Here is a 55,349-nt window from a genome sequence, read left to right as displayed (position 1 = left end):
GGCCTTCTCTCGCTGTTCGGCAATGTCTGGGAATGGACCGGTTCGGCCTATCGGCCCTATCCCGGCTTTCGCACCGCCGAGGGCGCGGTCGGCGAATATAATGGCAAGTTCATGAGCAGCCAGTTCGTGCTGAAGGGCGGGAGTTGCGCCACGCCGCGCGGCCATATGCGCGCCTCGTACCGGAATTTCTTTCACCCCCATCATCGCTGGCAGTTCACCGGACTGCGGCTCGCAAAGGACTGCTGACCATGGCGACGATGCCCAAACTCGATCTGCTGGACCGCTGCGCACCGGATGAAGGCACCAGTGCATTTTGCGAGGACGTCCTGTCGGGGCTTTCGCAACGGCAAAAGGCCATCCCGGCGCGCTGGTTTTACGATCTTGTCGGCTCGGAACTGTTCGAGGATATCACGCGGCTGCCCGAATATTACCCGACCCGCACGGAAGTCGGCTTGCTCAAGGCCCATTGCGGCGATGTCGCAGACGTGATCGGTGAGGGGCGGGTCGTTGTGGAGTTCGGCTCCGGGAGTTCGCTCAAGACCCCCCATCTGCTGCGGCAGGTCAGCCCTTCCGCTTATGTGCCGATCGATATTTCGGGGGAATTTCTCCTCCAGTCCAACGCCGATCTCGCGCAATTGCTGCCGGACCTGCCAATCTATCCGGTCGAAGCCGACTTCACCAAGACCGTGGCGCTGCCCTCCGCGCTGCGGGGCAGAGCGATGCTCGGCTTCTTTCCGGGCTCCACCATCGGCAATCTCGCGCCCTTCGCCGCGACAGACCTCTTGCGCTCGATGCGCGACACGCTCGGCCATGGCTCGTGGCTGCTCATCGGCATCGACCGGGTGAAGCCAATAGATCGCCTGATCGCGGCTTATGACGACGCGCAAGGCGTGACCGCTCAATTCAACCTCAACCTTCTGCACCGGATCAACCGGGAGTTGGGCGCCGACATTCCGGTCGACGATTTCCACCATGTCGCCCGTTGGAACCCCTCCGCGAGCCGGATCGAAATGCATCTGGAGGCGCAGCGGGACGTCGCGTTTCAGATTGAGGACCGCCTGTTCTTCATGCGCGATGGTGAAACCATCCATACAGAGAACAGCCACAAATATACCGAACAATCTGCCCGCGCCCTGCTTTCAGCCGGTGGCTGGACCCCCCAACAGGTTTGGACCGACGTCCGGGAGGACTTTCTCCTGATCCTCGCCGAGGCTGAGACTATTCCCCTCGCTCCCTGACCTCTCTGGGGGTTTTGGTGCTCAGAAACCCCCATCCGAGTGGACTTTTTCAACGCAAAGCGCCGGTTTTGTGACGGATATGTCACACCTCGCCAATGAGGCAGTTAACTCGCGCTAAAGGTGTTGAGGGATCAATTCTCCCTTGATAGTCCGTCATCGTTGTTTTTCCAGCATGTCGAACGGGGGCGGGCATTGTCTTTGCGCGCGCGTCGTTCGGCAATGCTTGTGCCTAGTGCCTGATCAGGAGAGGAGATTGTCCATGTCCCTATTCATTACCCGTTCGCGCGTTTTGAGGGCCGGTGCCGGTGCCAGCCTGAGCGCTCTCGCGCTCGGCATGGCTTTTGTCGCCACGCCCGCTTTCGCTCAGGACGCCGCGCAGCCGCAGGATGATGAGGCTGGTGAGGCGATCATCGTCACCGGCTCCCGCATCGCGCGCACCGGCTTCGATCAGCCCACGCCCGTCTCCGTCGTCGGCGGTGAGCAGATCGCGCGCCAAGCCGCCGTCAACGTCGCGCAGGTGCTGAACGAGCTGCCGTCCTTCCGTCCGCAGGCGACGCCGAGTACCAACGCGATCTTCGCCAACAACATCGGCGCCTCCACCGCCGACTTGCGCGGCCTCGGCGCCAACCGCACGCTCGTGCTCATCAATGGCCGCCGCGTGGTGGCTTCGACCGTGCAGGGCAGTTCCTTCGCCAATGCCGGCGCGGTTGACCTCAACATCATCCCGACCTCGCTGGTTGAGCGCGTCGACGTGGTGACCGGCGGTGCCTCGGCCGCTTACGGCTCGGATGCCGTCGCGGGCGTCGTCAACGTCATTCTCGACACCAACCTGACCGGCCTCAAGGGCTCGGCGCAGTACGGCATCAACGATGCAGGCGATGGCAAGGAATATCAGTTCGCGCTCGCCGGCGGCATGGGCTTTGCCGGTGGCCGTGGTCACATCGTCGCGGGCGTCGAATATTCCGATAATAAGGGCACGGGCGATTGCTACACCCGCGACTGGTGCGCGCTGGGCTACAACACGGTTGCCAATCCCTATCGTGTCGCGACCAATCCCTCGCTAGGCCGGGTGGCGCCGGGTCTGCCGGCAACATTGATCCTGCCGAACACGACCACCGGTTCTTCATCCTATAATGGTTTGATCCCGCTGGTTCCCAACACGCCGGCAAACGCTGCGCTGATTGCCTCGGGACTTCCGGGTCTGGAGTTCCGGTCCAATGGCACGACGGGTCGTCACGACTTTGGAACCTACTACGGCTCCGGCCTCTTTCAGAGCGGCGGCGGCGACGGGCGTCAGCCTTTTTACGATAACTTCCCCATCGCCGCGCCTGTCGAGCGTCTGAACGCCTTTGCTCATGCAAAGTTCGAGGTCGCAGACGGCATCGAGCTGTTCACCGAAGGCTCGTACAGCCGGGTGAACGGTTCCACCATCGGCGCTCAGCGCCGTGACCTCGGCAATCTGACGATCCGTCAGGACAATGCCTATCTCCCTGATTCCGTCGCGAATACCATGGCAACGTTCGGCCTCGCATCCATTCCCTTCGGGCGCGTGTGGGAGGATCTTGGACCGCAGCGTTCGACGGTGAAGCGTGACACCTACCGCGCGGTCGTGGGTATCAATGCTGAAATGTGGGGCGACTGGAAATTCGATGCTTATTACCAGTTCGGTCGCACCGATTACTGGCAGCGTGGTTACAACACCTCGATCACGCCGCGCATTCAGCTGGCGATCGATGCCGTCGATCAAGGTGAATTCACCACCGGCGTTGCGAATGGCAACATTGTCTGCCGCGGCACCCTACAGGGCGTTGCCGCTGCTGCAGGCTGTGTGCCTCTGAACCCGTTCGGCGAGGGTAATGTCTCGGCTGCGGCCAAGGCTTGGACGCACGGCACGGTTGAACAGGACACCCGCCTGACCCAGAACGTTGTGGCAGCCTCGATGAACGGTACGCTCTTCCAAGGTTGGGCTGGCCCGATCAAGGCGGCGACTGGCGTGGAATTGCGCCAGGACATCGCACGCGGCCGTGCCGACGCGATTTCCCGCGCGCTCCAGTTCTACACCGGTCCGGGTGCGCCGATCGATGGTAAGGTCGACATTTTCGAAGCATTCGGCGAGCTCGATGTGCCGCTCGCGCCAGGTGTGTTCTTTAACGGTGCCGTTCGCTACACCGATTATTCCACCAGCGGCGATGTGATTACCTGGAAGGCCGGCCTGGAAGCCGCGCCGCTCGACTGGCTGCGCTTGCGCGGTACGCGGTCGCGCGACATTCGTGCGCCCAATCTGTTCGAGCTGTTCGGCCCGACGCAGACTAGCTTCCAGAGCGTCAACCCGGCAGCCGGTGGCCAGGTGCTCGCCTCGGTACTGCTGGGCGGCAATCCCAATCTCGTCCCTGAAGAAGCGGATACCCTGACCTTTGGCGTGGTGCTCCAGCCCGACCTCGGCAGTGCTGGGCGCCTTCGGTTCTCGGTTGACTACTTCGACATCAAACTCAAGAACGCCGTTTCTCAACTTGGGGCGCAGGTGATCGTCACGGGCTGCGAAGTGAGCAAGATCGACACGCTGTGCGACCTCATCACACGCGCTCCGCTGCAGTCCGGTCAGACGCTGGGTACGATCCAGTCGATCACCAACCGCAACATCAATCTGGGTAGCCTCATCACGCGGGGCTGGGATATTGAGGCGGCCTACACGTTGCCGATCAACGTGTTGGGCGGTAGCGTTTCGTTGCGCGGCATGGCCACGATCATCGACGATCTGATCACCGACTCGGCAAGTGGCGTCATCGACCGTGCGGGCATGAATGGCTCGCCCGTGTCGCAGCCCTCGGGCATGCCGCGTTACATCATCAATGGCTATGTGACGTTCAACGCTGATCCTGCGACCCTGCAGGTTCAGGTGCGGCACATCTCCGGCGGTACCTATAACAATGCGCTCGTGGGGCCGGGCCAGTACGGCTACGACCCGAACCGTACGGACAGCATCAACGACAACTACATCGCGCCCTGGACCTATGTGAACCTGAACGGCAGCGTCGCGGTCTGGAACCGTGGCGACCAGAAGATGGAGATCTTCGGCGCGATCAACAATCTGTTCGACAAGGATCCGCCGGTGGACGCACCGTCCAGCTTCGGTCCGACCAACAACGTGCTGTATGACGTGGTTGGCCGTTCCTACCGCATCGGTGCCCGGTTCAAGTTCTGATCCATTAATGATGTGCCCGGCGGTCCAACCGATCGCCGGGCATTTTTAATTTCCAGACGAGAGGATAGTCGATGAGCGATACGGCCGGCTTCACGCTGATCATGCAGGATAGCATTGATCCCACGACAGCACCGGGCAAGCCGCCTCTGCCGCCCATCGCCCATGAGCAGTGGGAAGAGGACGGCCTCCTCATCGATCGCAATATCCAGGTGACGCTGCGCGACGGCGTTCACATCTATGTCGATCTCTATCGTCCCGCCGATGCCGCCGACGGCCCGCTGCCCGTGCTGCTGGGGTGGAGCCCTTATGGCAAGCATGGCCTGTCCGATAAGCTCTTCCCGCCTCATTCGGGCGTGGAGGCGGGCTGGATGTCCCGCTTCACCGCCTTTGAGGCGCCCGATCCGGCCTTTTGGTGCGCGCACGGCTATGCCGTCTGCAATGCGGACTCGCGCGGCATGTGGCAGTCCGAAGGCGAGGTGCGCCACAACGGCCTTGGCGAGGGGGAAGATTGCTACGACCTCATCGAATGGCTCGGCGTGCAGGATTGGAGCAATGGCAAGGTCGGCATGACCGGCGTCTCCTATCTCGCGGCGATCCAGTATCTCGTCGGTCAGCTCAAGCCGCCGCATCTGGCCGCCATCAATCCGTGGGAAGGCTTCTCGGACTGGTATCGCGAGTTTGCCTATCATGGCGGCATTCGCGAGACGGGCTTCCTGCCGCGCGGCAGCAGCAATCTGCGCTTTGGCCATCAGCGCTACGAGGATACCAACGCCAATGTGCAAGCGCACCCCTTGTACGATGCCTATTGGGCCAGCAAGGAAGTCGACCTGTCGGCCATCGACATTCCGGCGCTGGTGGTGGGCAGTTGGGCCGATCAGGCGCTGCATACCCGTGGCACCTTCGAGGCCTTCCGGCAATTCTCTTCGCCGGACAAATGGCTGATCGGCCATGGCCGCAAGAAATGGGCGCACTACTACATGCCCGAGAGCAAGGAACTGGCCCGCATCTTCTTCGATCGCTATCTCAAAGGCGTCGAGAGCGGCCTTGCCGACTGGCCCAAGGTGCTGCTCGAAGTCCGCGAAAGCGCGCAGACATGGACCATGCGCGGCGAGCAGGAATGGCCGCTGGCACGCACGGTCTACACGCCGCTCTATCTCGATGCCGCGACCGGCACGATGCAGGGCGAGCCCGTGGGCAATGCAGCCAGCGCCTCCTATGATCCGCTCGACGAAGCCGGCGAGGCCCGCTTCGATATCCGCTTCGACACGGATACCGAGCTGACCGGCTATATGAAGTTGCGCCTGTGGGTGGAAGCGCAGGGCGCGGACGACATGGATCTGTTCGTCGCGCTGCAGAAGCTCGATGCCGATGGCAATGCGGTGGGCATGACCTTCTACGCCTTTTTCGAAAATGGTCCGGTAGCATTGGGTTGGCTGCGCGCCAGCCATCGCGCCCTGGATGAAGCACGCTCGACGCCGTTCCAACCGGTCCACAGCCATCTCGTTGAGGAGCCGCTGGAGCCGGGCGTTCCGGTGCCGGTCGATATCGAGATCTGGCCGTCCTCCACGCTGTTCCGGGCGGGCGAGCAATTGCGCGTCGTCGTGAAGGGCATGGATATCTATCGCGAGGGCCTGCCGATGCTGCCCTTCGCGCGCCACGAAGAACTGCGCAACGCCGGCACGCATATCATCCGCACCGGTGGTCAGTATGACAGCCACCTGCTGGTGCCGGTCATCCCCAAGGCTTGAGTGCGAACGCCCGCGACGCGGAAATTCTGCGTCGCGGGCGCGCTTGCGCAGTCTCACTGCTGGTGGAACTGAGAGGGTAGGCGGCCCCGCGTTGTTCAGGCGTTTGCTCCCTGATTGGCGGCGCGTAGCGTTTGAATAGCGGGCTGCTTCAGAGGTAGCGTTCCGACCAATTAAATGCCTCCATGCCTTGAAAGACATGATATACCATATCATAATGGTGGCATGGAATTGAATCACGCAGCCGCCGCATCTCCCCTCACGCAAACCCGGAGCAGAAACGACTGGCTGGATGGCTTTGCCGTCTGCGCCTCCGTCGCCTGCATGATCCACTGTCTGGGACTGCCGCTGCTGCTGGCAGCCCTCCCGGCCTTCGCCGATCAGATCGATCCGGGCGAGAGCTTCCACGCGATCGTCCTCGCGCTCGCGGTGCCGACCAGCGCCTTGGCGCTGGTGAGTGGTTGGCGCAGGCATCGTGCGTCCGTGCCCTTGGCGATCGGCACGGTCGGCCTGGCGCTGATGGCGGTCGGCATCCTGTTCGCCAGCCGGGAGATTCTGGAAACGGCGATCACGGTCTCCGGCAGTTTGCTGCTCGCGGGCGCACACATCGCCAACTGGAGGCTGCGCGCGCGGAACCGGTGATGTCCTTCACGACACTGGCAGTGGCTCCCGCCCGACATGCGCGAGGTCGAACGCGGTGGTTTGATAGGCCTCGTTGATCCAGTTGGCGAACAGCAGATGGGCGTGGCTCCGCCAGCTGTTCAGCGGCGGACGCGTTGGGTCATTCTGCGGGAAATAGTCGACAGGCAAACAGGCCCCGCCATCGCGGGCATATTCCCGCGCGAGCGTCTCCGTATCATATTCCAGATGGTTGAACATGTGGAGCATGTGCCGGGGCTCGTCATAAACCAGACCCGCGCCTGTTCCGGGCGCATCGGCCAGGACCTGCAGATGCGGCGCCGTCTCCAGCTCCATCCGCGGCACCTCGGTCCAGCGCGACACCGGCACGTCGAACACGTCGGACATGCCCCGCAGATATGGCGAGGTCGGCAGGCGATTGCGATGCGGGAAGATCCCGAACGCCTTCTGCTCCAAGGTGCGCTTGCGTAGGCGATGGAAGTGATAAAGCGCCGCCTGCGCCGCCCAGCAGATTGTCAAGCTGCGGTGGACATGCGTCTGCGTCCAGTCGAAGATGTGGGTCAGCTCCGGCCAGTAGCGTACATCCTCATAATCGAGCCGCTCCACTGGCGCCCCGGTGATGATGAAGCCATCGAACCGCTCATGGCGTACCGCGCTCCACGGGCGATAAAAGGCAGCCATATGATCGGCGGAGGTATTGCGGGTGGCATGATCCGTAATCCGCACCAGCGTCAGCTCGATCTGGAGCGGCGTGGCGCCGAGCAGCCGGGCAATTTGCGTCTCGGTGCTGATCTTGTCCGGCATTAGGTTCAGCAGGCCGATCCGTAGTGGCCGGATGTCCTGCCGCGTGGCGGTGCCTTCGTCCATCACGAGGACGCCTTCCGCTTCCAGGGTACGGCGGGCGGGGAGGTGGTCTGGTATCTTGATCGGCACGGTGCGTCGGTCCTTGTCCGGGTCGACGCTGAGTGGCTTGATCCGCATAATTGCCGTTCGGCCACATCCTCCTTGCGGAGTGCCACCTTGCCCGGATTGGCAGGTTGGCGTTGGGCGTCGCCCCAACTCTTGATGTACGGATACTGCTAGACGCTCGCGCGGGCTTTGGCAACCGCACCTGCTATCAGTCTGTGAGATCGATGCCGAAAAAGGCCTCGCCTTCCACCTGCTTGCCATCGACGAACCGCATCGTCTCCAGCGCGCGCCGGGATCGGCCGTTCCGCTGCGCGAGATAATGCACGTCCAGCACCTGTGCCTCGATGTCGCACACCGCCGCGATCAGGGTGAAGTGCATGTCCGTCGTGGCCGCAAGCGCATCGGACCAATAAGCGCGCAACGCTGCCTTGCCCTCGATAATGGGCGAGCCGGCAATCTCCCTGGCCAAGGGACTGATGAAGTGCGCGTCCTCGGCGAAGTGCGAAAGCACCGCCTCCAGATCGCGCGCGTTCCAGTTGGCGATCCACTGGGTCGCAAAGCGCATCATTTCGTCGCGTGTCACGCGTCCAGCTCCCTAGATCAGAAACAGCAGAGCGGTGAGCGCCGTCATGATAGCCATGGTCCGCACGAACATGGTCATGGCCTTGCGACTCTCGAGCAGTTCACGCGCGCCGGCGCCCATGGCCGCCCAGCCCGCGATGGAGGGCAGGCCGACCAGCGAGAAAGCCGCGACGATCACCGCAAGCTGCAGGCCCAGCGGCCGATCCGGCACGGTAAAGGTGGCGATGGCCGGCACCGTGATCGCCCATGCCTTGGGATTGATAAACTGGAAGGCCGCCGCCTGCCAGAAAGTCATCGGATGCGCGCCTTCACGCCGGGCCATGCCTTCGGACTGCCAGAGTTTCACTGCAAGCCAGGCCAGATAGGCTGCGCCCACGATGCGCAGCACCCAGCGCAGGATCGGCCAGGCTTCGAAGATCGCGCCAAGGCCCAGCCCGCTCAAGGCCAGCATCGCCGCACAACCGAAATTGATGCCGAAGATATGGGGCAGCGTCCGCCGGAATCCGAACACCAGCCCGGATGAGGCGAGCATGATGTTATTGGGGCCAGGCGTGGCCGTGCAGACGAAACTGTAGAGCGCCAAAGGCGCGAGCAGGCTGGTATCCATGATGATCTCCCGCTTCCGGAAATGATCGCGATTGATCCATGTGTCAAATGTGATATTGCACCGGTTCAATCGAGCGAGGATGATGAATGAAGGACTGGCGGCCGCAGGTGTCGGGCGACGATGCACCGATGTACGAGCGTCTTGTGGCAGCGCTGGAGCGCGATGTGCGCGAGGGGCGGCTCGTCCCGGGGGATCGCCTTCCGCCGCAGCGCGACCTTGCCCATCGCTTGGCGCTGAGTGTCGGGACGGTCAGCCGCGCTTATGTCGAGGCGGAACGGCGGGGCTTTATCTCCAGCCATGTCGGGCGCGGTTCCTTCGTTGCGGACCGGGCGCGGCCGCAGTCGCCGGCCGAGGCGGGCGGGCCATTGGACATGGCGCGGAACATTCCGCCGCTCGCGCCTGCCGAGCGCTGGATCGGCGAAGGGTTGAGCCGTGTGCGACAGCGCGCGGATCTGGCGACAGCCGTCAATTATGCCCCGCCCGAGGGGCTTGAATCCATCCGGGAGGCCGGAGCCTCCTGGCTCCACCGTCGCCATGGCGTTCAGCGCGCCACGCGGGATCGCGTGATTCAGTGCAATGGCGGGCAACACGGCCTTGCGCTTGCCTTCGCAGCGCTGGCGCGGCCCGGCGATACGATCTTGTGCGAGGCGGCTACCTATCCCGGCATCCGGACGCTGGCCGATCATGCCGGCTATCGCCTGCGCGGTGTCGCCATGGATCAACGCGGGCTCGAGCCCGAGGCACTGGCCCGCGCCGCCCGCGAGACCGGTGCGCGGGTGGTGGTGTTGATCCCGACCCTGCAGAACCCTACCACCATCACGCTCGATGCCGCGCGACGCGCAGAGATCATCGAGGTGGCGCGCGCGCGGGATCTGATGATCGTCGAGGACGATGCCTATCGCGTGTTCGCGGATCGCGATGCCCCGGAGAGTTTCGCCGATCTGGCGCCCGAGCGCACGCTGATGGTCGCCGCCGTGTCCAAGGCCGTCGCGCCCGGCCTTCGCCTCGGCTTTCTGCTGCCGCCGGCGGATGCCGAGATTCGCGATCGATTGCTGCTCGGTGTCCGCGCCTTTGGTTATACGCCGCCGTCCTTGGGCGGTCTGGTGTTCAGCCAGTGGGAGCAGGATGGCACGGCCGATCGCATCGCCGACGAGCTGGTCGCCGAGACGGAGGTGCGGGCGCAGCTTGCCCGCGACATTCTCGGCAAGACCATGGCCGTTCCCGGCGCGTCGCGCAGCTTGCATGTGTGGATGCCGATGCCGATGCTCGATGCCGAGCGCCTGAGCGCCCGCGCCCTGCGTGCCGGCATTGCGCTCACCCCGCCCGATGCGCCGGCCGTCGATCCCTGTGCGCCCTCGGGCGTGCGGCTGTGCCTCGGCGCAATCCCGTCACGGGATCGTCTGGAACAGGCGCTTCACGAGGTGGTGGAGATGCTGACGCCGGCGGGCGACAGCGCCGCGCGAGGGCTGGTGTAAAGCGCGGTCGTCGGTCAGGCTGAGGCGTTGGCGCTGATCCTGCGCAGCACGAAATCCGCGCGCTCGTCCGGAGTCGTAAACGGTAGCGGCACGAGATTATATCCAAGGTCGGAATAAACCCGGGCCATGACCTCATGGGTTGCCAAGGCTTCCGACCAGTCCTGTTTGCGCTCGGCATCCTGCGCATAAATGTCCGCCCAGGGCGGGGCGATGAAGACGTCGTTATTGTAGCGGTGCGCGCTGGCGGTCCGCTCCAGATCGTGCGGAATGGAAAGACCGCACAGAGTACGATAACCGATGACATCCGGGATGCCCCGGTCGAAGAGGATCGGGCCGAATTGTCCCTTTGCGGTCTCATAGGACGTCACGTCGAAGGCCAGCATCTTCTCCGCAAACGCCTCCCGGTCGGCCCAGGGCAGGGCGCTGCCGCCTGCGGCCATCTGTTGCTGGATGATCGCGCGCCCGGCCTCGGCCATGGTCGCGATGCCGTGCCGCGCCAGCCCATCGAGCAGTGTGGTCTTGCCCGATCCGGGGCCGCCGGTGACGATGAAGAAGCGATCCACGCCGGCCGTTCAGCGCCCCGCGGCGTTCGCGAAGGTCAGGACCAGCGTATCCCGCCAGGCCGGCAGATCCCCGGCTTCCGATTGGATCGGCGTGGTTCCGTGGCGCACCTGTCCGTCATCGAGGAGCAGCGCCTCGCCGGCGTGCGCGAGCCGGTGTTCGAGCAGGCATGCGCCCGAAACAGTTTCGACGCGGGTCGTGCCGCCGGAATAATTGCTGCCGCCGACCAGCAGGATCAACACCCAGTCGCGTCCATCCTGATGCATCCCCTCCGGCGTCGGAAGGCCGGGGAGGTCGGGCAGGGCCTCGATGCGAAACTGATGGGCTTCGACCATCCATGCGTGCTCTTCGCAACCGCTGGCCTGCGAAATGCGCGCCGCAGTATTCCGCATCAGATCGCGCAATAGCGCGCTCTCGGCCTGTTCGTCCGCCACTGGTGCAAACCAGCGTTCGACGCCGCCATTCAAGGGATTGTGATCGCGATCCTGATAATGGGCGCGATGCGGCAGGCGCGCGCAGGCGTCGCCATCGATCTCAAAGGCAGCGTAGCGGCGGCGGCGATAGGTTCCGCCATCGGCCATCCACATGTCGCAGGGCAGCTCATCCCAACTTTGCGCGAACGAGCGCCATTCGGGCCGAGTAGGGAGCGCCAAGTCGCCGGGCTGCAGCAGCAGGGCTGTGGGACGAGTCAGGGTCTCGATGCGTGGCCTCATAGCGTGAGGCCAGCTATACGGTGAATGCGCATGATTGAACCAATGCATTAGTTCGTTTGGTCGGCGGACCTGCTGATACAATGACGCCGGCCTGTGGGCAACCCTGCCGCGCTCGTTCATCGGTCGCGCAGTCAGTTGAGCCTATCAAACGGCCTTGTCATCATCTTCCTGCTTGGCCGGCCCATCGTCCTTCTTCGCGATGAAGCTCATTTTGCCATTGGGTTCGAGGATGGCCCAGGCGACCTCGGATATGTTGGCGATACCCGCCAGCCGCATCTCGATTTCAACCTCGGCCCGGGTCACCCGATCACGGCGCATATTGGGGGTAATCAGTTCCCCATCCTTGATCAGCACGCGCGGCACGCCTTCCAGCAGCCGCTCGGCGCGGGGGGAAAGATAGATGATCCAGCTCAGCGCCAGCGCCCAGAAGGCAATGGTGCCAATGGCGAGCGCGGCGCCGGTCATGCTGAGATCATTGTGGGTGATGCCCTGCTGGACGAGATCGCCCATCACCACCAGCAGCACCAGTTCGAACGGCGTGACCTGGCTGAGCTCGCGTTTGCCCAGCAGCCGGAGCAGCATGTACATGATGAAGAACATCACGCTGGCGCGCAGAATGATATCCATCAGGGCAAGACCTTGATGTGGACGGGCAGGGCAGCGAGTTCGCGCTCCCCGTCGAGGGCGGCGATCTTGCCGCGCGTGCCGGCGAACAGCGGCGGGTTGATCTGCCCGTCGATCTTAAAGCGGAAGGTCTCGCCGGGCTTCGCCGCGCCGAACGAGAAATGCCGAGAGCCGTCCTTATAATGCTCCTCGCTTGCGGCCGGAATCATCGTGTTGATCGTCATCTCCCGCCAGAGGTCATCCGACACGGCAATCACCAGATCCCCGATCGGTTTGCGCGGCGTCACTTCGACGATGGTCTCGAAAACCATGCCGTTGCGCAGCGTTTCCGGCGTTTGCACGACGAAGGTGATGCGGTCGTTCGAGCTTTTGCGCACGACAGGGGCCTGCCCCGCAAACAGGCCGGTCAGGCCGGCGCCCAAGATCACCGTGAGCAGGACCAGCGGCCAGGGATTTGCCCGCCGGCTGTTGCTCTCATGCTCTTGCGTGATGCCATCGGGTGCCGGTGTCGCCATGGGCGGCCTCACGCGGCCCGCTGCGGATCGGTGGCCACCTCGGCGAGCATCTCGCTCAACATGGTGAGCGCAACGCGCAGGCATTCGATCCTGATCGCGCCGCGTCCGATGTCGCCGAAATGATGGACGCTGTGGCGCGTCTCCGCCCCATGCGCGGCGCAGGCGAAATGGACCAGCCCCGGCTCATCGTCGGAGGCGCCGGGGCCGGCAAAGCCGGTGATCGCAATCGCCAGTCGCGCTTTGGAGCGGCGCAAGGCCCCTTCAGCCATCGCGCGCGCGACGGGTTCGCTCACCGCGCCGTAATCCTCGACAAGCTTATGGCTGAGCCCGAGCAGATCGCATTTGGCATCCTTGCTGTAGACGACGAAGCCCCGGTCAAAGGCATTACTGGTCCCCTCGATATCGGTCAGCAGCGATGCGAGCAGGCCCCCGGTGCAACTTTCTGCGGTGGCGATCCCGATCTCCGCCTGACTGGCGGTTTCGAGCACGGCCATGGCTGCCGCAATGATGCCATCGGGTAATGCTGGGGACAGGGTCTCGGCATCCGAATCTTCTGAGGGTTTCTCCTGCGGAAACATCATCTTTCGACCTGTTGTCCTTATCGCTGGAGAGAAACTTCCATCCGGTCGACATCGTTCCCGGCGCCGGGATCTCCGCGAGAAGCCAAACAGGCGCTCGGCGCGGCCCGTGGCCGTCCCAGTCCAAGCTTGCGTGGCATCTGAGATCGCGCAGTTATTTGGTCTTCTGATGCCTTTGCGCTTCCTCGCCGGCTTCGATCAGTCTCTCGCCCGTGGCAACGGCTGCGTCCGCCGTCATGGTGACAGCGATCCCACCCGGACCCTCGAGGATGACATGATCCTCCTCGGCCGTGGCGACGCCGGGTTCGGCATAAGGCTCGATTGGGGAGTGGACAGTCATGCTGGTCCTCCTTGCTGGATATCTGCGCAGGGGGCGAGATACAGATAATCTGATGAAAAATTGCCCCGGCGGGCCAGACCGGCATAGTCGTTGATCTGGACCAGTGAGGCGTGCCTCTCGCACAGTCCGGCTTCTCTTAATTGGCGGAGCACCCGATTGGTGTGAACGGTAGTCAGGCCGCAAATCTCGGCAATGTCGCCCTGCGTGAGGGTCAGCACGAAGCGATGGCCGTCCGATAATCCCACTGCATAGAGGCGGGCATTCATCTCGCACAGGAAATGCGCCACGCGCCCGACCGCGTCGAGCCTCCCGACCCGGAACAACCAGGCACGATGAAGGGCGGCATCGATGAGCGTCGAGAACCACAACTTGCGCGCCAGATCGGGCCGGGGGTCGAGTACTTCCCTCAAGGCTTTGTGCGGCACGATGGCGATGCTCGCGGTCGTGAGCGTGCCGATGGCATGGTCCAGCTCCCGCATGGGATAAGCATGGAGATCAACGAATTCGCCAGGCACATGGATGGCGACGAGTTGCCGCAAGCCTTTGCGATCATCGATATAGCGCGACATGATCCCTTCGACCAGGAAGCTGCTGACATCCACAATCTGACCCGCGTCGACAATCGTCGTGCGGGGTTCAAAGGTGCGAACCTCGAGAATCGTGTCTTCGAGCGCGGCTCGTTCTTCCGGCGTCAGGGCAACGCCGCGGCGGTTTGCAAGGAGGCGATCCATCAACATCGAGTGGCTAACGGATAAGCCGCGCTGGCGATCCAGCCCCGATCGGCTTTCACTATGATCAATGTTAATTCCTAGCCTTAACAGGCAACTGTCATCCGGACGGCGTGTTGGTGAAGCACGAGACGAACTCGTTCACATCCCAGCAATGACAAGGAACCGCGATGGCGAAACAGGCAACGCGTGCGGCGAAAGGCCGTGCGCCGATGAAATCCGATCAGCAGCGGTCATCGGCAAACAGCCCTTCTGCAGATGCCGCCTTTGAGGACATGCCTGTTTTTGAAGGACCGATGGGCGAGGGTGGCGAGACGCGGCAGACCGCTGGCGGTGATGTCGCGACGCTGACGACCGCGCAGGGCGTTCCCGTTTCCGATGACCAGAACAGCCTCAAGCAGGGCGCGCGCGGCCCCGCGCTGCTGGAAGACTTCCATTTTCGCGAGAAGATGTTCCACTTCGATCATGAGCGTATCCCGGAGCGCGTGGTTCATGCGCGCGGTTATGGCGCCCATGGCTTTTTCGAGCTGACAGACAGCCTGTCCGACATCACCCGTGCCGATCTCTTCCAGCGGGTAGGCGAGCGGACCGAGGCCTTCGTTCGCTTCTCGACCGTGGCCGGGTCCAAGGGCTCGTTCGATCTCGCGCGCGATGTGCGCGGCTTTGCGGTGAAGCTCTACACCAAGGAGGGGAATTGGGACCTCGTTGGCAACAATATCCCGGTCTTCTTCATCCAGGACGCGATGAAGTTTCCCGACCTGATCCATGCCGCCAAGCCCGAGCCGGATCGCGCCTTTCCGCAGGCCCAGACGGCGCACGACAATTTCTGGGACTTCATCAGCCTGACGCCGGAATCGATGCACATGGTCATGTGGATCATGTCTGACCGGACCATCCCGCGCTCCTTCCGCTTCATGGAAGGCTTTGGCGTCCACACCTTCCGGCTGGTCGATGCAGACGGAAAGTCGACGTTCGTCAAGTTCCACTGGAAGCCCAAGCTGGGCCTTCAGTCGGTGGCCTGGAACGAAGCGGTCAAGATCAACGGCGCCGACCCCGACTTCCACCGGCGCGACCTCTGGGCCGCCATTGAAGCCGGCGATTTTCCCGAATGGGAACTGGGCCTCCAGCTCTTCGATCAGGAATTCGCTGACAGCTTCGATTTCGATGTGCTCGATGCCACCAAGATCATCCCCGAGGAACTGGTGCCGATCCGCGTCGTGGGTCGTCTGGTGCTCGATCGTCTGGTCGATAACTTCTTCGCCGAGACCGAGCAGGTCGCCTTCTGCACCCAGAATGTCGTGCCCGGCATCGACTTCAGCAACGACCCGCTGCTGCAGGGGCGCAATTTCTCCTATCTGGATACCCAGCTCAAGCGCCTCGGCTCGCCCAATTTCACGCATCTGCCGATTAATGCACCGCGCTGCCCGTTCGCGCATTTCCAGCAGGATGGACATATGGCGATGCGCAATCCCATCGGTCGCGCCAATTATGAGCCCAATAGCTGGGGCGCGGAAATCGGCGGTCCGCGTGAGGACCCGCAGCGCGGCTTCAAGAGCTATGCGGAGCCGGCCGACGGCGACAAGCTGCGCATTCGCCCGGAAAGCTTTGCCGATCATTATAGCCAGGCCACGCAGTTCTATGCGAGCCAGACGTTGATCGAGCAAAAGCATATCGGCGATGCGCTGGTGTTTGAGCTCTCGCGCGTTGAGCGCCCGGACATCCGCTCACGGATGGTTTCGCATCTGCTGAACATCGATGCGGACCTCGCGGCAACCGTCGCAGACGGGCTGGGGCTTGCCATGCCGCAGGCGGCGACCGCAGCGGTCCAGCCGCGGACCGACCTGGCCCCATCCGACGCGTTGAGCATCATCAAGCGCGGGCCGCAGAGCTTTGCCGGCCGAAAGCTGGGCCTGCTGGTGACGGACGGCGCCGACGCGACGCTCGTCCAGGCGATCATCAATGCGGTCGATGAAGCCGGTGCGATGATCGAGTTCATTGCCCCCAAGATCGGCGGGGTCACCTTGTCGGACGGTAAGATCCTTGGCGCCCACTACAAGGTGGATGGCGGGCCTTCGGTCCTGTTCGATGCCGTCGCAGTCGTCGCCTCGGCCGAGGGCGGGCAGTTGCTCGCGCTCGATGCCACGGCGAAGGACTTCGTGACGGACGCTTTTGCCCACTGCAAGTTCATGGGCCTGAGCAAGGAAGCAGAGCCGCTGCTGACCAAGGCCGGTCTGATGCCCGACCTCGATGAAGGCTGCTTCGCCCTCAAGAGCAAATCCGATGCGACGGCATTCGTCGCGGCGCTGGCGCCGCTGCGGTTCTGGGCACGCGAGCCGCTCGTCGATCTCGATGCCGTTGCCTGAGTTCCTTCCAAAAGGAGATTAATCATGTCCATCATCGATAAGGTCATCGCCGCTGTCGACCCGCCCGAAAGCGAGGAGGCGCGGGCCGAGGCCCGGGCCAAGGCCGAGGAGCTTGCGACGCGCGGCAGCTGGCTCGCGCATATTCTCGATCATCATCGGCAGATCGAGGCTCTGTTCGCAGCCGTGAAGGCCGCAACCACGGCCGAGACGCGTCGCGATGCGCAGGAGCGGCTGGCGCTGCTCCTCACGGGCCATTCCATCGCGGAGGAAGCGGCGATCTATCCCGCGCTGGCCGCGGACAAGCAGGTCGGCCATGCCGAGCTTGCCTATCAGGAACAATCCGCCGCCAAGATGGAGATGGGTCTGCTGGAACGGCTGGACCCGATGAGCCAGGATTATCTCGACAAGCTCGAGCATATCCGCGGCGCGGTCGCCCATCACATCTATTCCGAGGAGGGAACCTGGTTCCCCAAGCTGATGGAGGACGTCTCGTCCAGCGAGCAGGCGATGATCACCCGCCGCTATTCTGAGGAGTTCGTCCGATATGTGGGCAACGGTCCCAGCTGAGACGCGTTGACTAATCATACGCTCACTGAGCCAACCCGCGACAGGAGAAGTAGAATGCCCGATGCGCGCGACGACGCACCGCTGACGACCTCCAAAGATGGCCACGCGGTCGATGAGGCCGCGGCGACCCTGGTCGAACCCAAAGGCGACAGTCTGGTCGGCCGCTCCGTGACGATCAATCGCTCCCGTGCGGAGCTGTACGCTTACTGGCGCGACTTCACTCGGCTGCCGACCTTCATGGACAATGTCGTGCGGGTCGACATGATCGACGATGTGACCAGCCATTGGGTGGTGAAGGCGCCCGGCGGCCGGACCGTCGAGTGGGATGCAGTCATCACCGAAGAGCAGCCCGACGCGTTCATCGCATGGGCCTCGACGGATGGCGCCGACGTGCCGAATAGCGGTCGCATCGATTTCCGCGATGCAGGCGCGCGCGGCACCGTGGTCACGGCGACGATCCTCTACGATCCGCCCGCAGGGTTCATCGGCAAGGTCATCGCCAAGATGTTCCAGCGCGAGCCGGCCATTCAGGCCCGGCGCGACCTGCGGCGCTTCAAGCAACTCATGGAAACCGGCGAGATCGCCACGTCGGCGTGGACGCACAAGCAACTGGAAGAGGAGACGGCCTGATGCGCGCGCTCACCTGGCACGGCAAGCATGACGTCCGCGTGGACACCGTGGACGATCCCGAAATCATCAATCCGCGCGATGCGATCATCAAAGTCACATCCACCGCAATCTGCGGCTCGGACCTGCACCTCTACGATGGCTACATTCCCACGATGAAGTCCGGCGACATTCTCGGCCATGAGTTCATGGGCGAGGTGGTCGAGACCGGACCCGGCTCGACGCTCCAAAAAGGGCAGCGGGTGGTCGTGCCGTTCACCGTTGCCTGCGGGAGCTGCTACCATTGCGGCAAGCACCAATATTCCGCCTGCGACAATTCCAACCCGGCCGACAATCAGGACATCGCACAGACGCTCTACGGTCAGCCGATGAGCGGGCTGTTCGGCTATAGCCACATGACAGGCGGCTATGCCGGCGGGCAGGCGGAATATGTCCGCGTGCCATTCAGCGACGTTGGCCCGATCGTCATTCCCGATGGGATCGACGACGACAAGGTGCTGTTCCTGTCCGACATTCTGCCGACAGGCTGGCAGGCCGCGGAGTTCGCGCAGATCGAGCCCGGCGATACGGTCGCTGTCTGGGGATGCGGGCCGGTCGGACTATTCTGCGTGCAGGCGGCTTTCCTGATGGGCGCCGAGCGGGTGATCGCAATCGATCATTTCCCCCGCCGCCTTGAGCTGGTGGCAAAGTTTGGCGCAGAAACCATCAACTTCGAGGAGAGCAAGACCTACGAGGCGCTGATGGAGATGACCGGCGGCATTGGCCCCGACGCCTGTATCGACGCGGTCGGCCTGGAGGCGCACGGTCTTTTCGCCGACAATGTCTGGGACCAGATCAAGGTCTCCACCTTTACAGGCACCGACCGCACCCATTCGATCCGCCAGGCGATCATTGCCTGCCGCAAGGGTGGCCGCGTGTCGATGCCGGCGGTCTATGGCGGCTTCGTCGACAAGTTTCCGCTCGGCGCCTTCATGGAGAAGGGGCTGACGCTCAAAACCGGTCAGACCCATGTGCAGCATTATCTGCCGGGCCTGTTGAATGCGATCATGGAGGGGAAGATCGATACCACCTTCCTCATCAGCCACCGCATGCCGCTGAGCGAAGCCCCGCAGGGCTATAAGATGTTCCACGATCAACAGAACGAAGTGACCAAGGTGGTGCTGAAACCGGGGCTCGACCGGGTCGCCGCATGACTCATGCAAGGAGACGGATGATGAAACTCTATTATGCGATACCGTTGGCGGCCTGTGTATTGGCTGGGTGCAGCCAGGGCGGCGCACCGGCGAATGATACAGCCATGACCAACAACGACATGGCCATGACGGGCAATGCCACGAACATGTCCGTGGGCGCGCCGCCGCCGGGCGAGATGTCCGCCACGCCGACCGACGCGACGGGCTATCTGGCCAAGGCAGGCGCCGGCGACCTGTTCGAGATCGAATCGTCCCGCGCCATCCTCGCGAAAAATCCGGACAAGCCGGTTGCCGATTTCGCAAACATGATGGTCGATGCGCATGGGCAATCCACCGCCAAGCTCAAGGCAGCGGCTGAAAAGGCTGGCCTGACCGTCACGCCGCCGGCGCTCGACGCCAACCAGCAAGCCAAGCTGGATGCCATCAAGGCTGCAGAGGGCACTGCCGCCACCACGGCTTATCTGACGGCCCAACGCGAAGCCCATGCAGCGGCGCTTGCGCTCCATCAGGGTTACGCCGCCAACGGCGACACGCCGGCGCTCAAGGCTGCTGCGGGCGAGATCGCTCCGGTCGTCCAGAAGCATATCGACATGCTGGCAAAGATGCCGGGCGCATAAGGAGGCATGGGATGGGCGAGAAATTCGCAATCGTCACGGGCGCGTCTACCGGCATCGGTTTCGAACTCGCCCATCTCATCGCGCAGGATGGCTATGACCTGCTCGTCGTCGCTGACGAGCCGCTGATCGACGCGGCCGCGCAGGACTTCAGGCGCCATGGCGGCGACGTGCGATCGCTGGAGGCCGATCTCTCAACGCTGGAAGGGGTGGACCGGCTTCTGGCCGCAGCGGAAGGCCGGAGGATCGACGTGCTTTGCGCCAATGCCGGGGTCGGCACGGGCGGACCCTTTCTGGAGCAGGATGTCGCCATGTGGCGACGGTCTGTCGACACCAATGTCACCGGCACCGTCTATCTTCTGCAGAAGGTGCTGGCCGACATGGTCGCGCGCAATGACGGCAAGATTCTCGTCACCGGCTCCATCGCGGGCTACATCCCGGGCACCTTCAATGCCGTGTACAACGCGACCAAGGCGTTCATCGACAATTTCACCGAAGCGCTGCGCAACGAGATCAAGGAGGCCGAGGGCGTTACCCTCACCACATTGATGCCCGGCCCCACGGACACCGAGTTCTTCGAGCGCGCCGGTCTGCTGGATACGCAGGTCGGCCAGCAGGACAAGGCCGATCCCGCCAAAGTCGCACGCGATGGCTGGAAGGCGCTGCTGGATGGCAAGGGGCATATCGTCTCGGGCCTCTCCAACAAGCTGCAGGTCGCCGCCGCGGGCGTCGTCCCGCAGGCCATTCTTGCCGAACAGCATCGCAAGCTGGCTGAGCCCGGCAGCGGAAAGGACTGAGCCATGGCCGACAAGAAATGGTCTCAGGATGTGACCGAACATTCGGACGCGCTCGATCTGGATGAGGGCGTCTTCAAGCAGGACGATCCGGCGAAGATCGCAGCCTCGCTCAAGCGCTCGGCGGAGCATAGCAAGCGGCGCAAGGGCACCGCGCTCCAGTCTGCGATGAGCATGCTCACCTTTTACATCAACCGCGCCGGCGACAATCTCGGCAAGGAGCAACGCCAGATCCTTGAGAAAGCCAAGGATGAGCTGCGCGAGGCTTTTGGCAAGGAGCCAAAGACTGCTGGAAAGGAGAAGGCTCATGGATAAGGATCGCGAGGCGAAGGCCAATCCTCCCAAGGACAAGGGCGAGAAGGGCAATCCAACCGAGATGCCCCATGGCCCCATGGGCGACGCCCGGCCGGACGCTGCCGAGAATGACAATCGCACCGGCGGTGGTCAGTCCCAGGAGAAGGTGGAAGACCGCCCGATGGTCGGCTCGGTCAAGCCAGAGGATTATCCCGAGCAGCAATAGTCTGTTGCGGGAGGGCGAATACATCGCCTCACTTGGTATTCTGAAGCATTTGCGTCATCATCGCGGGATGAAGATAGCACCGTGTACCATCTGCATCGTGCTTCCGCGTCATTGACGTGAGAAGCTGAAGGCGGGCGATCCAGTGATTGCCCGAGCGCGTTGTCTTGCGCCAGCGGCCGTCTCAGGCCCTCGAAGCTGGCGATCAAATCTTCAGGCCAGACCAACCATGCAAAATATATTTGAAAGCCCCTTCAAGGGCATCACGCTCGATCGTCTTGTTGCGCATCCGAACATCCGCGCGGGACGCTACAGCTATTATTCCGGCTATTATCATGGCCATGGTTTCCACGATTGCGCCCGCTTCCTGTTGCCCGATGAAGGCGCGGACAAGCTCATCATCGGCTCGTTCTGCTCCATCGGATCAGGCGCGTCCTTCATCATGGCGGGCAATCAGGGCCATCGCAGCGACTGGATCAGCAGCTTCCCCTTCTTCTGGATGCCGGACGTGCCGGCATTTGCCGGTGCGGACAATGGCTATCGGCCGGCAGGCGATACGGTCATCGGTCATGACGTGTGGATCGGGTCGGAAGCGGTGATCCTGCCCGGCATCACCATCGGGCATGGCGCGATCATCGGCACGCGCAGCGTCGTGACGAAGGACGTCGCCCCCTATGCCATCGTTGGCGGCAACCCCGCCAAGCTGATCCGGCAGCGCTTCGCCGATGCGGAGGTCGCCCGCCTGCTTGAGCTGTGCTGGTGGGACTGGAGCGATGACGACTTGCAACGCGCCATGCCCATCCTGACCAGCGGCGATATCCCGGCTCTCTCCGAACATTGGCGCACCAACATCGCTGCCGACAGATAAGGGCGGAGCCTCGAGCCGGCGCTGGCGTCAGGGACGGCGGCAGGCTAGATCACAGCTTGTCGGCGCACTGGCGCCGCGCGGTCCGCTCGGATGATGGGGGAAGGAACATGGCGGGGCTTTTTGCGGCATCCGATGGCGTGGCCCGTTGTGGCTGGTGCGCGGCATCGGAAGATTACATCGCCTATCATGACGATGAATGGGGCTATCCCGTGTCCGACGATCGGCGGCTGTTCGAGAAGCTGAGCCTTGAAGGCTTCCAGTCGGGGCTGAGCTGGCGCACGATCCTGACCAAGCGCGAGAATTTTCGGGCCGCGTTTCACGGCTTCGATTTTCATCGCGTCGCGGCCTTTGATGAGACGGATGTCGAGCGCCTGCTGCAGGATGCCGGCATCGTCCGCCACCGCGGCAAGATCGACGCGGTGATCAATAACGCGCAGCGCGTGCAGGATCTCGTGCGCGAAAGCGGCTCCTTCGCAGCCTATGTCTGGAGCTTCGAACACCGAGACGAGGTTCCACATCTCGCCTCGACGTCCCCCGCATCCATCGCCATGTCCAAGGACCTCAAGAAGCGCGGCTGGAAATTCGTTGGCCCGACCACGGTCCATGCCTTCATGCAGGCCATGGGGCTGATCAACGACCATGCCGAAGGCTGCGCGATCCGGGCGCGGGTTGCCAAGGCTCGCGCCGGGTTCCAACCCCCGCAGGGCTGACGGGCCGTGCGGGGCCGGGGCGATCAGTCCGGCGCGCGCCTGTTGGCCTCGATCGCCGAGACCTCCGGGCCATATTCGTTGATCGTCGCGCGGCGCATGTCACGCTTGTAGCGATAGCGCTCGAATGACGTCGCGCTGTGCATCGTGCAGCGATTGTCCCATACAACCATGTCGCCCGGCCGCCATTTATGCGCGTAGACATAGCGCTCCTGCGTGGCGAAGCGGTAGAGCTCGTCCAGGAAGGTGCGGGCCTCGTCTTCCGGCCACCCTTCGATGCCCACGCCGTGCCAGCCCATGTACAACGCCTTGCGGCCATTGGCCGAGGTGCGGACCAGTGGATGAGCCATGCGCGGATAATTTTTGCGCATCTCCTCATCCTCGAATTTGACGCCGTTTAGCTGCAGCGCGCGGAAGAGGTCGTGGTCGACCTTAAGGTCGGCGACCTTTGCCTTCATGTCCGCCGGCAGATCGTCATAGACGGCGCGGGTGTCGATGAACTCCGTATCGGCACCCTCCGGCGGCGTCACATAGGCCAGCAACATCGACCATTTCGTGGGCCAGGAATTGAACGGGCTGTCGGTATGGAACAGCTCGAAATCGGCCGGTTGGGCGCCATCCGGCTTGGGCTGGATGATCTCGCCCTCGGCGGTAAGATTGCTGATGTCGTAAAGCTCCGGCGCGATCCGCTTGCGCCCGGGCGGTGCCAGTTCCAGCGGCCCGAAGGACCGGGCGAAGGCGATATGATCCTCGTCCGACAGGCTGGCATTGCGGATCACGCAGACGGCATATTCCGCCATCGCTGCCTCGAAGAATTCGACGGTTTCGGGCGGGAGGGGGCCGGAGGTATCCAGATCGGTGATCTCGGCCACGAACCGGGGGTGCAGTTGGTTGATCTTCATCGCTCCGCTCAATCCTCATCCCACTCTTTTCTCAGCCCGGCGCGTGCAGGTGCTGCCTGCGCACGAAGCCATTCTTCCTCGATCTGACATGAGCGCTGGCCCTCAAAATAGTGTGTTCTTTTGCGGGACCGCTTCATGCCTGTCGTCAGGCTGCTTTCATGATGCTTTGGGACCGCAACCAATTCACAGCACTATTTTCGTCCCGCGTGCTTCGCCCAAAGGCAGGTGGACAAGAGAGGATGTCATCGACCGGACCTCGTCTGCGACACGCGAGCAATGCGGCGCAGTACCCGATCGTGCATCCCGAAACAGCCGCAAGGCCGGGAGGGTGAACATGACTGCAGGCCATCGTCTTTCATTCACGTCGCGCGCGCAATTCGCGCTTCTGCTGCTCAGCAGCGCCTCGATGCTGGGGCTGGCCCAGCCGGCCAGCGCGCAAGCTGGCTCAGCGAGCGCGGATGTCGGCGCTCAGGATAGCAATGGCGATAATGAGCGCGCAATCATCGTCACCGGCACCCGCATCGGCGGCGAAGCACCGGTCGGCACGGCGCTCGTCCAGCTGGGCAAAGAGGAGATCAGGGCAACAGGCCTCTCCAGCACTGCCGACATTCTGGGCACGGTGCCCTCCATCCTGCGTCTGGGCGGCGGCGACAATTATGCGGGTGGGCAGGCGCAGCAGGCGAACACGATCAACTCCTTCAACTTCAACAAGTCGCCCAATGTCCGCGGCCTTGGCGTTGGCGCGACGCTCAGCCTCGTGAACGGGCACCGCGTGCCGTATGAAGGCGGCAACATGAACTCGTTCGACGGGGATAATTACCCCGCGCAGATGATCCAGCGGATCGACGTGGTGCAGGACGGCGGCTCGGCCCTCTACGGCGCGGACGCGATCGCGGGGACGGTCAACTATATCCTGCGACGGCCGGAGGACACGCTTGAAGTCCACGGCGGCTATCGCAAGAATGACGGTCAGGATGGCTGGTATGTGACCGGCATCGGCGGGGTGCGCTGGGGCGAGGGCAGCGTGGGTGAGGGCGGCATTATCCTCTCCTACCAGCACTCCTATCAGACCGCCTTCGCGGCCTCGGCACGCCCGGATCTCTATAATGACGATCTCTCGCCTTATGGCGGGGCGCCCTCATCGCTTTACTCGGCGCCGGGCAATGTCGTCATCAACGGCATCTATTACGGCATCCCGGCGGGTCAGGACGGGTCGAAGCTGACTCTCGCAGATCTCAAATCCACGCCCAACTATTTCAATACCTGGAGTGGCATCGAGGTTATTCCGCAGGTTGAGGCAGACCGCTTTGCGATGAACTTCGAGCAGAATGTTACCGATTGGCTCCGTGTGTTCGCGGACGCGCTCTATGTACGGCGCGACTTCACCATTAACGGTCCCAACTCGTCGACCAGCAACCGCGTCACCAATCTTGGCCAGTTGCCGCGCATTCCCAACAGCAATCCGTTCAGCCCGTGCAACCCCAGCCATTATGCGGGCGGCGTCGTCACCGGTCCCGCCAACCTCCTCGCCGCCTGCGCGACGGGCGCGCTCTCCGTGGCCTACAGCACCGTCTACGACATCGGGTCGCCACGCCGCTTCGGCAAAACCGAAACCTGGACCTATGGCGGCGGTGTCGACATCAAGCTGCCCTATGACTGGTCGGTAACCCTGTCGGCCTTCGCCGGCACGCATGATGCGCCCTCGACCACCACGCAGACGGGCGGCGCGCCGGCGCCGGTCTTCGCGACGTTCAACTTCTTCTGCGATCCCACCGCCTTCCAGTGCACCGATCAGGCGACGGCCGATTCCATCAACGCGCGCGGCACCTCGCTCATCAACCGGACCAAATATGACATGCAGGTCTATTCGGCGACCGCGGACGGCCCGCTCTTCTCTCTCCCGGCCGGACAGGTGAAGCTGGCCGTGGGTGTCGAGCGCTATGAAGGCTCGCTGCTCAACGAGAATAATTTCGGCGGCAACAACTTCAATCCGCGCAGCGTCTCTTCGGTGTTCGGCGAATTGTTCGTGCCGGTCGTGAGCCCGGATGCGGGGAGCGGCCTCATCTACAAGCTCGAGCTCAATGGCTCGATCCGCTACGATGATTATAGCGACGCCGGCACCACGACCAATCCGCGTCTGGGCTTCAACTTCTGGCCGACGCGCGGCCTCAAGATTTTCGGCAGCTGGGGCACGTCCTTCCGTGCACCGGGCCTTGCCGATAATGATCCCTTCTCGCAGACCGGCGTTATCCCGCTGGTGACGGCGGGCAACCAGCTCTCGCCGGCGATCTGCGCAGCGTGCCAGGGCGTGCCGATGGGCGCGATCTATCAGTCGATCGGCGGCGCCAATCGCGATCTCGCGCCCGAGACCTCCGAGACCTATGCCATCGGCGTCGACTGGACACCGCCCTCGCTGCCGGGCCTCACCATGTCCGCCAAATATTGGTGGCTGAGCTATGAGGGCCAGATCACCACGCCGGCCTTCAACGTCGGCAGCGTGCCGGCGATCAACCAGCAGATCTACAACTCGCAGATCATCTACAACCCGGCCTATTTCCCGACACTGGCCGCGAACAACCCGACTGCCTTCTTTGGCGATTTCCCGACCATCAATCAGGCAAACCCTTCCTGCGCCGCAGCCTTCGGGAAGAATGTGACCACGCAGGCGGTCTACGATGCGATGATCAGCTGCTACAACACAGGCGGGGAGCGGGGCGGTCTGTTCGGTCCGCCGACGGCGCCGGGCAATGTGTTCGCGCTGGTGAGCGGCCGCCGGATCAACGCGGGCAAGACGGTCGGCCGGGGCATCGATTTCAACATCGATTACGCCTTCGATAGCAGCATGGGCCGGTTCAACCTCGGTGCGGTTGCCTCATACACGATGAGCTGGAAAGTGTCCCCGCTGCCCGGCGCTGAGCTCGTGCAGGAAGTGAACCAGCTCGGCTTCCCGCTCACCTTCCAGGCGCGCGGCCAGCTTGGTTGGCGGCGCGATATCGGGATGGGCGATCTGTTCGCCAGCACCTTCGTCAACTTCCGCAATTCCTATGAGATCGATCAGGCACAACTACCAGTCGGCGTCGACCCGTCCTATGCCAAGATTGGCTCCTACACGACGTTCGACCTGACCATCGGCTTCGACACCGGCGACCGGGGCGGCTCATGGCTGACGGACAATTTCAGCATCGTCCTCAGCATGCAGAACGTCTTCGACAAGGATCCGCCACTGGTCGTCAATCAGGCAGGCCTTGCCGGCAGCGCGATCCGCTTCGACCCGACTTATGGCAGCGCGCTGGGCCGTGTGATGCAGATCCAGGTCGGCAAACGCTTTTGACGCGGGGTTCGCTGGGCGGGGTGGCGGCCTGCATGCTGCTTGCGGCATGCACGGCCTCGTCGGGCGACGGGTCGCCGTCGTTCGCACCGCCCGTGGCTGCCGCGAGGGAGGGAAGCGTCGTGCCGGTCATGGGCCACCCTGCGCCACTGTCTCTGCTGGAAGACAAGGACCCGCGCCTGGCCCGGAACAAGCGCCTGGCGTTCGACATGTGGCGCAGCATCGTCAATGCCGGCCATGTCGAGCGGGCTGACGATCTGCTGACGGAAGGCTATATCCAGCACAGCCCGGTGCTGCCGAGCGGGCGCGCGGCCTTCAAGCAGATCTTCTCGGCCGTGCCCCGCCGCGACATCCCGGCACTGGTTTCGCCGCCGCTCGTCACGATGGTTGCAGAAGGCGATCTGGTGGTGATGGCGTTGCGGGAGGAGCTGCGCGAACCGGTCGGGTCCGGGCGCTATACCAGCACGCACTTTAACCTGTTCCGGGTGGAAGGGGATCGTCTGGCCGAGCATTGGCACTCGGTCGAGGCCCCGCCCGGACCAGATCTGCCGTCTCCAGACAAGGGCGGGCCGCAACCGGTGACGGGGGCGACCGGGCCAGCCCAGCAAGCGCTGCTCCAATCGGACGATCCGGCGCTGGCAGCCAACAAGCGGCTCGTGTTCGATGCCTGGCGCCACCTGATCGACGCGGGCGACGTGGCAACCGCCGCGCGCTATCTGCCCGACGACTTCATCGAGCATGATCCACGCGCGACGGACGGCACACCGGCGATCCTCGCTGCAGCCAAGGGTCGCACTGCGGTACCGCTTGCTCAGGCTATGCAGGCTACACTCGTCGCCATGGTCGCGAAGGGCGATCTCGTGGTCGTGGTGTCCGGCCATGAGCATCCGCACCCAAGCCGGGCAGGGGCCAGCTACATGACAACCCAGTTCAACATGTTCCGCATCGAGAAGGGGCGCCTTGCGGAGCATTGGACCGGCGCGATGAAGCCGGGAACCGTGCCCGGCCCCTATACCGATTGATGACATGCTGCGTGGAGAGACAATTTGACTGACATCGCCGCCGCGCAGCCCGATCCGGATCGCGCCGCCAGCCCCGTTTATCGCCCCCATTATTCGGACGAAGCCTGGCCCGCCGCGCGTCAGGCCTATCATGTCGCTTGGGTGCTGGCAGCCGTGCAGATGTGCGCCCAGCTCAATAACGGCGTCATGACGCTGCTGGTTGAGCCCATCAAGCGCGACCTGCAATTGACCGATATGGAGATGAGCTATCTGCTCGGCTTCTCGGTCAGCCTCTTCTACGTGCTGATCGGCATTCCTGCCGCTCGACTGGTGGACCGGCATAATCGCAAGCATCTGCTCGCCGCATCGGTCTTCCTGTGGAGCCTTGCCAGCGCAGCGTGTGGCCTTGCCCAGAATTTCTGGCAGTTCTTCGCGGCGCGCTTTGGCATCGGCGCCGGTGAATCGATCAGCGGCCCGCTCTCCTATTCGTTGATGGCCGACTATTTCCCCCCGGAAAAGCTGCCGCGCGCCATCGCGATCTACAATGTCGGCTTTCAGGGTGGCACGGCGCTCTCGCTGCTGCTTGGCGCGGTGATGATCCACCTGCTCTCCGGGATGCCGGCCATCCACCTGCCCCTGCTCGGTGCCGTGCGCGAGTGGCAGGTGGTGTGGGTGGTGACCGGCCTTGTTGGCATCCCGATCCTGCTGCTGGTCGCCACGATCGTCGAGCCCAAAAGGCGCGGGTTCAGTGCGGCGGCGGTCGTGGGGATGCAACCGCGCAAGGTCGGCCTGCGCGAGACCTTGCGCTATCTGCTTGCCCATTGGCGGCTCTACGGGCCGATGTTCCTGGGCCTCTGCTTCACCGCCATGCACATGTTCGGCACGGCGGCATGGAGCGCGGCCTTTTACGCGCGGACCTATGGATGGGCGCCGGCAAGCACGGGCCTCTACACCGGGCTTCTCAGCCTAATCCTGGCGGTTCCGGCCCTGTTCGGCGCGGTCTGGCTCAACGATCATTTCCGCAATCGCGGCCATGCCGATGCGAACATGCGGGTGCTGGCCATCGGCTTCACCGCATCGGCCCCGTTCATGATCGCAGCGCCACTCATGCCCAGCCCGTGGTTGGCGCTCGGAATGGGCGGCATCGGCACGGCCTTGATGCTGATGGCGGCGCCATCGCTCAACTCGGCCTTGCAGGTGGTGACGCCCAACGAGATTCGCGGGCAGATCACCGCGCTCTATCTGTTCACCATGACGGCGGTGGGCGGCGGGCTCGGACCGACCTACTTCGCCTTCCTCACCCAATATGTGTGGGGGGACGAGGCGCTGTTGCGCTATGCCATCGCTACCTCTGCGGCGATTTCCTTCCCGCTGGCGGCGATCACCTATTGGGCAGGGGTGAAGCCCTATCGCCGGCGCATCCTGGAGATGCGGGCCGATGGCGCGCCGCTCTGAACCGCCCACCGCATCTGCCTATTGTCGCCACTATTTTCGCGCCCGGCGCAGCGGCACTCGCTGGGGAAATCAATGGCATGCCTCTTCGGAGAGGCCGCGCCGGCCAAGCTGACACATATCAAGGGAGAGAATGATGGCGGACAAGCGTGGAACGATCGTGATCGTGCATGGCGCGTGGGTTGGCGGGTGGCGCTGGCGCAAGGTAGCCGATCTGCTGCGCGATCGCGGCCATTATGTGTTCACGCCCACGCTGACCGGGCTGGGTGAGCGCGCCCACCTCACCAGTCGCGACGTCAATCTGGCCATGCACGCGCAGGATATCGCCAATGTCATCCGCTATGAGGAGCTGGAGAATGTGCTGCTTGTCGGCCATTCCTATGGCGGCATGCCGATCTCGCAGGCGACCGAGCTGATCCCCGAGGGGGTGATCCAGTCGATCCTCTATATGGACGCTTTCATGCCCGAGAACGGCCAGTCGCTGAACGATCTGGTGCCCGGCGAACCGCACCTCCCGCCCGAGGAGGGGGATTATCTCGTGCCGCCGCCCCGGCTGCTGCTGCAGGGCTTCAATGCGCATATGGACCCTGCGTCCCGCGCGTCTTACGAGGATCGGCGCACGCCGCAGTCCGTCTACTGTTTCTCGCAAAAGGCGGAGCTGACCGGTGCCCGCGACCGCATCCCGCAAAAGACCTATGTGATCGCCACCGGCTACAAGAACGATACGTTCGCCCCCGTGGCCGAACGGTTGCGCACTCAGCCGGAATGGCGCGTGGAGGAAATGCCCTTCACCCATGATCTCCAGCACGTTGCCGTGACCGAATCTGCCGACATGATCGAATCCGCGCTGCCCTGAGGCCACTCGGCTCGGTTCAGCCTTGCAATGTAGGCACTATTTTCAAGCCGGCCGGTCCGCACACTGGCTCGAATTGAACGAAAGGCGGCCCCAGAGGCATCGCCAGATCGGTCGGATAGCCCGTCGACTGCGATACCCCGGCCGCCATGAGGAGAGAGAATCGTGAAGAATCAGGCTGCCGCAGTCGCCTCGCGCCCGACCTCGGTCGAGAGCTTCATTCGCTATTCGGAGCGCGCGGCCGATGGGGGCTGGATAGAGAAGAACGGCTCCTATTCCTTCTCGATGGAAGATCATGACGTGACCGTGCACAACGCCCGGCTTGCGGACACCTCATTCGATGCGCAGGGCTTCACCCTGGTGAAGCACGCCACGGATGTCGATTTTACGGACAAGGATGATTTCGAGCGCCGCTATTATCCCGAGGTCGCGCGGCTCGTGAAAGAGTTGACCGGCGCCAGCGAAGTGTTCGCCTTCATGGGGATTTTACGGGGCGGGGAGGATGCCAAGGGCGGCGGCCCGGCGCTGAGTGCCCATGTGGATTTCAACGGGCCCGCGCTGCAGCAGTGGATCGCGAGGCTCGCGCCCGATCGGGCCGAGGAACTGGCGGCCAAGCGCCTCGTCAACATCAATGTCTGGCGTGGCACCAAACCGGTCGAGAATTATCCGCTGGCAGTCTGCGACAGCCGCAGCGTCGAGAAGCGCGACTTCTTGAGCGTATCGCTGGGCAAGCCAGAAGGCGGCTTCCGCCAGGGCATGCCGGCCGGCCTCAACATGGCCTACAATCCCCGGCATCATTGGTATTATTATCCGGATATGCAGCCCGATGAGGCGCTGATCTTCCGCCTGTACGATACCGGTAATCCCGATTGGCAGATGACCGGCCATACCGCCTTCGAGGATCCGACCAGCCTGCCGGGTTCCCCGCGCCGGGAGAGCTTCGAGGTCAGGACCATCGCGGTGTTCGACGCATGATGGCGCAGCGCTCTCCTGTCCGCTCCGCCATCCTGCGCGTCGGATCAGCCCGAGGCTGCGCCGGCCGGGGCGCCGATGCGGAAATGGCCTTCCTCCAGCCGGGTCAGCTTCGCCTGTCCGCTCTGCTGCCAGGGGTCCTTCGCCAGTCGATCGAGCACTTCTTCGCGGCTGTCCGCCAGAAACACGAACAGCACATCCTCGGACTCGGCCAGCAGGCCCGCCATGGCGATGAAGCCCTCCTTTTCGAGCGCGCCCATATAGCCGGCGTGGTCCGCAAAGCCGGGCTGCTCATGCGCTTCCTTGCTGGGGTCCCAAAGGTCTGTTCGCTCGACCAGAGCGACGAAGGTCTTTTTCATAAGAACGCCTTTCAAGATTTTCAGACTGCATCAGTATAAGTTCAGTCTAACAATATATTCAAGCGTTACGTTGGAGAATAAATCATGAAGGTCTTTGTATTCGACTGGACCGCTTATCAAGAGAATGTTGATAAGTATCGCGAGGATGGTGTTCTTCCGCGCTTGGGTGCAAGTCATTTTGATCCACAGGCCGCCGCAAAGACTTATAAGAACCATCTCGAAGCATGGGCGGAGATGGACAAACAGGGTTTTGATGGCATTGCGATCAACGAGCATCATGGCACGCCATTCGGTCTGGGCAATTCGCCCAATCTGATGGCGGCGGCGCTGTCTCAGGTGACTGAGCGCCTGAAGATCCTCGTTTACGCCAATCTCCTGCCCATCCACGAGCCGCTGCGTCTGGCCGAAGAGATCGCCATGCTCGATTGCATGAGCAACGGACGGCTGATCTGTGGCGTGGGTCGTGGCGCACCCCGCGAATACAGGATTTTCAACGTGCCCATGGGTGAATCACGCGGTCGCTTCAATGAGGGCTTCGAGGTGATGCGGCGCGCCTGGACGCAGGACAGCTTCTCCTTCGACGGGGAGTTCTACAAGTTCGAGGACGTCTCGCTGTGGCCGCGCACCTTCCAGCAACCCCACCCGCCCATCTGGGTGCCGCTCACCGGGTCGAAGGAGTCCATCGAATGGGCTGCCGAGCATGATGCGACCATCACGCCGGGCATCTTCCGCGGGTCCATGCGCGAGGATACCATCCGCTATTTCGCCGAATGTCAGGCCCGCCATGGACGCGAGGTCCAGTCGGACAAGATCAGCATCATGGTCGACTGCTACGTGGCCGATTCCAAGGAGCAGGCCATCGAGGAATATGGCAGCCATCTGATGTATCTGTTCAACACCCTGCTGCGCTACGATCAGGTCTGGCAGTCGGATGTGCGCAAGACGAAATACTATAGCTCCACGGCGTTCGAACATCTGCGCGAGGGCGCGAAAGGCACGCTGGCCGAGGATGACACGGTGTTCAACGAGTGGACGATGGACACGGTCCGTGGCGCAGCCCAGCACATGCCGATCGGCACCGCCGACGAGATCGTCGCGCGCATCATTGACGAGTGCAACGATGCCGGCGCCAACAATGTGCTGCTGGTATGCAACCGCGGCGACATGCCCCACGACATGTACATGAATCAGGTGCGCCGTATCGGCAAGGAGGTCTTGCCCCGCCTGCAGGCGCACAATGTCACCTTCGTTCCCCATGCCGAGCGGCAGCAGGCAGCGGAATAGCAGTCGGTCAAAAAAGCAGTAGAACCGACGGACGGAATGGGGGGTGACGATGGCGACGACGACACAGCATAATCCGGCAGAGCCGGTCGCAGACGAAACGCATCCGCTGTTGCGGCCCGGCTACAAGAAATGGGCCGTGTTCGTGCTGCTGCTCGTCAGCATCTTCAACTTCGCCGATCGCGCGATCCTCGCGGTGCTCGCCCAGCCGATCAAGGAAGACCTCGGGCTCACCGATACCGACCTTGGCATTTTGCAGGGACTGGGCTTTGCGATCATGTATTCTGTGCTGGGGGTGCCGCTCGGCATGTTGGCCGAGCGCGTCAACCGGACGCGGCTGATCGCCATCTGCGTCGCCGCCTGGTCTGCCATGACGGCGGTCTGTGGCCTCGCGACGGGTTTCACGACCTTGCTTTTGGGGCGGATCGGCGTGGGCATCGGCGAAGCGGGGGTGCAACCGCCGACATCATCGCTCCTGTCCGATCATTACCAGGCTAATCGCCGCGCCTCGGTGCTGGCCGTCATCTCGCTTGGCTCGCCGTTCGGCTTTCTGCTCGGCCAGTCGCTGGGTGGTTGGGTGGCGACGCAATGGGACTGGCGCACGGCCTTTTTCGTCATGGCCGCACCGGGAATCATGGTCTCCCTGCTGGTCTGGTTCACCCTGCGAGAGCCGCCGCGTGGATTGGCGGATGGCCGCATCACCCGCGCACCCGTGCCCTCACTGGGGACAGTGCTGCGCTTCCTGTTGGCCAAGAAGACGTACATTCACTTGCTGGCGGGAGTAACCATTGCTGGTTTCACCCTCAACGCCATCGCCAACTTCGTGCTGCCCTTTTATCTGCGCAGCTTTGAGATCAATCTGGCGACGCTCGGGGTGATCTTCGGCATCGTCACCTTCACCTCCAACGGCATTGGCATGCTGCTGGGCGGGTTCGGCTTCGACTGGCTGTCGCGTCGGGATATGCGCTGGGTGCTTTGGGGCCCGGCCCTGTGCATGTCGCTGTGCGTGCCTATCTATTTCGGCGCCTTCATGAGCCGTGAGCTGTACGTCTCGCTCGCCTGCATCTTCTTCGGCAATATGGCGCTGATCACCTTCATGGCCCCCACGATGGGCACGATGCAGAACCTTGCTGGGCCGCAGATGCGCGCCATGACCGCCGCGATCACTGCGTTGGTCGGCGGCCTGCTGGGTGCCGGCCTCGGACCGACTGTCACCGGGGTGCTCAGTGACTTCTACGCTAGGCGCGCTTATGGCGCGGCTGATTTCGCGACATCTTGTCCGGGGGGCAGGGGGCCAGATGGCATCGGAACGGCTCTCGATGCCGCCTGCCTCACGGCGTCATCGACCGGTTTGCGGTACGCGCTGGTCACTGTGCTGGTGCTGTTTTTCTGGGCCGCGCTGCACTACGTCCTAGCCGCGCGGGATCTGCGCAAGGATGTCTACCGTCCGGAAGACGAGGCAGGGGTGGCGTAACGCCCGCCCGCTGCACCCGCTCAGATCGGGCGCGTCGAGCTCATGGACAGCATGACGCGAGAGGCCTCCGCCTTCGCCCAGCCCAATTGCGCATCGCTCCCCATCGGCAACCGGTCAAGGAGCATGCGCAGCAGCGCGAAATATTCGGCCTGCTTGTGCGCCGGCAGGCGCTCCAGCAGGAAGGGATGGAACCGCGCCTCATAAGCCGCGAGGCAGCGCGAGAAGAGATCGATGATCGGGCTTCTGGCCAACTTGGAGACATATTGGACCAGCGCCAGCAGATCATAGCGATCGATGGGGTCGCTGCGCTGTGCGCGGTCGAGAAGTTCCCGCAGCCGTGCTCGCTCCGCCGCACTGGCGCGGCTCACGGCCAGCGCGGGCACGAAACGGTTCAACTGGAACAGCGTCGTGCCAGCGGTCTGGGGATCGACCTGCCGGCTGATGAGGAAGGCAAGGACAAGCCGAATACTGCCGGTGCCGCGCAGATCCCGCACGATCAGGCCATTGCCCCGACCCCGGCGGCACTCGACGAGCCCGCTATCCTGCAACTGGCGGATCGCCTGACGCAGCGTGACGCGGCTGACGCTGAAGCGCTCGCACAAGTCCCATTCGGAGCCCAGCCGCTGGCCCGCATTGCCGCTCGGCAGGATTTCGGCCGCCAGCCGGCGGGCGACGAGGAGAGCAAGAGTCCGGTCGGCATCCTGACGGGACGCCTCGATGGTCGGCGGTGAAAGCGGCGCATCGCGCGCGGCCAGCCAGTCGCCGAGGCGCCGGTGAAGCCTGTCGGCCTCTTGCTGTACGGCCGCCACGTCACGGTTGGCGACGGCCTGATTGATCGCTTCGGTCTGCCGCTTGGCTTGCCCAAGCCAATCGCCGTCATGCGATTCGACGCCGGCAAACAGCATCGTCAGTTCGTTGAGGCATTGCACGAACAGCGGCAGCACGGGGTCTCCACTCATCGCCGCCAGATCGGACCGCACCCGCAAATGCCAGGCAAGGCCGCCCTCGCGTTCGTCCGGCGCGTCCAGTCGCATCCCATGGTCTGAACGATCGGCTGTGGCCGCAAGCGTTGCGAGCAGCGGGTCGACAGCTTCGCGCGCATCCAGCACCTGCTCGCACGTCACGCCGGCCAGCTGGAAGTAATTGGCGAGCTCGAGCCCGATCCGGCCCACGTCGGGCTGCGCGACCATGAAGCCGCCGCTCGGTCCGGGACGGAGCCGGCCCAGTCCGCGGCGCTCGAGCAGGGCAACCGCTTCGCGCATGGCTGCGCGTCCCACCGCATAATGCTCGCACAGCCCCCGCAGCGACCCCATCACACCACCGACAGGCAAGGGGCTGGAGGCGATATCGTCCTCGATCCTGCGGGCCAGCCGCTCAGCCAGGCGGGCGGTGCCGGCATCCTCGCTGGTGGACGCGCTATATATCTTTTCCGCTGTGTTCATGCGATCCTCTACGGACCGATTGAAACTGTCTGATCGTTGTTATGCAAGCGAAATTCAGCCAGCGACAACTATATTTTCGCTCGGAATTGTTGCCACTATTTTAGTCTGCCCAAGTCCGCCAAGCTCTGGCACACTCGTATCTGTCATACGCATGATGGAACTCAGGAAGATATCTTGAAAAGGCAGCTGCTCGGCGACCTAAGCGCCAAGGTCGTGATCTCTCCATTTCGTCGCAAGCTGCCCCCGCTGCCAGTGATGACGGTCCAAGGTCGCCTCGCGTGACCATTTCCATGCCGGTCCCCGACCCGCATATTCTGGATCGTCGCGCGGACATCGTGCGGGCGATGCAGGCGATCGTGCCGGGGGAGGGCGTCGTCTCCCATCCCGATGGCCTGCGCCCGTTCGAGACCGATGCGCTCACTGCTTATCGGCAGATGCCGCTGGCCGCGGTGCTCCCTGAGACGGTCGCGCAAGTCTCGCAGATACTGGCCTGGTGCCACGCCCATGATGTGAAAGTCGTCCCGCGTGGGGCAGGGACGTCGCTTTCGGGCGGCGCGCTGCCACTGGCCGATGGCATCCTGCTCGGCCTCTCCCGCATGAACCGCATCATCGAGATCGATTATGCCAACCGGGTCGCCGTCGTGCAGCCCGGCGTCACCAACCTTGCGATCACCAAGGCGGTAGAAGCGCAGGGCTTCTATTATGCACCGGACCCCTCCAGCCAGATCGCCTGCTCCATCGGGGGCAATGTCGCCGAGAATAGCGGCGGCGTGCACTGCCTCAAATATGGGCTGACGACCAACAATGTGCTCGGCGTCGAGATGGTGCTGATGACCGGCGAGATCATCCGCCTCGGCGGGCGCCATCTCGATGCGGCGGACCTGGATCTGCTGGGTGTGGTGACCGGATCGGAAGGGCTGCTCGGTGTTGTGACGGAAGTCACCGTCCGCATTCTCCCCAAGCCGCTGCGGGCACGGGCGATGCTGGTCGGCTTTCCGAGCATCGAGACGGCGGGGCGCTGCGTGGCGGATGTAATCGGCGCCGGCATCATTCCGGCCGGCATGGAGATGATGGACCGCGCCGCCGTCGGCGCTGCCGAAGCCTTCGTGAAGGTCGGCTATCCGCTCGATGTCGAGGCCTTGCTGATCGTCGAGATCGATGGCGTCGATGCTGAATGCGATCATCTCGCGGCGGAGATCAGCGCCATTGCGACGGCGAATTGCGCCGTGAGCCTTCAGGTCTCGCAGGATGAGACGCAGCGCCTCGCCTTCTGGGCGGGGCGCAAGGCCGCTTTTCCCGCCGTGGGCCGCCTCGCGCCGGACTATTATTGCATGGACGGCACCATTCCCCGCCGCCACCTGCCGCATGTGCTGCGACGCATCTCCGAGCTGGCCGCAGCGCATGGCCTTGCCGTCGCCAATGTCTTTCATGCCGGCGATGGCAATCTCCATCCGTTGATCCTCTACGATGCCAACCAGCCCGGCGAGCTCGACGGCGCGGAAAAGCTCGGCAATGAGATCCTTCGCCTGTGCGTCGAGGTGGGCGGCGTGCTCACAGGCGAACATGGCGTCGGAATCGAGAAGCGTGATCTGATGCCGGAGATGTTCAGCGAGACCGATCTCGCGCATCAACAGCGGGTGAAATGCGCGTTCGATCCGGCCTTGCGCCTCAACCCCGGAAAGGTCTTCCCCACCTTGCATCGCTGCGCCGAGCTGGGCCGCATGCATGTGCACAAGGGGCAGGTGCCTTTCCCCGAGCTGCCGAGATTTTGATGACCACCAATATGGTCACGCCGACCGACATCGCTGAGCTCTGCGCGATCATTCGCGATGCGGGTCGCGACGGCATGCCTGCGGAACTGCGCGGCGGCGGGACAAAGGCGGATATCGGCCAGCCGGACCGGCAGGCGTTGATCGTGGATATGTCCGCTTTTGCAGGGATCATCGATTATGATCCCGCCGAACTTGTGCTCACGGTAGGGGCTGGCACCCGCTTGTCCGAGATCGAGCTACTTCTGGCGGAGCAGGGCCAGATGCTGGCGTTCGACCCGTTCGATTACGGCCCGGTCTTCGCGCGCTCATCCGGCGCCTCGACCATCGGGGGTATCATCGCGGCCGGCGTCTCAGGCTCGCGCCGCCTCTCGGCCGGGGCGGCGCGCGATCACATGCTGGGCTTCGAGGCCGTCTCGGGGCGGGGCGAGGCCTTTATCGGCGGCGGCAAGGTGATGAAGAACGTCACTGGCTACGACCTGCCCAAGCTGATGACTGGCAACTGGGGCAGGCTGGCCGCGCTCACCAGCCTCACTGTGAAGGTCATGCCCCGCCCGCAGACATGCGCGACGCTGCTGTTGCGCGGACTGGACGACGAAGCGGCCATCGCCGCAATGGCCCGCGCCATGGGCTCCCCGGCCGAGGTCGCCTGCGCCGCGCATCTGCCCGAAGCGGGGATCACGCTGATGCGCGTCGAAGGCTTTGCGCCATCGGTGGCAGCGCGCAGCGACATGTTGCGGGCGCTGCTCGGGCAGGCGGATCTGCTCGCTGACGGTGCCGACGAGCCTTTGTGGGCAACGGTGAGGGGTGGAGGCGCCCTGCAGGGCGAGGCCGTGTTGTGGCGGATCAGCACCGCGCCGTCCCGTGGGCCGGAGGTCTTCCGGGCGCTCCAGCATCTGGGTGCGCGACGCTGCTATGACTGGGCGGGCGGCCTCGTCTGGCTGAGTTTGCCGCAAGATGCCGATCAGCACCGCGTGCGCCAGGTCATCGCGCAGACGGGCGGGCACGCGACGCTGATCCGCGCGCCAGCCGCGCTGCGCACCAGCATGTCGGCCCTCCATGTCGAAGAGCCCGGCGTCGCCGCACTCTCGGCGCGGGTGCGGGCGGCGTTTGATCCGCTGGGCATCCTGTCACCCGATCGCTTTGGAGCCGCCCATGCGCACTGATTTCACGGCCGAGCAACTGGCCGATCCGGCGATGGCAAGCAGTGAGCGCGCGATCCGCAAATGCGTCCATTGCGGCTTCTGCACCGCGACATGCCCGACCTATGTGCTGCTCGGCGATGAGCGGGATTCGCCGCGCGGGCGCATCTACATGATGCAGGATATGCTCCAGAACGAGCGCGTGCCCTCCGGCGAGACCGTGCGCCATATCGATCGCTGCCTGTCCTGCCTCTCCTGCATGACGACCTGCCCCTCGGGCGTGAACTACATGCACCTTGTCGATCATGCGCGCAGCTGGATCGCGACGCATTACAGGCGCCCCTGGCACGAGCGGCTGATGCGGCGGCTGCTGGGCGCGGTCTTGCCGCACCCGCGCCGCCTTGCCCTGGCCCTGCGCCTCGCACCGTTCGGTCGCCCCTTCGCACCGCTGCTGGCGCGCTGGCCCGTGACGCGCCCGCTGGCTGCCATGTTGCGACTGGCGCCGTCCGAACGCCCAACGGCTGCTGGGGTGCCGCCACCCGCCATCGGCAATCTGGGCCGCGTCATTCTCCTGCAAGGCTGTGCAGAGCCGGTCCTGAAGCCCAACATCCGCGCTGCCACGCACCGACTGCTATCGCGCGCCGGCTATGATGTCCTGTTCGCCAAAGGCGAGGTTTGCTGCGGCGCGCTGGTCCGGCACATGGGGCAGGACGCCGAGAGCCTGAACGCCGCGCGTCGGAATGTCGATGCCTGGACTCCTCATATGGACGCCGGCCTGAAAGCCATCATCATCACCGCCTCGGGCTGCGGCACGACGATCAAGGATTATGGCTTCATGCTGCGCGACGACCCGCTTTATGCGGAGAGGGCCGCCCGCCTATCGGCGCTGGCCTGCGATATCAGCGAGTTTCTCGCGAAAATCACGCTTCCGCGGGGACGTCCGCAGGGCATCCGCGTCGCCTATCAATCGGCCTGTTCGCTCCTGCACGGGCAGTCGGTCGACCATGAGCCGCGCGCGCTGCTGGAGCGTGCTGGTTATGAGGTCGCGACCCCCGCCGAGCCCCATTTGTGCTGCGGCTCTGCCGGGACCTACAATATCCTGCAGCCGGAAATCTCCGCACAACTGCGCGATCGCAAGGTCGCGAATCTGCGAGCCTTGCGGCCCGATGTCATCGCCACGGGCAATATCGGCTGCGCGATGCAGATCGGCAGCGCCACGAACATTCCCGTTCTGCACGTCGTTGAACTGCTGGATCGGGCGTGGGGCGGAGTGGACGCCCGCTAGAGTCCCAGACGCCCAAGCCCTTCATTCGCCGCAGCTTCGATCAGTGCGGCGCAAGCCCCATTTCTACGCCGGTTTTGTCGTGCAACGCGAAGCGGTCGACAATGTCGGCGCTGGCGCGGTTGTAGCCCACGACCTCGACCTCGCGTCCATCGCGGCGGAGTCGCGCGACGATCTTGTCGAGCGCCCCGACAGCCGAGATGTCCCAGAAATGCGCGCCGGTCACGTCGATGACGACGCGCGTCGCTGTGCCTTCCGATTGGAACGCGCGGGTGAAGCGGTCGACCGACGCGAAGAAAATCTCGCCAGTCACGCGGTAGATGGCCTGCGCGCCGTCCGCAGTTTCGTCACGCTCGACGGCGAACATGCGCTGGACCTTACCGGCGAAGAAGATGCCGGAGAGCAGCACGCCCGCCAGCACGCCAAGCGAGAGGTCATGCGTGGCGACGACCACGATGACCGTGGTCAGCATCACCACTGACGAGGTTGCAGGATGGCGGCGCAGATTGGGGATGGAGTTCCAGCTGAACGTACCAATCGAGACCATGATCATCACCGCGACCAGCGCCGGCATCGGCACCCGGCCTACGAACGGCCCGAGCACGGCCAGAAGGAAGAGGAGGAAGGCACCGGCGACGAAGGTCGAGAGGCGTCCACGGCCGCCCGACGTGACGTTGATCACCGACTGGCCGATCATCGCGCACCCGCCCATGCCGCCAAACAGCGCGGCGACGATGTTGGAGCCGCCCTGGCCGGCGCATTCGACCCGCTTGTTACTGTCCGTATCGGTCATGTCGTCGACGATCTGCGCGGTAAGCAGGGATTCCAGCAGGCCGACCGCAGCCATCGTCAGGGAATAGGGTAGGATGATCCGCAGGGTATCGAGGGTCAAGGGCACGTTGGGCAGCGCCAGGCTGGGCAGTCCCTCGGGCAGCTTGCCCATATCGCCTACCGTGTTGACCGGCAGGCCCATGCCGATGCTGATTGCGCTGAGCACGAGGATGGCGACGAGCGGCGAGGGGATGGCCTTCGTGATGCGCGGGAAGCCATAGATGATGACCAGGCCGCCGGCGACCATGGCATATGTCTGCCACCCGACATTGGTCAGCTGGGGCAACTGAGCCAGGAAGATGAGGACCGCCAGCGCGTTGACGAAGCCCGTGATGACCGAGCGGGACACGAACTGCATCACCAGATCGAGGCGCAGCAGACCCGCGATCATCTGGATAAGGCCCATCAGGATGGTGGCCGCGAAGAGATAGTCGACCCCATGCTCGCGGACGAGCGGCACGACGAGGACGGCGACAGCCGCCGTGGCCGCAGAGATCATGCCCGGGCGGCCGCCGATCAGGGCGATGGTCATGGCAATCGCGACGGACGCATAAAGGCCAACGCGCGGATCGACGCCGGCGATGATCGAAAAGCCGATCGCCTCCGGAATGAGGGCGAGAGCGACGACGACGCCCGCCAAGATGTCGCGACGGGCGGTCGGTCCGTCAGTGAACCACTGGCGGCGGTAAGATGTCAGATGAGAGGTCATGCGGATTCCACAACAAGGCACATGGCGCACATTGGGCGCGGGGGGAGTTGCATGTGTGATGTTGTCCGGCGGATCGGCGGCCGGAATAGCCACCCGGGGTTTCACCGGGTCCTTGCGATTGCCCGCCTGCTACACGGCAGAACGCGGTCGGGCAAGGGACTGTTGGGTATCAGCAAGAACCACCGCTTGGCATCGCCTTGGGGTCGGCCGCATAGTCCTGACCGCCCTATCGGCGCTCATCGCCCATCGGTCAGCGCCGCCGCCGCGCGGTCCGCGGAAGGATCCACGCTGACACCCCGCGCTTTCCGTTCGGAATAGCGGTCGACCAGTTGCGCCGCATGCGGCCGCATGAGCACGGTGATCCGCACCAGCTCCTCCATCACATCGACGATGCGGTCATAATAGCTGGAGGGCTTCATGCGGCCGGCCTCATCGAACTCCTTATAGGCCATGGCCACCGACGACTGGTTGGGGATGGTGAACATCCGCATCCAGCGGCCCAGCAGGCGGAGCGTGTTGACCGCGTTGAAGGACTGCGATCCGCCCGACACCTGCATGACCGCGAGCGTCCGGCCCTGTGTCGGGCGCAGGCCTTTCATCTCCAGCGGCAGATGATCGATCTGCGCTTTCATGATGCCGGTGATCTGCCCATGCCGCTCCGGGCTGCACCAGACCTGTCCCTCCGACCACAGCGACAGCGCGCGCAGCTCATGCACGGCCGGGTGATCGTCGCCGGGCACCTGATCGGGCAGCGGCAGGTCCGAGGGATCGAAGATGCGGGGCTCCGCGCCGAAGAACCGCAGCAGGCGCGCGGCTTCCTCGACCGCAAGGCGCGAGAAGGACCGCTCCCGGAGCGACCCGTAGAGCAGCAGGATGCGGGGCGGCGGCTGATCCTCGCCAATCCCGAGGGCGGGCCTGGGTATCGCATAGGAACGGTCCAGCGCCGGAAGATGATCAGGATCGGGCAGGATGCGCACACGGCTCACGAAACGAGGTTCCTTTCATACCAGGGCCGGCTGCGCTTCACGATTGCGACAACGGAGAGCATCACCCGCACTTCGACCAGCACGATCATCAGCCAGATCAGGGCGGCGACGATGAGGTTCACTTGCGCCACTTCGGCCGATGCGATCGCGGCGAAGACACCGGGCACGGCCTGCCCAAGCAGAATGCCGACGACGATGCACAGGGCCACCCAGAGCGAGAGATAGCGCTCGAACGTGCCCATCAGCTCACCCGCTGCCCGGCGGCATCGACGACCGGCTCGCCATCCTCCTTGGTGAAGGCGCCGCGCTGCGCATCGGGCAGGATATCGAGGACAAGCTCGGACGGGCGACAAAGCCGCACGCCCAGCGGCGTGACCACCAGCGGGCGATTGATGAGGATCGGGTGCGCCATCATGACATCAAGCAGCGCGTCATCGCTCAGGCTCTCATCATCCAGTCCGAGTTCGGCAAACGGCGTGCCCTTTTCCCGCAGCAGTGCGCGCGGCGTCAGCCCGGCCCGCGCGATCATCTCGGCAAGCAGCGCTCGCGTCGGCGGGCATTTCAGATATTCGACGACATGCGGCTCGACCCCGGAATTGCGGATGAGCGCCAGCGTGTTGCGCGAGGTTCCGCAACCGGGATTATGATAGATGACGATGGTGGTCATGATCCCGTCCTTCAGCAGCAGGAGAGTTCAGCAAGCAGCGGCTCGCAAAAATCTGCGCGGCCCTGGCAGCAATCCTTGGCGAGGAAGAGCATCAGATCGCGCAAAGGCGCCATATTGGCGCGCTGGATCTGCTGACGTCCCCGCTTTTCCGAGATCACCAGCCCTGCCTTCGCCATGACCGCCAGATGGGTCGAAAAGGTGCTCTGCGTCAGGCTGCTCGCCTCGACAAGTTGCCCCGTCGAAAGGCCCTCCGGCTCATGCCGTACGAGCAACTGGAAGGTTGCCAGGCGGGTCGGGTGCGACAGAGCCGCCAGAATGCCGAGCGCGTTATCGGTTTCCATTCATCGGGAATATCCGATAGGACGGGCGCGCGTCAATATCGAACGGGAAAACCCGATGCTACTTTCCAGATGACGAACGGCGGCTGCCGCTGGACGCCTGGAACCTAAAGCGGAAGCAATGTCTCGCTTCGCTCTAGAGATTGAAATTTAGGAGAAAAATGGTGGACGCACTTGGGCTCGAACCAAGGACCCGCTGATTAAGAGTCAGCTGCTCTACCAACTGAGCTATGCGTCCACTTCGGCGGCTCGTTGATCGTTTGATCAACATCCCGTCGGGAGGTGGGCCGTTAACATGGTGTTTTGAGGATGCCAACAAAAAATCCGAGGCGTGGCGAAAAAAGATGCTGCTTTGCGAGAAAACCGCGTGCGGCTCAGTCGGTGTCGCCGGTGCCGGGGCCGACGGGGGCATCGATGTCGCCATCCTCGCTTGCATTGGTGCCGTCTTCGCTCCCGGTCTGCGCCGGGGTGGCGGGAGTCGGGGCGGCCGGGGAGGCCGCATTGCCGGGCTCGGGCATGAGGGGCGCAGACTCAAGGCCGCGCGCAATGCGGAAGGCGTTGAGCTGGCGCTCCATGCGCATCTGCGGCGTGCCGCCCCAGGTCGCTTCGAAGCGCTGCAGCTTCTCCATCGCCTTGGCGGGATCGTAGAGATAGGTGATGCAATCGCCCGAGATCATCGGCGCGTCCTGCACCCGGTCCATGTGGCCGCCATGTTCGATGATCGTGGCGATGGCGTAGCGCGGATTGTCATGCGGCGCGAAGCCCTGGAACAGGGCGTGATCGCGAAGGCGGAAGGGCTGGCTTGCCGCGCGCTGCCCGCGGGTGCTGATCGCGCCGACCTGCGCCGTGCCGGTCTTGGCGGCGAGCATTACGCCGGGAACGTCCAGCCGCGCTGCACGGCCGGTGCCGCCGCCGTTGACCACATCCTTCATGGCATTGCGGATGACCGTAAGATGCTCGAGCGACACGCCCAGCGGCTCGCCCTGATGGCGCTTGCCGTCGACGATGAAATGCGGATCGAGATCGAGCCCGGTGGCGAGGCGCGCGGCCATCACGCACATCTGCGTCGGGTTCACCAGCATATAGCCCTGGCCGATGGTCGCGTTGACCGTGTCATAGGTCTGCCAGGGCTGGTTGTATTTCTTCATCTTCCAGGCCGGGTCCGGCACGGTGCCGTAGCTCTGGTTGGGGAAGGGCAGGTCGAAGCGCTGGCCGAGGCCCAGCCGCCGCGCCATCATGGCAATGGCGTCCATGCCGATCTTCTGGGCGAAGTAGTAGAAATAGATGTTGCAGCTCTGCTCGATGGCGCGGTGCATGTTCACCGTGCCGTGGCCGCGACGCGCATGGCAGTGAAACAGGCGATTGCCCACCCGCAGCGCCCCGGTGCAGTTCACCGTCGCCTCGGCCGGCAGCCCGGCTTCGAGGAAGGAGAGGGCGATCATCGGCTTGACGGTCGATCCGGGCGGATACAGCCCGCCCAGCGTCTTATTGCGCAGGGGCACATGGTCGTCTTGCGAGAGCATCTGCCATTCGTGATGCGAAATGCCCTCGGAGAAGCTGTTGGGGTCGAAGCTCGGCATCGAGGTGGAGCAGAGAATGTCCCCGGTGTGGCAATCCATGATCACCACGGCGCCGCTTTGCGTGCCCAGCCGCCGGCCGGCGAATTCCTGCAGGCCGGCATCGATGGTCAGCTTGATGGAGCGGCCCGGCGTATCGGGTTGGGTTTCGAGGTCGCGCACCATCGCCCCGCGCGCCGTCACTTCCACGCGGCGGGCACCGGGCTTGCCGGTAAGAATTGAATTGAGCGACTTCTCCAGCCCCTGCTTGCCGAGCTTGAAGCCGGGCGTGATCAGCAAGGGGTCACGCGACGCATTATATTCTTTGGCTGACGGTGTGCCGACATAACCGAGTAGATGGCCGACCGGCGGCCCGGCAGGATAATAACGTGAAAAGCCCTGCGAGGGCACGACGCCGGGAAAATCGGGCAGGCGGACGGAGAGCGCCGCATATTGCTCATAGCTCAGATCATCGGCCACCTGCACGGGCTGATAGCCCGCCGCGCGGTCGAGATGCTCGTTGATGCGGTCCACATCATTGGGCGTCAGGGCCAGCAGCGTAGCCAGCTCGCGCACCACCCGCTCCCGGTCCCGCAAGCGATCCGGGATGATGTCGACGCGGAAATTGGTACGGTTCGAGGCCAGCGCCTGCCCCCGCCGATCCAGAATCCAGCCCCGCCGGGGCGGGGTGATCGTCAGGTTGATGCGGTTGCTGTCGGAGAGGAGCTGGTACTTCTCATTTTCCGCAATCGCGATCCACCCCATGCGTCCCACCAGCAGGCCGCCCACCGCCAGTTGCGCCCCACCGAGCACGAAGGTGCGGCGGTTGAAGCTGTAGGCCTGGCTGGCGGGGGTGACGACTTTGTTGGGGAACAGGATCTTGCGGAAGGAAATCACGGAAGCCGCCATTTGTCCAACGCGGCACAAATGCGCACGATGAAGGGGAACAAGGCGACACTATAGAGGAACTGCGGGAGGATTTGAATGATTTCCCCGCCATGGCCGGAGAGATGCACGGCAAGCCAGCCACCAGCCAGCGCAAAGCCGATCGCCAGCGAGCCGAGCAGCCAGCCATGCCAGTAGTCGCGCCACAGGTTCCGCTGCCCCTCAAAGTCGAAGGCGAGCAGCAGGATCGTCCATAGAAATACGGCGCTGCCGACCGGCTGCCCGTTCATTAGATCATCCACCAGCCCCAGCGGCACGCCGATCCACAGCGGCCAGATGTCCGGACGCAGCACGCGCCAGGCGATCAGCATCATCAGGCCGAACGGCGGGAGCAGGGGGGTCTGCGCGATGACCGGCATGAGCGGCGCCAGCATCGAGCCCAGAAGGACGGACGCGACCGGCACGCCGCGCAAGTGCAGCCAGGTCCGCTTGCGGCCGATCCGGTTGCTGTAGCGGCTGTTCATGGCACGGCGGGCGGCTGCGCGGCATTGCCGGCACGCTCGGCTTCTTCCGGGCGGAAGGGGGCCTGCACGACGACCAACTCCACGCGCGAGGGGTTGGCGAGTGGAATGGCGATGGCCTTCTCGCCTTCGCGCCGCGCGACGATGGCCACAGGGATATTGGAGCGATACAGACCGCCAATGCCGGATGTGACCAGCACGTCGCCGGGCTTGAAGGGATTGCGCTCGGCATTGAGCGCGCGGATCTCGACCGTGCCGTCACCCCGGCCGGAGCTGATGCCCGGAATATTGTCGCTCGTGCGACGCACCGGCACGATATTGCCTTCATCGATAAGCAGTAGGACGTCGGCTGTGTTCGGTCCGGCACGCAGCACGCGACCGACCAGGCCTTCCGGCGCGCGCACCGGCATGCCCGCGCTCACGCCCTCGCTGCGGCCCATGTCGAGGCGCGCCAGGCGGGCGGCGCTGGCCGGCGTGGAGGAAATCAGATGGCCCGCAGCAACGACGCCCTGGTCGGTTTCGGTCAGCTTGAGGAGATCGCGCAGCCGGATATTCTCCTGGCGGATCGCTTCGGCCTCGATGAGGCGCGTGCGGTTCGCTTCCACCTGCCGGCGCAGGGCGGCGTTCTGCGAGCCGGCGTTGATATAGGCGGCAAACTCTTCCTCGATATTGCCGACGCCGACGACGACCGAGCGCAGGTTGCTGGAGATCGGGCGCGTCACTTCCGCCACCGCCGAACGCAAGCCGGCAAAGCCAGCGGGATCGGCAATTGAGAGGATCAGCATCAGCAGGCCAGCGACCGCGCCGAGCAGCGCGATCACATAGCTGGCGAACAGTCCATATTGCGCTTTCCGGTTGAAGCCGGGGCGCCTGTTGCCGGGTGGCGCCATGCGAACAACCTCGGGCTTAGGCGGTCTGGAGCACGCCGCGGAAGACCGGGTCCTCCATCGCGCGCCCCGTGCCGATGGCGACGCAGGTCAGCGGGTCTTCCGCAACGGTCACGGGAAGCCCGGTCTCGTCGCGCAGTTCCTCGTCCAGCCCCTTGAGCAGGGCGCCGCCGCCGGTGAGGACGATGCCCTGATCGACGATGTCGGCGGCCAGCTCCGGCGCGGTGTTCTCGAGCGCGATGCGCACGCCTTCCACGATGGTGCCAATGGGCTCGGCCAGCGCATCGGCGATCTGGCCCTGATTGATCGCGATTTCCTTCGGCACGCCGTTCACGAGGTCGCGGCCCTTGATGTGGATCGTCGCGCCCACGCCGTCGGCCGGCTTCTGGGCGATGCCATATTCCTTCTTGATCCGCTCGGCCGTGGCCTCGCCGATCAGCAGATTGTGGTGGCGACGGACATAGGAGACGATGGCTTCATCCATCTTGTCACCGCCCACGCGCACGCTGGTGGTGTAGGCCAGGCCGCGCAGCGAGAGCACGGCGACCTCGGTCGTGCCGCCGCCAATGTCGACGACCATCGAGCCGATCGGTTCGGTGACCGGCATGTCGGCACCGATCGCAGCGGCCATCGGCTCTTCGATCAGGAAGACCTGGCTCGCGCCGGCGTTGCTGGCGGCATCACGGATCGCGCGGCGCTCGACGCTGGTCGAGCCGGACGGCACGCAGATCACGATCTCGGGAAAGCGGGGGAAGCGGCGATGGCCATGGACCTTGCTGATGAACCATTTGATCATCTGCTCGGCAATGTCGATGTCGGCGATCACGCCGTCGCGCAGCGGGCGGATGGCCTCGATGGATTCCGGGGTCTTGCCCATCATCAGCTTGGCGTCTTCGCCGACGGCCTTGACGCGCTTCACGCCGTTGATCGTCTCCACCGCAACCACGGATGGTTCATTGAGGACAATGCCGTGACCGCGCACATAGACCACTGTGTTGGCCGTGCCGAGGTCGATCGCCATGTCCCTGGAAGTGAACTTGAACCAATTGGAGAAGAACGCCATTGACTGTCCTGTTCATGCCGGTCGCGCCGGTGAGGACGCGGCTTTCAGATGCTCCGGGGAATGCCCGCCCTGCCGACTCCAGCCACCGGAAAAACGGGTGGCTTTCGCTCGCGTAGGAGGCTCGCTTGGTCTAGTCGCAATCCAATGTCAATACGCCGCCTCCCCGAGTCCCTTGTTAATCGAATTGCCGCCGGAGAGGTGGTCGAGCGCCCTGCGAGCGCGCTCAAGGAGTTGCTGGAAAACGCGCTGGATGCGCAGGCCCGCTCCGTTGCGATCTCGCTGCAGCAGGGCGGCCTCGGCGGCCTGAGCGTCACCGATGATGGCCATGGCATGAGCCGCGACGATCTGCCGCTTGCGCTGGAGCGCCACGCGACATCCAAGCTGCCTGACGAGGCCATCGAGGCGGTCAGGACGCTCGGTTTTCGGGGTGAGGCGCTGCCCTCGATCGGCAGCGTCTCGCGCCTCAGCATCGCCAGCCGTCAGCGCGATGCGGATGGATGGCGCCTGGTGTGCGACAATGGCGTGCTGGCCACCGCCGCCCCCTGCGCGATGGCGCCCGGCACGCGCGTGGAGATGGATGGGCTGTTCGAGCGCGTTCCGGCGCGCCGCAAGTTCCTGCGCTCGGCGCGGTCGGAATATGCCGCCTGCCTCGACATCGTCCGCCGCCTCGCCATGGCGCGCAACGATGTCGCATTCGTGCTGGAGCATGACGGGCGCCGGGTGTTCTCGCTACCGGGCGGGCAGACCAGAGAGGACCGCGTGGCCCAGCTCATCGATCGCGAGCTAGCCGACAATCACGTCATTGTCTCGCTGGAACGGGAGGCGGTGACGATCAGCGGCGTCGCCTCGCTGCCGACCTATCATCGCGGCTCGGCCGATCATCAATATCTCTTCGTCAACGGCCGCCCGGTGCGCGACCGCCTGCTGGTGGGCGCTGTGCGCGGCGCCTATGCCGATTTCATTGCGCGGGACCGGCATCCGGTGCTGGCCTTGTTCCTGAATGTGCCGATGCCGGACGTGGACGTGAACGTGCACCCTGCCAAGACAGAAGTACGCTTCCGCGATCCCGCCTTCATGCGCGGGATGATCGTCAGTGGCCTCCGCCGGGCGCTCGATGATGCCGGAATGCGGGTCGCCAATCGGCCCGAGGCCAGCGCCGCCGATCTGTGGCAGCGCGAAGGGGCGCAGGCACCCGAGGCTCCCACAACTTGGCGGGCGCCGTCATCCGGCGGTGCTTATGGCGGCGTGCCGCTGTTTGGAGACCGACAGGCCCGTTTCACCGGCTTTGCGCCGTCAGGCCGGGCGGAAGCGCCGGTCGCGCAGCCGCAGGCCGAGCACCGTGAGTTTCCATTGGGCGTGGCGCGCGGGCAGGTGGCGCGGACCTATATAGTCGCCGAGGCGGAGGACGGGCTGGTGCTGGTCGATCAGCATGCCGCGCACGAACGCCTCGTGCTGGAGCGGATGCGGCGGGCTCTCGTAGAGGGCGCGGTGGCGCGGCAGGCGCTGCTGTTGCCGGAAGTGGTCGAGCTGGATGAGCCGGCCTGCGACCGGATCGAGGCGCGCGCCGCCGAGTTGGCCGAACTCGGGCTGGAGGTCGAGCGCTTCGGCCCGGCGGCGATCCTCGTCCGCGCCGCACCGGCCCTGCTGGGCACCAGCGACGTGCCCGGCCTCGTTCGCGATCTCGCCGACGATCTGGCCGCGCTGGGCGATGCCGCCTCGCTCAAGGCCCGGCTCGATCTTGTTGCGGCGACCATGGCCTGCCACGGCTCGGTGCGGGCAGGGCGGGTGCTCTCCGTGGCGGAAATGAACGCGCTGCTTCGCGAGATGGAGGTCACGCCGCATAGCGGGCAATGCAACCATGGCCGGCCGACATGGATCAAGCTGGCGCATGGCGACATCGAGAAGCTGTTCGGCCGGCATTGAGCCGGCGCGGCTTGTTCGCGCTGCTTATTCGCTCTTGCCGGCCGGGATGAACTCCCGCCGGAACACCGCCGAGCGGATGTTGGTGAAGACGTCGCCGACATATTCATACAGCGCGAAGCTGTTGATGTGGATGCGGTCGCCTTTCTTGAGCGGGCCGGAGGTGAAATCGGGCGCATCAACCGTGGCCAGAAACTCCGATTCCAGCTCGGCGACCAGCCGCTTGCCATCGGTGAAGACATTGCGAACCTGAATGATGCGCCGCGTCTGCTGGTTCACCTTCTTGTAGAAGGCGACGATGGCATCGTGCCCGATCAGCTCGGTGCCATTGCCGATGACGAGATGCACATCAGGCGCATAATTCTTCACCAGTGCGGGCCAGTCCTGCGCATTGAACGAGGCGATATAGGCCCGGAAGCGATCTTCCTGCGTCATGCGCTGCGCCCCTTCTGCGGACTGAACCGGGCCGAGCGGACCCGCGTGAACCGGCCATCCTTGATGTCGTACATGACGAAGTTGACGCTCGAGCGCGTGTCGCCCGCCTTGAGCGCGCCGGTCGGCATGTCCGGCCAGTCGGTGTGCGCCACCAGCGTCGTGCGGAGCACCGCGAGGATATGCGCGCCGGACGGATCGCCCACATAGGTCAGCAGATCCACCTTCTCATGCAGATGCTTGCGCACGCCGCGATAGAAATCGATCACCGCCTGCCGGCCGGTCACCTGCGCGGCCTGGCCGAAGAACTGCACGTCATCGGCATAATAAGCGCTGAACACCGCTTCGTCGGCGCGGTTGAACGCGGCCAGATACGCCTCGAACCAGGGCTGCGACGGCACGGTGCCCTCCTGCGTTGCGGCCCTTGCAAGCGCGCTGGTGCTGCCAATGCCGAGCGCAGCCGCCCCGGCGATGAACGTGCGCCGCGAGGGTGCGAGCGCTACCGGCACAGCCTTGTCATCCTTCATGATCCTCTCCTTGCCGCCCCCATGGCCGACGCGCGCAGGGTGCAGCAAGGATGTTGAGAGATCAATACATCTTGTGCAGCATTTGTCGCATCAGGCCTGCGGGCGGCGACGATGGAGCACGACGGAGACAAGGCTGAGCACTTCCTGATCGTCCTGATTGAGCAGGCGGGTGCGCCATTTGAGGATGCCCGTCTCCGGCCGGCTGCGCGATTCCAGCTTCTCGACCAGTTCGCTCGATCCGCGCAGCACGTCGCCCGGGAAGACCGGGCGGCGCCAGCGCAGTTCGTCCAGACCCATCGCACCCAGGGCATTGGCCTGCCACCCGCCGCTATTCTGCCGCGCCCGCACCATGGCGCCCATCATCATCGCGCAGGTCTGCCAGCCGCTCGCCGCGAGCCGACCGAAATGGGTCTTTGCGGCCGCTTCTTCATCGAGGTGGAAGGGCTGCGGATCATAGCGCTCGGCAAAGGCGATCACTTCCTCGCGATCCACTTCGAACGGGCCGAAATGCTCGGTGAGGCCGAGTTCCAGGTCTTCCCAATAATAGTCCATGTCTGTGCCTTCGGTTCAGGGATCGGATGGCCGTTTGCCTAAGCGGCGAGGGCAAGAAGGGCAAGCTGCGCTCATAGGGCTTGAATAGGACGCGAATATGTAACATGATATGTTGCATGAGTCGCAACAGCAGCAAATTGTCCGGCGTCCTCCACGTCCTCCTCCACATGGCGGAGCAGCAGCGTCCGGTTACATCGGAGATGCTGGCCAGAATCATGCAGACCAATCCGGTGGTGATCCGCCGGGTCATGGCCGGCTTGCGGGACTCCGGTTATGTCCGCTCGGAAAAGGGCCCTGGCGGGGGCTGGTCGATTGCCTGCGATCCGGCGGCCGTCACGCTGCTGGATATCTATCGGGCCATCGGGGCGCCGCCGCTCTTCGCCATCGGCAATCGCAGCGACAACCCCGGCTGCGCGGTCGAGCGGGCCGTCAACGCTGCGCTCGATGCACCGCTGCGGCAGGCCGAGGCATTGTTGCTCGACTCCTACGCCACCGTCACGCTCGCCAGTCTCAGTGCCGGCTTCCACCGTCTCTTGCCGTCCGATTACGGCGCCCAACACAGGATCGAAAATCCATGACCACGCACGACACCGCACCGGATGAGACGGTGGACCCGGACATGTTCATCAAAGCCTTCGACGATCCGGCAGCCACGGCCCGCTACTGGGATGGCCCGCGCCGCTTCGTGCCGGGGCTGGATGCGCTGCACCGGATGACCGGACTGCTGCTTGCCGAGCGCGCCCCACCGGACGGGCGGGTGCTCGTGCTCGGTGCGGGCGGGGGCATGGAATTGAAGGCGCTCGCTGAGGCGCAACCAAGTTGGCGCTTCGTGGGCGTGGACCCGGCCGGCGAAATGCTGAAACTGGCCGAACGCCAACTCGGGCCGCTGATGGAGCGCGTCGAGTTGGTGCACGGGCTGATCGACGATGCGCCGGACGGGCCATTCGATGCGGCAGTCTGCCTCCTGACCCTGCATTTTCTCGACCCCACCGAGCGGACGCGCACCGTGCAGCAAATCCACCGCCGCCTGCGCCCAGGCGCACCCTTCGTCGCTGCCCATAGCAGCTTCCCGCAGGATGCGGAGACCCGCAATGTCTGGCTGGACCGCTATGCCGCTTATCCCAAGGCTATGGGCGCGGACCCGGCCGACACCGCCAAGGCCCGCGCCGCCGTCGCCGCCAGCCTCCACTGCCTCTCGCCTGAAGAAGACGAAGCCATTTTGAGAGCCGGCGGCTTTGCGGACATGGCGCTGTTCTACGCTGCTTTCACGTGGCGGGGCTGGGTCGGCCACGCCTGACAGCTCAATTAGCCCCTCCTGTTGAGCTTCGCTCGCCTGCGGCTCAGAGGAGGGGTTGGGGTGGTGCTGCAACCGCGCAGTCATTCACCGAACCTGCGATGCTCGCGCATCGCCACCACCCCCGGCCCCTCCTCTGAAGAGAGGGGAGTCATTGTCTGGACGTATCAGCGCCCCAAGGAAAGGCGCGCGAACAGCGTGTAGCCCCAGGGATTATCCCCATAGACCGCATCCAGCGCCGCCGGCTTGGCGTAGAGATTGACGCTACCGCCAAGCGCAAGGTGGACCGGGCCGTCACCGATCGGGGTGTTCCACGCATAGCCAGCCTGCATCTTGGTGATGCGGAACGGCACGTCGTGGAGCGGATCGTCATGATCGGGGATCAGCTCATCATTGGCGACATTCTCGACCCGGCCGAACAGGCTGTGTCGCGGCGTCAGATCGTAATTGATCTCGCCGAGCCAGGCGGTCAGCGTATCGCCGGGGTCGCGGTTCTTGGCGGAGAAGGCCGCGGTCGCCGAGAGGGCGCCGTCCGCATAATGCACGCTGGCCGTGGTACGATGCTCGTTCTGGTCGCCATGAAGCGTCTCGGGATTTTTGAGGAAGCCATGGCTGACCTGCGCGGCCCAGTTGGGCGTCGGCGTCCAGCTCAGCCGCACCGACCAGCTATCGAGCTTGGGCGTCTCGATGCCCCAGCGCTCCTCATCCGGCTCACGCCCCCGAAAGGCCGAGCCCTCGAGCTGCCATTGCGGCAAGGCGACGCCCGCAGTCACCACGCCATAAGTGATATGGGTGGAATCGAACCAGTGGTGGGTGATCGGCGGCTCGGGATTATAATGCGCGCTCGCCCGGTGCATGAAGGCCGAGGGGCCCAGCGCCGGCTCGCCGACCGGTCCGCCATAGAGGAAGACGCTTGCGCCGGGCGCGATGTCCACGTCCAGCCGCGCGGCCAGCTCCATGAAGAGATCGTGCGGATGCTGGCGGTCGACCAGCGCAGCGCCACCCGCCGTCTCGCCCGTGGCAAAGAGATTGGGGTAGCCCCGCGCCGACATGGTCGGTTCAAGGCTGAGCATCGAGCGGAGCGCGAGCCGCGCACCGCCCAGATCCCGCTCCGCCGCCAGCATCAGCATCGAGGTGGCGTAGACCAGATCGTCACCGCGCGGCCCCTTATGATCGGTGTAATTGAGCTGGACATTGCCGTGCGCCATCAACATCCAGTCGCCGCTCATCGCATGAAGGCCGCTCATCGGGCCTTGTGCTGCCGGGAGCCGCGCCGTGCCGGAGCCATCGACATAAGGTTGGGCGGTGTCGGTGGGGTGGACGTGGTTCGGTGCCGAGGCGGGTGTTTCGCCATTGTGCTGGGCGTGATCCATTCCAGAATGATCCATGCCAGAATGGTTCATGCCGGCATGATCCATCGCGCCATGATCCATCGCGCCATGATCCATGGTCGAATGGTCCATCGTCTCGCCGGCATTTTCGGCGGGCGGTGTCAGCGGGCTGGCGCTCTGGTGTCCGGCATGGTCATGCCCGGCCGTCGGCGCCTGCGCGAAGAGGGCAACGGGCGAGGCTGCCGCGAGCAGGCTCGCAGCCACGTTCAATCGAAAACTCATGATATAAAAGTCCTGTCTGAAGCTGTTTGGGAAAAGCGTTCAGAGGACCTGTCGGGGAGGAGGGGTATCGGGCGATCCCAGCCAGTCGGTCAGGCGGGCAGGGTTGGGAGACCAGTTCGCCTTGCCGGGCAGCAAGGACAGTCGATCGACCGGGCGGTAGCTCCGGCTGTCGATCGGCGCGACGCAGCCGATGCAATCATGATGCGCCACCGCCGGCTTGGAGCCATCCGGGATGGACGGAGCATGGCCGCTATGGGCAGCGTGATCGCCATGCGGCGCGGCAGTCTGGGCGCTCGCATGGTGCGCGACGCCCGTCCCCTCGCTCCCCGGCGCACACGCGCTGGCCTGCATGGCCGGCAGAGCCAGCAGCAGCGTCAGCAGCGCGCAGAGTAGTCGGCGGGGCAACGGCATGATGGCGAGGTTATCGCACCGATCTAGCTGTGAAGGAAGTGCATCACGTCGCCGTCCTGCACCACATAGGCTTTGCCTTCGGCGCGCAGCTTGCCGGCCTCGCGCGCCTTCGCCTCGCCGCCAAGCGAGATGAAATCGTCGAAGGCGACGGTTTCGGCGCGGATGAAGCCCTTCTGGAAATCGCTGTGGATTTC

General features: G+C 64.2%; 57 protein-coding genes, 1 tRNA gene, 1 riboswitch and 1 other annotated feature (2 of these 60 cut by a window edge). Of the genes, 29 read left to right on the top strand and 29 right to left on the bottom strand.

Annotated elements, in window-relative coordinates; all coding sequences use genetic code 11:
• From egtB to M2339_RS06600, 5 genes are all read left to right on the top strand, one after another.
• Nucleotides 1-246 carry the final stretch of an ergothioneine biosynthesis protein EgtB gene (egtB, locus tag M2339_RS06620; RefSeq protein ID WP_264587130.1) on the top strand. The gene continues 1,029 nt to the left of window position 1, outside the view, so 246 of the gene's 1,275 nt are visible here — the last part of the coding sequence; its start codon lies off the left edge, out of view; it ends in the stop codon at nt 244-246.
• A 2-nt stretch (nt 247-248) separates the two neighbouring features.
• Nucleotides 249-1,238, top strand: a complete 990-nt coding sequence (egtD, locus tag M2339_RS06615; protein ID WP_413714743.1) for an L-histidine N(alpha)-methyltransferase — start codon at nt 249-251, stop codon at nt 1,236-1,238.
• Between the two features lie 259 nt (nt 1,239-1,497).
• Nucleotides 1,498-4,440, top strand: coding sequence for a TonB-dependent receptor plug domain-containing protein (locus tag M2339_RS06610; RefSeq protein ID WP_264587131.1), 2,943 nt, complete (start codon nt 1,498-1,500; stop codon nt 4,438-4,440).
• A gap of 71 nt (nt 4,441-4,511) precedes the next feature.
• Entirely contained in the window at nt 4,512-6,188 is a 1,677-nt protein-coding gene (locus M2339_RS06605; protein ID WP_264587132.1) for a CocE/NonD family hydrolase, read from the top strand.
• Between the two features lie 222 nt (nt 6,189-6,410).
• Nucleotides 6,411-6,827: a MerC domain-containing protein gene (locus M2339_RS06600; RefSeq protein ID WP_264587133.1), complete on the top strand. Its 417-nt coding sequence runs from the start codon at nt 6,411-6,413 to the stop codon at nt 6,825-6,827.
• 6 nt (nt 6,828-6,833) lie between these two features.
• Here the strand turns inward: M2339_RS06600 and M2339_RS06595 are convergent, their stop codons facing one another.
• The 3 genes from M2339_RS06595 to M2339_RS06585 all read right to left on the bottom strand — a co-directional run bounded on the left by M2339_RS06595 (nt 6,834) and on the right by M2339_RS06585 (nt 8,922).
• Complete coding sequence (locus tag M2339_RS06595; RefSeq protein WP_264588347.1) at nt 6,834-7,757, bottom strand: homoserine O-succinyltransferase; 924 nt, start codon at nt 7,755-7,757, stop codon at nt 6,834-6,836.
• Between the two features lie 36 nt (nt 7,758-7,793).
• Nucleotides 7,794-7,898, bottom strand: a riboswitch (SAM-I-IV-variant riboswitch).
• A gap of 43 nt (nt 7,899-7,941) precedes the next feature.
• The gene (locus M2339_RS06590; protein WP_264587134.1) at nt 7,942-8,316 is read right to left on the bottom strand and encodes a nuclear transport factor 2 family protein; all 375 of its coding nucleotides are present in this window, start codon (nt 8,314-8,316) and stop codon (nt 7,942-7,944) included.
• A gap of 12 nt (nt 8,317-8,328) precedes the next feature.
• Nucleotides 8,329-8,922: a LysE family translocator gene (locus tag M2339_RS06585; RefSeq protein ID WP_264587135.1), complete on the bottom strand. Its 594-nt coding sequence runs from the start codon at nt 8,920-8,922 to the stop codon at nt 8,329-8,331.
• 86 nt (nt 8,923-9,008) lie between these two features.
• On the opposite strand from M2339_RS06585, the gene M2339_RS06580 reads away from it, so the two are divergent.
• A complete protein-coding gene (locus M2339_RS06580; RefSeq protein WP_264587136.1) occupies nt 9,009-10,397 on the top strand; it encodes a PLP-dependent aminotransferase family protein in 1,389 nt (462 codons plus the stop codon).
• Between the two features lie 14 nt (nt 10,398-10,411).
• Here the strand turns inward: M2339_RS06580 and M2339_RS06575 are convergent, their stop codons facing one another.
• From M2339_RS06575 to M2339_RS06545, 7 genes are all read right to left on the bottom strand, one after another.
• Nucleotides 10,412-10,960 carry an AAA family ATPase gene (locus M2339_RS06575; protein WP_264587137.1) on the bottom strand — a complete coding sequence of 183 codons (549 nt, stop codon included), beginning with the start codon at nt 10,958-10,960 and terminating at the stop codon, nt 10,412-10,414.
• Between the two features lie 9 nt (nt 10,961-10,969).
• A complete protein-coding gene (locus M2339_RS06570; protein ID WP_264587138.1) occupies nt 10,970-11,791 on the bottom strand; it encodes a 2OG-Fe dioxygenase family protein in 822 nt (273 codons plus the stop codon).
• A 24-nt stretch (nt 11,792-11,815) separates the two neighbouring features.
• Nucleotides 11,816-12,298, bottom strand: coding sequence for a DUF421 domain-containing protein (locus M2339_RS06565; RefSeq protein ID WP_264587139.1), 483 nt, complete (start codon nt 12,296-12,298; stop codon nt 11,816-11,818).
• On the bottom strand, nt 12,298-12,810 hold the full coding sequence (locus tag M2339_RS06560; protein ID WP_264587140.1) for a hypothetical protein: 513 nt from the start codon (nt 12,808-12,810) through the stop codon (nt 12,298-12,300). Before M2339_RS06560 ends, M2339_RS06565 begins: the two co-directional genes overlap by 1 nt.
• A gap of 8 nt (nt 12,811-12,818) precedes the next feature.
• Nucleotides 12,819-13,304, bottom strand: a complete 486-nt coding sequence (locus M2339_RS06555; RefSeq protein WP_264606271.1) for a CinA family protein — start codon at nt 13,302-13,304, stop codon at nt 12,819-12,821.
• Between the two features lie 238 nt (nt 13,305-13,542).
• On the bottom strand, nt 13,543-13,728 hold the full coding sequence (locus M2339_RS06550) for a hypothetical protein (RefSeq protein ID WP_264606270.1): 186 nt from the start codon (nt 13,726-13,728) through the stop codon (nt 13,543-13,545).
• Nucleotides 13,725-14,465: a Crp/Fnr family transcriptional regulator gene (locus M2339_RS06545; protein WP_264570211.1), complete on the bottom strand. Its 741-nt coding sequence runs from the start codon at nt 14,463-14,465 to the stop codon at nt 13,725-13,727. Before M2339_RS06545 ends, M2339_RS06550 begins: the two co-directional genes overlap by 4 nt.
• 266 nt (nt 14,466-14,731) lie before the next feature.
• Here M2339_RS06545 and M2339_RS06540 point away from each other — a divergent pair, with 266 nt between their 5' ends.
• The 10 genes from M2339_RS06540 (at nt 14,732) to M2339_RS06495 (ending at nt 22,709) form a co-directional block, all read left to right on the top strand.
• A complete protein-coding gene (locus M2339_RS06540) occupies nt 14,732-16,819 on the top strand; it encodes a catalase (protein ID WP_413714742.1) in 2,088 nt (695 codons plus the stop codon).
• A gap of 24 nt (nt 16,820-16,843) precedes the next feature.
• Nucleotides 16,844-17,386: a hemerythrin domain-containing protein gene (locus M2339_RS06535; protein ID WP_264587142.1), complete on the top strand. Its 543-nt coding sequence runs from the start codon at nt 16,844-16,846 to the stop codon at nt 17,384-17,386.
• A 54-nt stretch (nt 17,387-17,440) separates the two neighbouring features.
• Nucleotides 17,441-18,016, top strand: coding sequence for an SRPBCC family protein (locus M2339_RS06530; protein ID WP_264587143.1), 576 nt, complete (start codon nt 17,441-17,443; stop codon nt 18,014-18,016).
• Complete coding sequence (locus tag M2339_RS06525) at nt 18,016-19,206, top strand: zinc-dependent alcohol dehydrogenase (RefSeq protein ID WP_264587144.1); 1,191 nt, start codon at nt 18,016-18,018, stop codon at nt 19,204-19,206. The genes M2339_RS06530 and M2339_RS06525 overlap by 1 nt, the downstream gene beginning before the upstream one ends.
• A gap of 104 nt (nt 19,207-19,310) precedes the next feature.
• Nucleotides 19,311-19,823, top strand: a complete 513-nt coding sequence (locus M2339_RS06520; protein ID WP_264587145.1) for a DUF4142 domain-containing protein — start codon at nt 19,311-19,313, stop codon at nt 19,821-19,823.
• A gap of 11 nt (nt 19,824-19,834) precedes the next feature.
• A complete protein-coding gene (locus tag M2339_RS06515) occupies nt 19,835-20,617 on the top strand; it encodes an SDR family NAD(P)-dependent oxidoreductase (protein WP_264587146.1) in 783 nt (260 codons plus the stop codon).
• Nucleotides 20,618-20,620: 3 nt separating this feature from the next.
• Entirely contained in the window at nt 20,621-20,929 is a 309-nt protein-coding gene (locus M2339_RS06510) for a DUF3175 domain-containing protein (protein WP_264584984.1), read from the top strand.
• Nucleotides 20,922-21,134: a hypothetical protein gene (locus M2339_RS06505; protein WP_264587147.1), complete on the top strand. Its 213-nt coding sequence runs from the start codon at nt 20,922-20,924 to the stop codon at nt 21,132-21,134. Before M2339_RS06510 ends, M2339_RS06505 begins: the two co-directional genes overlap by 8 nt.
• Before the next feature lie 226 nt (nt 21,135-21,360).
• Complete coding sequence (gene catB / locus M2339_RS06500) at nt 21,361-21,999, top strand: type B chloramphenicol O-acetyltransferase (protein WP_264587148.1); 639 nt, start codon at nt 21,361-21,363, stop codon at nt 21,997-21,999.
• 107 nt (nt 22,000-22,106) lie between these two features.
• Nucleotides 22,107-22,709, top strand: coding sequence for a DNA-3-methyladenine glycosylase I (locus M2339_RS06495; RefSeq protein ID WP_319801009.1), 603 nt, complete (start codon nt 22,107-22,109; stop codon nt 22,707-22,709).
• Between the two features lie 23 nt (nt 22,710-22,732).
• Here the strand turns inward: M2339_RS06495 and M2339_RS06490 are convergent, their stop codons facing one another.
• Entirely contained in the window at nt 22,733-23,608 is an 876-nt protein-coding gene (locus M2339_RS06490; RefSeq protein ID WP_264587149.1) for a TauD/TfdA dioxygenase family protein, read from the bottom strand.
• A gap of 334 nt (nt 23,609-23,942) precedes the next feature.
• Here M2339_RS06490 and M2339_RS06485 point away from each other — a divergent pair, with 334 nt between their 5' ends.
• From M2339_RS06485 to M2339_RS06465, 5 genes are all read left to right on the top strand, one after another.
• Nucleotides 23,943-26,939, top strand: a complete 2,997-nt coding sequence (locus M2339_RS06485) for a TonB-dependent receptor plug domain-containing protein (protein WP_264587150.1) — start codon at nt 23,943-23,945, stop codon at nt 26,937-26,939.
• Between the two features lie 92 nt (nt 26,940-27,031).
• Complete coding sequence (locus tag M2339_RS06480; protein ID WP_264606269.1) at nt 27,032-27,958, top strand: nuclear transport factor 2 family protein; 927 nt, start codon at nt 27,032-27,034, stop codon at nt 27,956-27,958.
• 24 nt (nt 27,959-27,982) lie between these two features.
• A complete protein-coding gene (locus M2339_RS06475) occupies nt 27,983-29,392 on the top strand; it encodes an MFS transporter (protein ID WP_264587152.1) in 1,410 nt (469 codons plus the stop codon).
• A 133-nt stretch (nt 29,393-29,525) separates the two neighbouring features.
• Nucleotides 29,526-30,245 carry an alpha/beta hydrolase gene (locus tag M2339_RS06470; protein ID WP_264587153.1) on the top strand — a complete coding sequence of 240 codons (720 nt, stop codon included), beginning with the start codon at nt 29,526-29,528 and terminating at the stop codon, nt 30,243-30,245.
• A 162-nt stretch (nt 30,246-30,407) separates the two neighbouring features.
• Complete coding sequence (locus M2339_RS06465; RefSeq protein ID WP_264587154.1) at nt 30,408-31,217, top strand: CmcJ/NvfI family oxidoreductase; 810 nt, start codon at nt 30,408-30,410, stop codon at nt 31,215-31,217.
• Nucleotides 31,218-31,261: 44 nt separating this feature from the next.
• Here M2339_RS06465 and M2339_RS06460 read toward each other — a convergent pair whose 3' ends face one another.
• Nucleotides 31,262-31,573 carry a hypothetical protein gene (locus tag M2339_RS06460; protein ID WP_181559580.1) on the bottom strand — a complete coding sequence of 104 codons (312 nt, stop codon included), beginning with the start codon at nt 31,571-31,573 and terminating at the stop codon, nt 31,262-31,264.
• An 84-nt stretch (nt 31,574-31,657) separates the two neighbouring features.
• Between M2339_RS06460 and M2339_RS06455 the strand changes: the two genes are divergently transcribed.
• Nucleotides 31,658-32,857 carry an LLM class flavin-dependent oxidoreductase gene (locus M2339_RS06455; protein ID WP_264587155.1) on the top strand — a complete coding sequence of 400 codons (1,200 nt, stop codon included), beginning with the start codon at nt 31,658-31,660 and terminating at the stop codon, nt 32,855-32,857.
• A gap of 49 nt (nt 32,858-32,906) precedes the next feature.
• Nucleotides 32,907-34,328 (top strand): spinster family MFS transporter, encoded by a 1,422-nt coding sequence (locus M2339_RS06450; protein WP_264587156.1) that lies wholly within the window; start codon nt 32,907-32,909, stop codon nt 34,326-34,328.
• 20 nt (nt 34,329-34,348) lie between these two features.
• Here M2339_RS06450 and M2339_RS06445 read toward each other — a convergent pair whose 3' ends face one another.
• The gene (locus M2339_RS06445; protein WP_264587157.1) at nt 34,349-35,770 is read right to left on the bottom strand and encodes a FadR/GntR family transcriptional regulator; all 1,422 of its coding nucleotides are present in this window, start codon (nt 35,768-35,770) and stop codon (nt 34,349-34,351) included.
• A 278-nt stretch (nt 35,771-36,048) separates the two neighbouring features.
• Here M2339_RS06445 and M2339_RS06440 point away from each other — a divergent pair, with 278 nt between their 5' ends.
• Genes M2339_RS06440 through glcF form a run of 3 tightly spaced genes read left to right on the top strand, consistent with a single transcriptional unit; the run spans nt 36,049 to nt 39,966 of the window.
• The gene (locus M2339_RS06440) at nt 36,049-37,542 is read left to right on the top strand and encodes an FAD-linked oxidase C-terminal domain-containing protein (protein ID WP_264587158.1); all 1,494 of its coding nucleotides are present in this window, start codon (nt 36,049-36,051) and stop codon (nt 37,540-37,542) included.
• On the top strand, nt 37,542-38,705 hold the full coding sequence (locus tag M2339_RS06435) for an FAD-binding protein (RefSeq protein ID WP_264587159.1): 1,164 nt from the start codon (nt 37,542-37,544) through the stop codon (nt 38,703-38,705). The genes M2339_RS06440 and M2339_RS06435 overlap by 1 nt, the downstream gene beginning before the upstream one ends.
• The gene (gene glcF, locus M2339_RS06430) at nt 38,695-39,966 is read left to right on the top strand and encodes a glycolate oxidase subunit GlcF (protein ID WP_264587160.1); all 1,272 of its coding nucleotides are present in this window, start codon (nt 38,695-38,697) and stop codon (nt 39,964-39,966) included. The genes M2339_RS06435 and glcF overlap by 11 nt, the downstream gene beginning before the upstream one ends.
• Nucleotides 39,967-40,006: 40 nt before the next feature.
• On the opposite strand, the gene M2339_RS06425 is transcribed toward glcF, so the two are convergent.
• The 10 genes from M2339_RS06425 to M2339_RS06380 form a co-directional block, all read right to left on the bottom strand.
• Nucleotides 40,007-41,503 (bottom strand): SulP family inorganic anion transporter, encoded by a 1,497-nt coding sequence (locus M2339_RS06425; protein ID WP_264587161.1) that lies wholly within the window; start codon nt 41,501-41,503, stop codon nt 40,007-40,009.
• A gap of 59 nt (nt 41,504-41,562) precedes the next feature.
• Nucleotides 41,563-41,618, bottom strand: a sequence feature (sul1 is cis-regulatory element that is thought to sense ions involved in sulfur or methionine metabolism; They are found in Alphaproteobacteria).
• Nucleotides 41,619-41,739: 121 nt separating this feature from the next.
• Nucleotides 41,740-42,489 carry an arsenical resistance protein ArsH gene (arsH, locus tag M2339_RS06420; RefSeq protein ID WP_319801010.1) on the bottom strand — a complete coding sequence of 250 codons (750 nt, stop codon included), beginning with the start codon at nt 42,487-42,489 and terminating at the stop codon, nt 41,740-41,742.
• Nucleotides 42,486-42,731 (bottom strand): hypothetical protein, encoded by a 246-nt coding sequence (locus tag M2339_RS06415; RefSeq protein WP_413714739.1) that lies wholly within the window; start codon nt 42,729-42,731, stop codon nt 42,486-42,488. Before M2339_RS06415 ends, arsH begins: the two co-directional genes overlap by 4 nt.
• Nucleotides 42,731-43,156, bottom strand: coding sequence for an arsenate reductase (glutaredoxin) (gene arsC, locus M2339_RS06410; protein ID WP_264587162.1), 426 nt, complete (start codon nt 43,154-43,156; stop codon nt 42,731-42,733). The genes M2339_RS06415 and arsC overlap by 1 nt, the downstream gene beginning before the upstream one ends.
• A gap of 11 nt (nt 43,157-43,167) precedes the next feature.
• Nucleotides 43,168-43,497 (bottom strand): ArsR/SmtB family transcription factor, encoded by a 330-nt coding sequence (locus tag M2339_RS06405; RefSeq protein ID WP_264578829.1) that lies wholly within the window; start codon nt 43,495-43,497, stop codon nt 43,168-43,170.
• Between the two features lie 159 nt (nt 43,498-43,656).
• Nucleotides 43,657-43,732 (bottom strand) — tRNA-Lys (locus tag M2339_RS06400).
• Between the two features lie 136 nt (nt 43,733-43,868).
• Entirely contained in the window at nt 43,869-45,959 is a 2,091-nt protein-coding gene (gene mrdA, locus M2339_RS06395) for a penicillin-binding protein 2 (RefSeq protein ID WP_264587163.1), read from the bottom strand.
• Nucleotides 45,944-46,459 (bottom strand): rod shape-determining protein MreD, encoded by a 516-nt coding sequence (locus M2339_RS06390; protein ID WP_264587164.1) that lies wholly within the window; start codon nt 46,457-46,459, stop codon nt 45,944-45,946. Before M2339_RS06390 ends, mrdA begins: the two co-directional genes overlap by 16 nt.
• Nucleotides 46,456-47,346 carry a rod shape-determining protein MreC gene (gene mreC, locus M2339_RS06385; protein ID WP_264587165.1) on the bottom strand — a complete coding sequence of 297 codons (891 nt, stop codon included), beginning with the start codon at nt 47,344-47,346 and terminating at the stop codon, nt 46,456-46,458. Before mreC ends, M2339_RS06390 begins: the two co-directional genes overlap by 4 nt.
• Before the next feature lie 16 nt (nt 47,347-47,362).
• The gene (locus tag M2339_RS06380) at nt 47,363-48,406 is read right to left on the bottom strand and encodes a rod shape-determining protein (RefSeq protein WP_181559593.1); all 1,044 of its coding nucleotides are present in this window, start codon (nt 48,404-48,406) and stop codon (nt 47,363-47,365) included.
• 144 nt (nt 48,407-48,550) lie between these two features.
• Here M2339_RS06380 and mutL point away from each other — a divergent pair, with 144 nt between their 5' ends.
• Complete coding sequence (mutL, locus tag M2339_RS06375) at nt 48,551-50,329, top strand: DNA mismatch repair endonuclease MutL (RefSeq protein WP_264587166.1); 1,779 nt, start codon at nt 48,551-48,553, stop codon at nt 50,327-50,329.
• A gap of 24 nt (nt 50,330-50,353) precedes the next feature.
• Here the strand turns inward: mutL and M2339_RS06370 are convergent, their stop codons facing one another.
• The 3 genes from M2339_RS06370 to M2339_RS06360 form a co-directional block, all read right to left on the bottom strand.
• Nucleotides 50,354-50,761, bottom strand: a complete 408-nt coding sequence (locus M2339_RS06370) for a nuclear transport factor 2 family protein (protein ID WP_264570236.1) — start codon at nt 50,759-50,761, stop codon at nt 50,354-50,356.
• Entirely contained in the window at nt 50,758-51,285 is a 528-nt protein-coding gene (locus M2339_RS06365; protein ID WP_181559596.1) for a nuclear transport factor 2 family protein, read from the bottom strand. Before M2339_RS06365 ends, M2339_RS06370 begins: the two co-directional genes overlap by 4 nt.
• Nucleotides 51,286-51,375: 90 nt before the next feature.
• On the bottom strand, nt 51,376-51,837 hold the full coding sequence (locus M2339_RS06360) for a MaoC family dehydratase (RefSeq protein WP_264606268.1): 462 nt from the start codon (nt 51,835-51,837) through the stop codon (nt 51,376-51,378).
• Between the two features lie 116 nt (nt 51,838-51,953).
• On the opposite strand from M2339_RS06360, the gene M2339_RS06355 reads away from it, so the two are divergent.
• Nucleotides 51,954-52,415 carry an Rrf2 family transcriptional regulator gene (locus M2339_RS06355; protein WP_264606267.1) on the top strand — a complete coding sequence of 154 codons (462 nt, stop codon included), beginning with the start codon at nt 51,954-51,956 and terminating at the stop codon, nt 52,413-52,415.
• Nucleotides 52,412-53,134 (top strand): class I SAM-dependent methyltransferase, encoded by a 723-nt coding sequence (locus tag M2339_RS06350; protein WP_264606266.1) that lies wholly within the window; start codon nt 52,412-52,414, stop codon nt 53,132-53,134. Before M2339_RS06355 ends, M2339_RS06350 begins: the two co-directional genes overlap by 4 nt.
• A 164-nt stretch (nt 53,135-53,298) precedes the next feature.
• Here the strand turns inward: M2339_RS06350 and M2339_RS06345 are convergent, their stop codons facing one another.
• The 3 genes in view from M2339_RS06345 to ychF are tightly spaced (at most 39 nt apart) and all read right to left on the bottom strand, a layout consistent with a single transcriptional unit that may run on beyond the window.
• Complete coding sequence (locus M2339_RS06345; protein ID WP_264606265.1) at nt 53,299-54,744, bottom strand: hypothetical protein; 1,446 nt, start codon at nt 54,742-54,744, stop codon at nt 53,299-53,301.
• A 39-nt stretch (nt 54,745-54,783) separates the two neighbouring features.
• Nucleotides 54,784-55,155: a hypothetical protein gene (locus M2339_RS06340; protein ID WP_181559599.1), complete on the bottom strand. Its 372-nt coding sequence runs from the start codon at nt 55,153-55,155 to the stop codon at nt 54,784-54,786.
• A 23-nt stretch (nt 55,156-55,178) separates the two neighbouring features.
• Nucleotides 55,179-55,349 carry the final stretch of a redox-regulated ATPase YchF gene (gene ychF, locus M2339_RS06335; protein ID WP_264606264.1) on the bottom strand. It continues 927 nt past the right edge of the window, so 171 of the gene's 1,098 nt are visible here — the last part of the coding sequence; the start codon falls outside the window, past its right edge — the gene reads right to left on this strand; the stop codon is at nt 55,179-55,181.

It is taken from the genome of Sphingobium sp. B2D3C, from assembly GCF_025961835.1.
Lineage (GTDB): Bacteria > Pseudomonadota > Alphaproteobacteria > Sphingomonadales > Sphingomonadaceae > Sphingobium.
The sequence above is the reverse complement of the archived record's forward strand: the minus strand, read 5'-3'. Positions and strand labels throughout refer to the sequence as shown.

Excerpts from the sequence above, each read along its gene's own strand:
- M2339_RS06380 (WP_181559593.1), bottom strand. The coding sequence starts at position 48,406 with ATGGCGTTCTTCTCCAATTGGTTCAAGTTCACTTCCAGGGACATGGCG.
- M2339_RS06535 (WP_264587142.1), top strand. The coding sequence starts at position 16,844 with ATGTCCATCATCGATAAGGTCATCGCCGCTGTCGACCCGCCCGAAAGC.
- mreC (WP_264587165.1), bottom strand. The coding sequence starts at position 47,346 with ATGGCGCCACCCGGCAACAGGCGCCCCGGCTTCAACCGGAAAGCGCAA.
- M2339_RS06565 (WP_264587139.1), bottom strand. The coding sequence starts at position 12,298 with ATGGATATCATTCTGCGCGCCAGCGTGATGTTCTTCATCATGTACATG.
- M2339_RS06550 (WP_264606270.1), bottom strand. The coding sequence starts at position 13,728 with ATGACTGTCCACTCCCCAATCGAGCCTTATGCCGAACCCGGCGTCGCC.
- M2339_RS06580 (WP_264587136.1), top strand. The coding sequence starts at position 9,009 with ATGAAGGACTGGCGGCCGCAGGTGTCGGGCGACGATGCACCGATGTAC.
- catB (WP_264587148.1), top strand. The coding sequence starts at position 21,361 with ATGCAAAATATATTTGAAAGCCCCTTCAAGGGCATCACGCTCGATCGT.
- M2339_RS06445 (WP_264587157.1), bottom strand. The coding sequence starts at position 35,770 with ATGAACACAGCGGAAAAGATATATAGCGCGTCCACCAGCGAGGATGCC.
- M2339_RS06365 (WP_181559596.1), bottom strand. The coding sequence starts at position 51,285 with ATGAAGGATGACAAGGCTGTGCCGGTAGCGCTCGCACCCTCGCGGCGC.
- M2339_RS06600 (WP_264587133.1), top strand. The coding sequence starts at position 6,411 with ATGGAATTGAATCACGCAGCCGCCGCATCTCCCCTCACGCAAACCCGG.
- M2339_RS06490 (WP_264587149.1), bottom strand. The coding sequence starts at position 23,608 with ATGAAGATCAACCAACTGCACCCCCGGTTCGTGGCCGAGATCACCGAT.
- M2339_RS06605 (WP_264587132.1), top strand. The coding sequence starts at position 4,512 with ATGAGCGATACGGCCGGCTTCACGCTGATCATGCAGGATAGCATTGAT.
- M2339_RS06610 (WP_264587131.1), top strand. The coding sequence starts at position 1,498 with ATGTCCCTATTCATTACCCGTTCGCGCGTTTTGAGGGCCGGTGCCGGT.
- M2339_RS06520 (WP_264587145.1), top strand. The coding sequence starts at position 19,311 with ATGACCAACAACGACATGGCCATGACGGGCAATGCCACGAACATGTCC.
- M2339_RS06510 (WP_264584984.1), top strand. The coding sequence starts at position 20,621 with ATGGCCGACAAGAAATGGTCTCAGGATGTGACCGAACATTCGGACGCG.
- M2339_RS06555 (WP_264606271.1), bottom strand. The coding sequence starts at position 13,304 with ATGGCCGTGCTCGAAACCGCCAGTCAGGCGGAGATCGGGATCGCCACC.
- M2339_RS06560 (WP_264587140.1), bottom strand. The coding sequence starts at position 12,810 with ATGGCGACACCGGCACCCGATGGCATCACGCAAGAGCATGAGAGCAAC.
- M2339_RS06450 (WP_264587156.1), top strand. The coding sequence starts at position 32,907 with ATGGCGACGACGACACAGCATAATCCGGCAGAGCCGGTCGCAGACGAA.
- M2339_RS06425 (WP_264587161.1), bottom strand. The coding sequence starts at position 41,503 with ATGACCTCTCATCTGACATCTTACCGCCGCCAGTGGTTCACTGACGGA.
- M2339_RS06495 (WP_319801009.1), top strand. The coding sequence starts at position 22,107 with ATGGCGGGGCTTTTTGCGGCATCCGATGGCGTGGCCCGTTGTGGCTGG.
- M2339_RS06530 (WP_264587143.1), top strand. The coding sequence starts at position 17,441 with ATGCCCGATGCGCGCGACGACGCACCGCTGACGACCTCCAAAGATGGC.
- M2339_RS06435 (WP_264587159.1), top strand. The coding sequence starts at position 37,542 with ATGACCACCAATATGGTCACGCCGACCGACATCGCTGAGCTCTGCGCG.
- M2339_RS06460 (WP_181559580.1), bottom strand. The coding sequence starts at position 31,573 with ATGAAAAAGACCTTCGTCGCTCTGGTCGAGCGAACAGACCTTTGGGAC.
- mutL (WP_264587166.1), top strand. The coding sequence starts at position 48,551 with ATGTCAATACGCCGCCTCCCCGAGTCCCTTGTTAATCGAATTGCCGCC.
- M2339_RS06350 (WP_264606266.1), top strand. The coding sequence starts at position 52,412 with ATGACCACGCACGACACCGCACCGGATGAGACGGTGGACCCGGACATG.
- M2339_RS06545 (WP_264570211.1), bottom strand. The coding sequence starts at position 14,465 with ATGTTGATGGATCGCCTCCTTGCAAACCGCCGCGGCGTTGCCCTGACG.
- M2339_RS06405 (WP_264578829.1), bottom strand. The coding sequence starts at position 43,497 with ATGGAAACCGATAACGCGCTCGGCATTCTGGCGGCTCTGTCGCACCCG.
- M2339_RS06415 (WP_413714739.1), bottom strand. The coding sequence starts at position 42,731 with ATGGGCACGTTCGAGCGCTATCTCTCGCTCTGGGTGGCCCTGTGCATC.
- M2339_RS06345 (WP_264606265.1), bottom strand. The coding sequence starts at position 54,744 with ATGAGTTTTCGATTGAACGTGGCTGCGAGCCTGCTCGCGGCAGCCTCG.
- M2339_RS06505 (WP_264587147.1), top strand. The coding sequence starts at position 20,922 with ATGGATAAGGATCGCGAGGCGAAGGCCAATCCTCCCAAGGACAAGGGC.
- arsC (WP_264587162.1), bottom strand. The coding sequence starts at position 43,156 with ATGACCACCATCGTCATCTATCATAATCCCGGTTGCGGAACCTCGCGC.
- M2339_RS06340 (WP_181559599.1), bottom strand. The coding sequence starts at position 55,155 with ATGCCGTTGCCCCGCCGACTACTCTGCGCGCTGCTGACGCTGCTGCTG.
- M2339_RS06485 (WP_264587150.1), top strand. The coding sequence starts at position 23,943 with ATGACTGCAGGCCATCGTCTTTCATTCACGTCGCGCGCGCAATTCGCG.
- M2339_RS06360 (WP_264606268.1), bottom strand. The coding sequence starts at position 51,837 with ATGGACTATTATTGGGAAGACCTGGAACTCGGCCTCACCGAGCATTTC.
- glcF (WP_264587160.1), top strand. The coding sequence starts at position 38,695 with ATGCGCACTGATTTCACGGCCGAGCAACTGGCCGATCCGGCGATGGCA.
- M2339_RS06525 (WP_264587144.1), top strand. The coding sequence starts at position 18,016 with ATGCGCGCGCTCACCTGGCACGGCAAGCATGACGTCCGCGTGGACACC.
- M2339_RS06455 (WP_264587155.1), top strand. The coding sequence starts at position 31,658 with ATGAAGGTCTTTGTATTCGACTGGACCGCTTATCAAGAGAATGTTGAT.
- M2339_RS06540 (WP_413714742.1), top strand. The coding sequence starts at position 14,732 with ATGCCTGTTTTTGAAGGACCGATGGGCGAGGGTGGCGAGACGCGGCAG.
- M2339_RS06585 (WP_264587135.1), bottom strand. The coding sequence starts at position 8,922 with ATGGATACCAGCCTGCTCGCGCCTTTGGCGCTCTACAGTTTCGTCTGC.
- mrdA (WP_264587163.1), bottom strand. The coding sequence starts at position 45,959 with ATGGCGGCTTCCGTGATTTCCTTCCGCAAGATCCTGTTCCCCAACAAA.
- M2339_RS06515 (WP_264587146.1), top strand. The coding sequence starts at position 19,835 with ATGGGCGAGAAATTCGCAATCGTCACGGGCGCGTCTACCGGCATCGGT.
- M2339_RS06370 (WP_264570236.1), bottom strand. The coding sequence starts at position 50,761 with ATGACGCAGGAAGATCGCTTCCGGGCCTATATCGCCTCGTTCAATGCG.
- M2339_RS06355 (WP_264606267.1), top strand. The coding sequence starts at position 51,954 with ATGAGTCGCAACAGCAGCAAATTGTCCGGCGTCCTCCACGTCCTCCTC.
- M2339_RS06570 (WP_264587138.1), bottom strand. The coding sequence starts at position 11,791 with ATGAACGAGCGCGGCAGGGTTGCCCACAGGCCGGCGTCATTGTATCAG.
- egtD (WP_413714743.1), top strand. The coding sequence starts at position 249 with ATGGCGACGATGCCCAAACTCGATCTGCTGGACCGCTGCGCACCGGAT.
- M2339_RS06390 (WP_264587164.1), bottom strand. The coding sequence starts at position 46,459 with ATGAACAGCCGCTACAGCAACCGGATCGGCCGCAAGCGGACCTGGCTG.
- M2339_RS06470 (WP_264587153.1), top strand. The coding sequence starts at position 29,526 with ATGGCGGACAAGCGTGGAACGATCGTGATCGTGCATGGCGCGTGGGTT.